This window comes from Nocardia pneumoniae NBRC 100136 (genome assembly GCF_000308755.1).
GTDB lineage: Bacteria > Actinomycetota > Actinomycetes > Mycobacteriales > Mycobacteriaceae > Nocardia > Nocardia pneumoniae.
On sequence record NZ_BAGF01000002.1, the window covers coordinates 1 to 57138 of the forward strand.

Annotated in this window: 54 protein-coding genes and 1 pseudogene (1 of these 55 only partly in view); 22 read left to right on the forward strand and 33 right to left on the reverse strand. The window is 68.5% G+C overall.

What is annotated here, in order from left to right:
* The 3 genes from ON34_RS00010 to ON34_RS00020 all read right to left on the reverse strand — a co-directional run.
* On the reverse strand, nucleotides 1–1002 hold a 1002-nt coding region (locus ON34_RS00010), incomplete at its 3' end, for a DUF4129 domain-containing protein (protein ID WP_245547814.1).
* Entirely contained in the window at nucleotides 999–1871 is an 873-nt protein-coding gene (locus tag ON34_RS00015) for a hypothetical protein (protein ID WP_245547815.1), read from the reverse strand. The genes ON34_RS00010 and ON34_RS00015, both read right to left, overlap by 4 nt.
* Nucleotides 1872–2010: 139 nt before the next feature.
* Complete coding sequence (locus ON34_RS00020) at nucleotides 2011–2682, reverse strand: GntR family transcriptional regulator (protein ID WP_245547816.1); 672 nt, start codon at nucleotides 2680–2682, stop codon at nucleotides 2011–2013.
* A gap of 72 nt (nucleotides 2683–2754) precedes the next feature.
* On the opposite strand from ON34_RS00020, the gene ON34_RS00025 reads away from it, so the two are divergent.
* Both ON34_RS00025 and ON34_RS00030 read left to right on the forward strand, forming a co-directional pair.
* Nucleotides 2755–3177 (forward strand): VOC family protein, encoded by a 423-nt coding sequence (locus ON34_RS00025; RefSeq protein WP_040772566.1) that lies wholly within the window; start codon nucleotides 2755–2757, stop codon nucleotides 3175–3177.
* Complete coding sequence (locus ON34_RS00030) at nucleotides 3174–3935, forward strand: SDR family NAD(P)-dependent oxidoreductase (RefSeq protein ID WP_040772568.1); 762 nt, start codon at nucleotides 3174–3176, stop codon at nucleotides 3933–3935. Before ON34_RS00025 ends, ON34_RS00030 begins: the two co-directional genes overlap by 4 nt.
* 20 nt (nucleotides 3936–3955) lie before the next feature.
* Here the strand turns inward: ON34_RS00030 and ON34_RS00035 are convergent, their stop codons facing one another.
* A complete protein-coding gene (locus ON34_RS00035) occupies nucleotides 3956–5665 on the reverse strand; it encodes a DUF4407 domain-containing protein (RefSeq protein ID WP_051021968.1) in 1710 nt (569 codons plus the stop codon).
* 212 nt (nucleotides 5666–5877) lie between these two features.
* On the opposite strand from ON34_RS00035, the gene ON34_RS00040 reads away from it, so the two are divergent.
* The 4 genes from ON34_RS00040 (at nucleotide 5878) to ON34_RS00055 (ending at nucleotide 14586) form a co-directional block, all read left to right on the forward strand.
* A complete protein-coding gene (locus ON34_RS00040; protein ID WP_040772570.1) occupies nucleotides 5878–6453 on the forward strand; it encodes a chorismate mutase in 576 nt (191 codons plus the stop codon).
* 725 nt (nucleotides 6454–7178) lie between these two features.
* Nucleotides 7179–11831 (forward strand): glutamate synthase large subunit, encoded by a 4653-nt coding sequence (gltB, locus tag ON34_RS00045; protein WP_040772572.1) that lies wholly within the window; start codon nucleotides 7179–7181, stop codon nucleotides 11829–11831.
* A 56-nt stretch (nucleotides 11832–11887) separates the two neighbouring features.
* Nucleotides 11888–13357 (forward strand): glutamate synthase subunit beta, encoded by a 1470-nt coding sequence (locus tag ON34_RS00050; RefSeq protein ID WP_040772574.1) that lies wholly within the window; start codon nucleotides 11888–11890, stop codon nucleotides 13355–13357.
* A gap of 329 nt (nucleotides 13358–13686) precedes the next feature.
* Complete coding sequence (locus ON34_RS00055; RefSeq protein WP_040772576.1) at nucleotides 13687–14586, forward strand: cutinase family protein; 900 nt, start codon at nucleotides 13687–13689, stop codon at nucleotides 14584–14586.
* 73 nt (nucleotides 14587–14659) lie between these two features.
* Here ON34_RS00055 and ON34_RS00060 read toward each other — a convergent pair whose 3' ends face one another.
* The 4 genes from ON34_RS00060 to lysX all read right to left on the reverse strand — a co-directional run bounded on the left by ON34_RS00060 (nucleotide 14660) and on the right by lysX (nucleotide 19468).
* A complete protein-coding gene (locus ON34_RS00060; protein WP_040772578.1) occupies nucleotides 14660–14968 on the reverse strand; it encodes a hypothetical protein in 309 nt (102 codons plus the stop codon).
* Nucleotides 14969–15081: 113 nt separating this feature from the next.
* Nucleotides 15082–15699 carry a histidine phosphatase family protein gene (locus tag ON34_RS00065; protein ID WP_040772579.1) on the reverse strand — a complete coding sequence of 206 codons (618 nt, stop codon included), beginning with the start codon at nucleotides 15697–15699 and terminating at the stop codon, nucleotides 15082–15084.
* A gap of 155 nt (nucleotides 15700–15854) precedes the next feature.
* Nucleotides 15855–16070, reverse strand: a complete 216-nt coding sequence (locus ON34_RS00070; RefSeq protein ID WP_040772581.1) for a hypothetical protein — start codon at nucleotides 16068–16070, stop codon at nucleotides 15855–15857.
* Nucleotides 16071–16171: 101 nt separating this feature from the next.
* Nucleotides 16172–19468 carry a bifunctional lysylphosphatidylglycerol synthetase/lysine--tRNA ligase LysX gene (gene lysX / locus ON34_RS00075; RefSeq protein WP_051021999.1) on the reverse strand — a complete coding sequence of 1099 codons (3297 nt, stop codon included), beginning with the start codon at nucleotides 19466–19468 and terminating at the stop codon, nucleotides 16172–16174.
* A gap of 173 nt (nucleotides 19469–19641) precedes the next feature.
* On the opposite strand from lysX, the gene ON34_RS00080 reads away from it, so the two are divergent.
* Nucleotides 19642–19860 (forward strand): RNA-binding S4 domain-containing protein, encoded by a 219-nt coding sequence (locus ON34_RS00080; protein ID WP_040772585.1) that lies wholly within the window; start codon nucleotides 19642–19644, stop codon nucleotides 19858–19860.
* Between the two features lie 77 nt (nucleotides 19861–19937).
* On the opposite strand, the gene rraA is transcribed toward ON34_RS00080, so the two are convergent.
* The 9 genes from rraA to ON34_RS00125 all read right to left on the reverse strand — a co-directional run bounded on the left by rraA (nucleotide 19938) and on the right by ON34_RS00125 (nucleotide 25284).
* Complete coding sequence (gene rraA / locus ON34_RS00085; protein WP_040772587.1) at nucleotides 19938–20426, reverse strand: ribonuclease E activity regulator RraA; 489 nt, start codon at nucleotides 20424–20426, stop codon at nucleotides 19938–19940.
* Nucleotides 20427–20545: 119 nt separating this feature from the next.
* The gene (locus ON34_RS00090) at nucleotides 20546–20911 is read right to left on the reverse strand and encodes a DUF5313 family protein (RefSeq protein WP_040772589.1); all 366 of its coding nucleotides are present in this window, start codon (nucleotides 20909–20911) and stop codon (nucleotides 20546–20548) included.
* Nucleotides 20912–20961: 50 nt separating this feature from the next.
* Nucleotides 20962–21336 carry a DUF5313 family protein gene (locus ON34_RS00095; RefSeq protein WP_040772591.1) on the reverse strand — a complete coding sequence of 125 codons (375 nt, stop codon included), beginning with the start codon at nucleotides 21334–21336 and terminating at the stop codon, nucleotides 20962–20964.
* Between the two features lie 67 nt (nucleotides 21337–21403).
* Nucleotides 21404–21862, reverse strand: a complete 459-nt coding sequence (locus ON34_RS00100; protein ID WP_040772593.1) for an SRPBCC family protein — start codon at nucleotides 21860–21862, stop codon at nucleotides 21404–21406.
* 34 nt (nucleotides 21863–21896) lie between these two features.
* On the reverse strand, nucleotides 21897–22853 hold the full coding sequence (locus tag ON34_RS00105) for a CopD family protein (RefSeq protein ID WP_306303631.1): 957 nt from the start codon (nucleotides 22851–22853) through the stop codon (nucleotides 21897–21899).
* Entirely contained in the window at nucleotides 22850–23389 is a 540-nt protein-coding gene (locus ON34_RS00110) for a copper resistance CopC family protein (RefSeq protein ID WP_040772595.1), read from the reverse strand. Before ON34_RS00110 ends, ON34_RS00105 begins: the two co-directional genes overlap by 4 nt.
* Nucleotides 23386–24045, reverse strand: a complete 660-nt coding sequence (locus ON34_RS00115) for a YcnI family copper-binding membrane protein (RefSeq protein WP_040772597.1) — start codon at nucleotides 24043–24045, stop codon at nucleotides 23386–23388. The genes ON34_RS00110 and ON34_RS00115 overlap by 4 nt, the downstream gene beginning before the upstream one ends.
* Before the next feature lie 40 nt (nucleotides 24046–24085).
* Nucleotides 24086–24625 (reverse strand): hypothetical protein, encoded by a 540-nt coding sequence (locus tag ON34_RS00120; protein WP_051021974.1) that lies wholly within the window; start codon nucleotides 24623–24625, stop codon nucleotides 24086–24088.
* Between the two features lie 14 nt (nucleotides 24626–24639).
* Complete coding sequence (locus ON34_RS00125) at nucleotides 24640–25284, reverse strand: DUF6474 family protein (RefSeq protein ID WP_040772598.1); 645 nt, start codon at nucleotides 25282–25284, stop codon at nucleotides 24640–24642.
* Between the two features lie 507 nt (nucleotides 25285–25791).
* On the opposite strand from ON34_RS00125, the gene ON34_RS00130 reads away from it, so the two are divergent.
* From ON34_RS00130 to ON34_RS00140, 3 genes are all read left to right on the forward strand, one after another.
* Nucleotides 25792–27465: a TM0106 family RecB-like putative nuclease gene (locus ON34_RS00130; protein WP_040772881.1), complete on the forward strand. Its 1674-nt coding sequence runs from the start codon at nucleotides 25792–25794 to the stop codon at nucleotides 27463–27465.
* On the forward strand, nucleotides 27462–29420 hold the full coding sequence (gene htpG, locus ON34_RS00135; protein ID WP_040772600.1) for a molecular chaperone HtpG: 1959 nt from the start codon (nucleotides 27462–27464) through the stop codon (nucleotides 29418–29420). The genes ON34_RS00130 and htpG overlap by 4 nt, the downstream gene beginning before the upstream one ends.
* 162 nt (nucleotides 29421–29582) lie before the next feature.
* Nucleotides 29583–30401: a class I SAM-dependent methyltransferase gene (locus tag ON34_RS00140; protein ID WP_040772602.1), complete on the forward strand. Its 819-nt coding sequence runs from the start codon at nucleotides 29583–29585 to the stop codon at nucleotides 30399–30401.
* Nucleotides 30402–30455: 54 nt separating this feature from the next.
* Here ON34_RS00140 and ON34_RS00145 read toward each other — a convergent pair whose 3' ends face one another.
* Entirely contained in the window at nucleotides 30456–31223 is a 768-nt protein-coding gene (locus ON34_RS00145) for an SDR family NAD(P)-dependent oxidoreductase (protein ID WP_040772883.1), read from the reverse strand.
* A gap of 151 nt (nucleotides 31224–31374) precedes the next feature.
* Between ON34_RS00145 and ON34_RS37985 the strand changes: the two are divergent.
* A pseudogene (locus tag ON34_RS37985) lies at nucleotides 31375–31590 on the forward strand (TetR/AcrR family transcriptional regulator); the annotation flags it as partial.
* A 331-nt stretch (nucleotides 31591–31921) separates the two neighbouring features.
* On the opposite strand, the gene ON34_RS00155 reads toward ON34_RS37985, so the two are convergent.
* The 3 genes from ON34_RS00155 to ON34_RS00165 form a co-directional block, all read right to left on the reverse strand.
* Nucleotides 31922–32698 (reverse strand): TMEM165/GDT1 family protein, encoded by a 777-nt coding sequence (locus tag ON34_RS00155; RefSeq protein WP_083889052.1) that lies wholly within the window; start codon nucleotides 32696–32698, stop codon nucleotides 31922–31924.
* 295 nt (nucleotides 32699–32993) lie between these two features.
* A complete protein-coding gene (locus ON34_RS00160) occupies nucleotides 32994–33521 on the reverse strand; it encodes a hypothetical protein (protein ID WP_040772606.1) in 528 nt (175 codons plus the stop codon).
* A gap of 296 nt (nucleotides 33522–33817) precedes the next feature.
* Nucleotides 33818–34441 (reverse strand): superoxide dismutase, encoded by a 624-nt coding sequence (locus ON34_RS00165; RefSeq protein ID WP_040772607.1) that lies wholly within the window; start codon nucleotides 34439–34441, stop codon nucleotides 33818–33820.
* Nucleotides 34442–34630: 189 nt separating this feature from the next.
* On the opposite strand from ON34_RS00165, the gene msrA reads away from it, so the two are divergent.
* Nucleotides 34631–35311 carry a peptide-methionine (S)-S-oxide reductase MsrA gene (msrA, locus tag ON34_RS00170; RefSeq protein WP_040772613.1) on the forward strand — a complete coding sequence of 227 codons (681 nt, stop codon included), beginning with the start codon at nucleotides 34631–34633 and terminating at the stop codon, nucleotides 35309–35311.
* 80 nt (nucleotides 35312–35391) lie between these two features.
* Here the strand turns inward: msrA and ON34_RS00175 are convergent, their stop codons facing one another.
* A complete protein-coding gene (locus tag ON34_RS00175) occupies nucleotides 35392–36003 on the reverse strand; it encodes a hypothetical protein (RefSeq protein ID WP_040772614.1) in 612 nt (203 codons plus the stop codon).
* A gap of 507 nt (nucleotides 36004–36510) precedes the next feature.
* Between ON34_RS00175 and ON34_RS00180 the strand changes: the two genes are divergently transcribed.
* The 4 genes from ON34_RS00180 (at nucleotide 36511) to ON34_RS00195 (ending at nucleotide 39699) form a co-directional block, all read left to right on the forward strand.
* Nucleotides 36511–36882, forward strand: coding sequence for a rhodanese-like domain-containing protein (locus ON34_RS00180; RefSeq protein WP_040772616.1), 372 nt, complete (start codon nucleotides 36511–36513; stop codon nucleotides 36880–36882).
* Between the two features lie 109 nt (nucleotides 36883–36991).
* A complete protein-coding gene (locus ON34_RS00185) occupies nucleotides 36992–37951 on the forward strand; it encodes a DUF4328 domain-containing protein (RefSeq protein WP_063821619.1) in 960 nt (319 codons plus the stop codon).
* Nucleotides 37948–38715 (forward strand): glycerophosphodiester phosphodiesterase, encoded by a 768-nt coding sequence (locus tag ON34_RS00190; RefSeq protein WP_040772620.1) that lies wholly within the window; start codon nucleotides 37948–37950, stop codon nucleotides 38713–38715. Before ON34_RS00185 ends, ON34_RS00190 begins: the two co-directional genes overlap by 4 nt.
* 63 nt (nucleotides 38716–38778) lie before the next feature.
* Nucleotides 38779–39699, forward strand: a complete 921-nt coding sequence (locus ON34_RS00195; RefSeq protein WP_040772622.1) for a DUF5926 family protein — start codon at nucleotides 38779–38781, stop codon at nucleotides 39697–39699.
* A gap of 226 nt (nucleotides 39700–39925) precedes the next feature.
* Here ON34_RS00195 and ON34_RS00200 read toward each other — a convergent pair whose 3' ends face one another.
* From ON34_RS00200 to ON34_RS00220, 5 genes are all read right to left on the reverse strand, one after another.
* The gene (locus ON34_RS00200; protein WP_040772624.1) at nucleotides 39926–40474 is read right to left on the reverse strand and encodes a ferritin; all 549 of its coding nucleotides are present in this window, start codon (nucleotides 40472–40474) and stop codon (nucleotides 39926–39928) included.
* A 71-nt stretch (nucleotides 40475–40545) separates the two neighbouring features.
* Nucleotides 40546–41094 carry a ferritin gene (locus tag ON34_RS00205; RefSeq protein WP_040772626.1) on the reverse strand — a complete coding sequence of 183 codons (549 nt, stop codon included), beginning with the start codon at nucleotides 41092–41094 and terminating at the stop codon, nucleotides 40546–40548.
* Between the two features lie 10 nt (nucleotides 41095–41104).
* Nucleotides 41105–42397 carry an LCP family protein gene (locus ON34_RS00210; protein ID WP_373291839.1) on the reverse strand — a complete coding sequence of 431 codons (1293 nt, stop codon included), beginning with the start codon at nucleotides 42395–42397 and terminating at the stop codon, nucleotides 41105–41107.
* 195 nt (nucleotides 42398–42592) lie between these two features.
* Nucleotides 42593–43387 (reverse strand): CPBP family intramembrane glutamic endopeptidase, encoded by a 795-nt coding sequence (locus ON34_RS00215; RefSeq protein WP_040772628.1) that lies wholly within the window; start codon nucleotides 43385–43387, stop codon nucleotides 42593–42595.
* Nucleotides 43388–43721: 334 nt separating this feature from the next.
* The gene (locus ON34_RS00220) at nucleotides 43722–44489 is read right to left on the reverse strand and encodes a DUF2470 domain-containing protein (protein ID WP_040772630.1); all 768 of its coding nucleotides are present in this window, start codon (nucleotides 44487–44489) and stop codon (nucleotides 43722–43724) included.
* 239 nt (nucleotides 44490–44728) lie between these two features.
* Between ON34_RS00220 and ON34_RS00225 the strand changes: the two genes are divergently transcribed.
* The 3 genes from ON34_RS00225 to ON34_RS00235 all read left to right on the forward strand — a co-directional run bounded on the left by ON34_RS00225 (nucleotide 44729) and on the right by ON34_RS00235 (nucleotide 46814).
* On the forward strand, nucleotides 44729–45142 hold the full coding sequence (locus ON34_RS00225; protein ID WP_040772632.1) for a hypothetical protein: 414 nt from the start codon (nucleotides 44729–44731) through the stop codon (nucleotides 45140–45142).
* Between the two features lie 95 nt (nucleotides 45143–45237).
* Nucleotides 45238–46152 (forward strand): prephenate dehydratase, encoded by a 915-nt coding sequence (gene pheA, locus ON34_RS00230; protein WP_040772634.1) that lies wholly within the window; start codon nucleotides 45238–45240, stop codon nucleotides 46150–46152.
* Complete coding sequence (locus tag ON34_RS00235; RefSeq protein WP_040772636.1) at nucleotides 46149–46814, forward strand: histidine phosphatase family protein; 666 nt, start codon at nucleotides 46149–46151, stop codon at nucleotides 46812–46814. The genes pheA and ON34_RS00235 overlap by 4 nt, the downstream gene beginning before the upstream one ends.
* 88 nt (nucleotides 46815–46902) lie before the next feature.
* On the opposite strand, the gene ON34_RS00240 is transcribed toward ON34_RS00235, so the two are convergent.
* The 6 genes from ON34_RS00240 to ON34_RS00265 form a co-directional block, all read right to left on the reverse strand.
* Nucleotides 46903–47730, reverse strand: coding sequence for an ESX secretion-associated protein EspG (locus ON34_RS00240; RefSeq protein ID WP_040772637.1), 828 nt, complete (start codon nucleotides 47728–47730; stop codon nucleotides 46903–46905).
* On the reverse strand, nucleotides 47727–48893 hold the full coding sequence (locus tag ON34_RS00245) for a PPE domain-containing protein (protein ID WP_040772638.1): 1167 nt from the start codon (nucleotides 48891–48893) through the stop codon (nucleotides 47727–47729). The genes ON34_RS00240 and ON34_RS00245 overlap by 4 nt, the downstream gene beginning before the upstream one ends.
* A 49-nt stretch (nucleotides 48894–48942) precedes the next feature.
* On the reverse strand, nucleotides 48943–49254 hold the full coding sequence (locus ON34_RS00250; RefSeq protein ID WP_040772639.1) for a PE domain-containing protein: 312 nt from the start codon (nucleotides 49252–49254) through the stop codon (nucleotides 48943–48945).
* A gap of 164 nt (nucleotides 49255–49418) precedes the next feature.
* Complete coding sequence (locus tag ON34_RS00255) at nucleotides 49419–49769, reverse strand: metallopeptidase family protein (protein WP_040772641.1); 351 nt, start codon at nucleotides 49767–49769, stop codon at nucleotides 49419–49421.
* 10 nt (nucleotides 49770–49779) lie between these two features.
* Nucleotides 49780–50919 carry a septum formation family protein gene (locus tag ON34_RS00260; RefSeq protein WP_040772642.1) on the reverse strand — a complete coding sequence of 380 codons (1140 nt, stop codon included), beginning with the start codon at nucleotides 50917–50919 and terminating at the stop codon, nucleotides 49780–49782.
* Nucleotides 50920–50996: 77 nt separating this feature from the next.
* Nucleotides 50997–52697: an aldehyde dehydrogenase family protein gene (locus ON34_RS00265; protein ID WP_040772644.1), complete on the reverse strand. Its 1701-nt coding sequence runs from the start codon at nucleotides 52695–52697 to the stop codon at nucleotides 50997–50999.
* A 92-nt stretch (nucleotides 52698–52789) separates the two neighbouring features.
* On the opposite strand from ON34_RS00265, the gene serS reads away from it, so the two are divergent.
* The 3 genes from serS to ON34_RS38265 form a co-directional block, all read left to right on the forward strand.
* Nucleotides 52790–54052 carry a serine--tRNA ligase gene (gene serS, locus ON34_RS00270; RefSeq protein WP_040772646.1) on the forward strand — a complete coding sequence of 421 codons (1263 nt, stop codon included), beginning with the start codon at nucleotides 52790–52792 and terminating at the stop codon, nucleotides 54050–54052.
* A gap of 169 nt (nucleotides 54053–54221) precedes the next feature.
* On the forward strand, nucleotides 54222–56015 hold the full coding sequence (locus ON34_RS00275; protein WP_040772648.1) for a putative bifunctional diguanylate cyclase/phosphodiesterase: 1794 nt from the start codon (nucleotides 54222–54224) through the stop codon (nucleotides 56013–56015).
* 284 nt (nucleotides 56016–56299) lie between these two features.
* Nucleotides 56300–57138, forward strand: partial view of an MFS transporter gene (locus tag ON34_RS38265; protein WP_040772650.1) — the 5' portion only. 805 nt of this gene lie beyond the right edge of the window; the window shows 839 of its 1644 coding nt (coding positions 1–839); the start codon lies at nucleotides 56300–56302; its stop codon lies beyond the right edge, outside the window.

The following is a 57138-nucleotide window of genomic DNA, read 5'->3' on the forward strand; positions in this document are numbered from 1 at the left end:
CGCCGGGTCGGCTCCGATGCGTGCTGCGACCACGCTGACGATCCGGTCCGGCGGTGTGTCGGCGGTGACGCCCAGCGGTGTGCGAATACGGCGCAAAGTCGCCGCTCGCAGCTTCCCTGCGACGTGGTCGTGGTCCTTCGAGCGCCGATACAGCGCGGCCTGCCCGGCCAGCAACTCGTTCGCCGCGACTTCGACCGGGCGCGGCTCACGTACCAGAGCGCCCCGCCGCCGCGCGCGCCACCACACCACCAGCGCGGCGGCGATCAGGAATTGAACTCCGCCGTAGAAGACCGGTGCGGGCAGTCGATCCCAGATCGGGTCGTCGCCCGCTCCGAAGCCCGGCGGGTCGTAGGAATCGTCCGGAGGGACGTCGGGCAGATCCGGTGGTGGTTTCGGCGTCGGCGCGGTCGGCGCACCACACGATTGCAGCGCGCCGTAGACCAGCAGCAGCAACGCGGCCGTCGCGGCCACTGCTGCCCAGAATCTCGGGTCGCGCAGGAGCTTCGGCAGCGGAGGAAGTCGGCGCCTGGTGCGCGGTGGCCGCTCCTTCGCCTCGACCTCGGTGGGTTCCGGTGCGGGCGGCGGCGCGGCGGCGGAGAACCGGTCGGCGTATTCGAGTCTGCGGTATTCGTCTTCGCCGGCGCGGCGTCCGCCGTACACCACTTCGTCGAAACTGTGTGCCGCGGGCTGTAGCTCGGTGGCGACCTCCAGCGGCAGCGCGGTGGTCACGTCGTCGGCGGTTTCCCGCGCGGTGCGCGAGCGCCGGACTTCCAGCACGCCATGCTGTTCCAGGCCGCGCAGCACGGCACGGAAGCGTTCCCGCAGGGCGCTGTCGAAATCTCGGCGCTGCGCCGCTGATTCGGCGGCGGCGCGATGGTCGGCGGCGGAGCCGAGGCGGGGGGTGCCGGGCGCCGGGTCGTTCGTCGCGGGGACGCCCTTGGTCGGAGTGACTTCCGCGGGACCGCGCATCTCCGGTGCGCTCTGCGGCTGAGAGTCGTTCATCGCGTCTCCCGAACGGGGATGCGGATGTCCAATCCCTCCCTGCGGCAACGGCGGTCGACGTAGCACACCACCCGCGACGATGCCTCGACCACCTCGCCGAACGCCGTCACCAGCAACACGGCCGTGGTGGTCAGGACGATCACCGGCCACCGATGGGTGCCGGAGAAGTCCGTGAGGAATAGCGGGATGGCCAGTAGCGGTATCGCGAGCAGTCCGAACAGAGCGCGCTGGGCTACCCACAGTCCGGTCGTCGGCCACTCGGCGCCCTCGGCGAGCAGTTTCGCGCGCGCCACGCCGTCGCGATGCGAGGTCCGCTCGACGAACAGGACCGGAACCGTGAGCCAACGGCGCGCCCGAAGCCAGCCGAGCCAGAGCACCGCCAGTGGAAGCGTCACGATCAACGGGCTGCTCACCGCGATCACACCCACACCCACCGAGGTGAACAACAGCTGGAATACCAGCAGCGGACCGGATATCACCGCGAACCGGCCCAGCGCGGTGCGCCAGCCGATCGGCGCGCCGTCGACCGTCGCGAGTCCGAGCGCGATGGTCGTCCCGCGCAACGCGAACCGCAGCAACCACGCGCAGGCCGCGGTCGACAGAATCGCTGCCCAGGCGGTGCCCGCGTCGGAGCCGTCGGTCAGCCTCGAGACTCCCGCAATCACAACGATGACGATCGCCTCGGCGGCGAACAACCCGGCCAGGCTCAACCCGGCCAGGGCGCGAATGTTCGCCTGGATCAGGGCGAACGGCAGATCGAGCAGTTCGCGGAAACTCAGCGGTCGGATCGGCACCGTCGTTCCAGGAAACCCCGGTACCGGATCTGTTCCCGCCCCGACGGCGCCGGCCGATTCGGCGGCTGGCAGCACGGGCCGAGTCTAACCGTCAGCGCTGGAGGAGGCGCCGCACCACGTGCCGGTAAACGAGTCGGGTCGATGGCGATCCGCTTGCGAAACGCCCGGGGCCAACCGTCGGTTTACCACCGGCTCGTCATGCTGCGGGGCGGAACTATTCGGGGAGGTCGGCCAGCAGGCTGCGGCGGGCCGAGTCGACGTGTTCCTGAGCGGCTCGGGCCAGCGTCTCGGGATCGCCGGTGCGCAGCAGCGTCGCCAGTTCGCGGTGCTCGTCCACCACTCGTGCGCTGTAGTGCTGGTAGCCGAGGGCGATGCGGCGCGACTGGAACAGGTAGACCTGGGAGCGCACCGCCTGCCAGGCGCGGCTGAGCCGACTGTTGGCCGCGATCTCGTAGATCCGGTCGTGGAAGGCGATGTCGAGAGCGAGCAGCCGCGGCCCGGACGCCTCCCCGCGAACCTCGTTCTCCGTAGCACCGACCAAATCGTCCAATTCGGTCAGCTGTTCAGCGCTCGCCGCGGCCCGCGCGCTGACGGCCGCCAACCGGTCCAAGGCGGCCCGCACGGCGTAGACCTCCTCGACATCGCTTGCGGTGACCTCGATGACGCTGGTACCGCGATGCCACGCGCTCCGGATGAGTCCTTCCTGCTCCAGCAGCGCCAGACCTTCGCGAACCGACCCGCGGCTGACGCCCAGCGCGGCGGCGAGCTCCACTTCGCGCAGCGGTGCGCCGGGCGCGAAGTCGCCCGCGAAGATCGCTCGGCGGATGCGGTCAGCGGCCTCATGAGCCAGTCCCCGACGGGCAACTCGATCCAGCGATGCAGTCACGTCCAAATGTTGACATTCGGACATCGTGCGGCGCAAGCTTCGGGCAACGATCGAATCCGAAGGAGTTCCCCGATGCAGTCGCCCCCTGCCGTGCATGTGGCCATCCCGGTCGACGACCTGGACGCCGCCCGCCAGTTCTACGGGGAGGTCCTCGGACTCGACGAGGGACGCAGCACCGACCACTGGGTCGACTGGAACTTCCATGGTCATCAGTTGGTGACGCACGTCGTGCCACGCCGATCCGCGGCTGCGGGCACCAGCGAGGTCGACGGGCATCGCGTACCGCTCCCGCACTTCGGTCTGTTGCTGTCGACGGCGGAATTCCACCGGCTGGCCGATCGGCTGCGTGCCGCGGGCATCGTGTTCGTCATCGAGCCCTACCTGCGCTTTCCCGATCAGCCCGCGCGGCAGTGGACGATGTTCCTGCGGGATCCCGCCGGTAACGCGCTGGAGTTCAAGGCGTTCCACGACCAGGCGCAGGTGTTCGCCCGATGAGGCGGGTTCTGGTCACCGGCGCGTCCCGCGGCATCGGCCGGGCGGTGGCGCTGGCCTTCGCCGAACGCGGCGATCGCGTCGCGGTGCACTACGCGACCGATTCCGCCGCGGCGGCGGACACGCGACGACGACTGCCCGGCGCCGGACATGCGGTGGTGGCCGGTGACGTGGGCGATCCGGATGGCGCGCAGCGAGTCGTCGCCGAGGCCGTCGCGGCGCTGGGCGGGCTCGACGTCCTGGTCAACAACGCCGCCGTCGCCCCGTCCGCCGGTAACCGGCACTCGGTGGCCGAGGTTGATTTTCCGGAGTGGCGGCGGATCTGGCAGCAGATGGTCGAGGTCAACCTGTTCGGCGCGGTGCACCTGACCTATGGCGTCGCCCGTCACCTGATCGATCGCGGTGCTTCCGGCAGCATCGTCAACATCGGTTCACGGGGCGCGTTCCGGGGCGAACCCGACTTCTCCGCCTATGGCGCGAGCAAAGCCGGGCTGCATGCCTTCGGGCAATCCATGGCGGTGGCATTGGCGCCGCACGGAATCGCGGTGTCATCGGTAGCGCCCGGATTCGTCGGCACGGAACGGCAAGCGTCCAAACTGACCGGCACATCCGGCGAGGCGTTGCGCGCCCAGAGCCCCTTCGGCAGAGTCGGGACGCCCGAGGAAGTCGCCGCCGCGGTGCTCTATCTGGCCTCGCCCGAAGCGGCGTGGGCGTCGGGAGCGGTGCTCGACCTCAACGGCGCCTCCTATCTGCGGACCTGACTATCGCTTCGCGGTGTGGATCACCGGCCGGGCGGGAGTTCGCGCCGGTTCGACTCAGGAAGTTCGGCATGGTGGTGGCCGGGGAGTTCCTCCCGGTTCGCACCGGTGGGCAGGCCGTAGCCTGCGGCGCCGGTCGGGGGAAGGGAGTAGCGCGGCGCGGAATAGTCGGCGTCGACTACCGTCGACGCGATGTGCTGCGCGTGCGCGACCTCGGGGGAGCCGGGGTGGAGCTGGTAGCCGACCGGAGCGCCCACGGCCTGCGGGTGCGAGGTCTGGCCGTCGATGGTCACCTTGCGTGTGCGGCGCAGGGTGAAGGTGATCTCCTCGACCTCCTCGAACGCCTGCCGCGCGGTGCGTAGCGGATGCGTCGCGGTGTCGATCGCGTTGGCGACGAACGACGGAACCAGGGGCCGGATGAAGCGCGCCGCGGTATCGGTGAACGGCACCGTGCCGATCAGCGGCAGTTCGAGACCGCCGCTCGGGCGCGCGGCGGGGGCCGGCGCGACGGCGGGCGCGGGCGGGCTCGCGGTCACGGGGGCGGGTAGGTTCGGCGTCACCTCGTGCGGCATGGCGCTGTCCTTTCGATCGTCCGCCGCGGCGGCGGGAAGTTCGGGGCGGCGCGGCGGTTCGGTGATACCGATCTCGATGCCGCCGATGGCCGCGATGATGCGGGTGCGCTGGTGCTCCCGGTCGATGGCCGTGTCCGCCTCGACGGCGAGGCGGGCGGCGGTGAGCTGCTGTTCGGCGCGCAGGGTTTCGGCTTCGGCGCGCACTTCGGCCTGCTTGACCGCGATGGCCGTGTCGGCTTCGCGCTCCGCGCGGTCGTGCACGGCACGCGCCGCGTTGTGCCGGTCGAACGATGTTTCTCCGCGCCACCAGCGCAGCACCAGCGGCAGCAGGGCGAGCGCGACGAACGCCACGATGGTGAGAATGCGCAACGGCAACGCCTCGCGCACGGTGTAGTCGTTCATCGCCTGCCAGCGCGCGCCGAATCCGCGGTCTGCGCCGTCGAAGGCGGCGTTCCGTGCGGCGGAGAGGGCGTCCTGGTCGTCGGCGATCCGGCGGTCGGCCGCGTCGACCCGGCCCTGCGCCGCGGCGAGCTGCTTGCGGGCGTCGTCGAGCATGTCGTTGGCCGTCTGCGCCTCCGGGCCGCGGCCCGGTACGCCGGTGATCCTGGTCCGCGGGCACTCGGGGGTCGGGTTGTACTCGCAGCGGGCGATCACCAACGCATGGTCGATATCGGTCTGCGCTTTGGCGATCGCCTGGTCGAGCGCGGCCCGGTCGGCCTTCGCCCGGTCCAACTCGCTCCGCGCCGCGATCACCTGCGCCGCCGAATCGACCGACCGCTGAGCCCGGTCATCCAGCACCCGGTCGACGGACCCGCCGAAGAGCACGACCGCGGCCAATTCGGCCAGCAATCCGCCTGCCAGCACGGCGACCGCGAGACGCACGATCAACCCGAGCCGATCCGGCCCTCCGCTCGGCCGCGCCGTCGCAACCGCGCGCGCGAGCGCGCCGGTCAGCGCTGCGACCACGAGCGCCGCCGCCAGCGTCGCCCACAGCGGCCACGCGTCCGTCGAGGCCGCGGCCAGCCCGGTGGTCCCACCCGAGATGGTCGCGAACAACAGCACGACGGCACCGGTGACGGCGTAACCGGCGCGCTCATGGCGATCGGTGATTTCGCTGGTCCGGCCCCCGCCGAGCCAGGTGAACAAGCCGGTGACGGTCATCGGAAGGCACATCCTCTACGTCCCAGGCGCTTTCGCGGGCGCGACGAAACTGTCACGGATTCGTTGTGACAGCGTGACAGGCACCCCGCCGACTCAGCGAGCAGGGGCGGCCGGATGTGTCCAGGCTCACAGATCATCGGGCGTCGTCCGGAACGTGGTGGGTGAATACGCCTACTCTGGCGCGGTGGTGAGCGATCCGAGGAGGTCCCGGCATGCGCGGAGTCGTAGTGACGGTATTCGCGGCGGCGCTGCTCATGTGGCCTGGTAGCGCGGGCGCGTCCCCCGCCGACGGATCACTGGACCGGCTGGTCGGGCTGGTGGTCGAGCGGCTGGACACCGCCGACGCGGTGGCCGCGGCGAAGTGGGCGGCGGCCGGTGAGCGCGGCATCGAGCCGACCATCGACGATCCCGTGCGCGAGGCCGAGGTCTACGACGCGATGGCCCGCCTCGGTAACGGCCGTGACCTGCCGGAGAACTGGGTACGGCAGGTGTTCTTCGGCCAGATCGAGGCCAACAAGACGGTGCAGCGCGGCCTGATGCTCCGGTGGCGGTTCGATCCGGCCGCGGCGCCGAGCGACCCAGTCGGCCTCGCGTCCGTGCGCCCGGTCATCGACCGGGTGAACGTCGGAATCCTCGACCAGCTGGCCGCCCGCCGAGCCGAGCTGACCGCGCCGGATTGCACGAAACGGTTGGCGCAGAGCGTCTTCCGCGTGTTCGGCACCGGCCGGATGGATGCCTTGCACCAGGCTGCGCTGGTACGTGCCGCGATCGCGCTGTGCCCGGCCTGAACGGGTGTCGCGCGTTCGCTCGGAAAATGTGTCCAACAACACTCCTGCTTATTTGCTGAGAATGTGCTGAACTACACAGGGGGTAAAAGAGTCCGGACGGTCGGATCACATTCACGGCTTGTCACGCCGGTGTCGGAAATATCTCAGCGACCCGATCGCCGAGTTAGCCGCTGCCACTTGGTTTTGTCCGGCCCTGTGCGGGGAAACCTTCTTCGACGCAGGTGAGGGCGGGTTCTCGGTGTTGCGTTGAGGTTTCGGGCCGGTGATGCGCGCCGGTTCAGCCCAGCTGGCACCCGGTGCCACGGGGATCGATCGCACGGTACTCGCTGCTTTACACTGGACGACGCGCACACGTGGAGGACCGAATGAAGAAGCCCAGCTAAACCCGGTTATTAGCGCAACCTAAGTTGGTTGGGCCCTGGACCTGACTTATCGTTTGCTCTTACACCGAACACAGAATGTTCGGCAATCGCCCGCTCGGGCAGCCCTAGCCGGTGCTCAGCGTAGCGGGCGAGAACCCGCTCGGAGGTAAGGATCTTGTTAGGGATCCGTTACCGAAGGGCACCCACTACGTCACAGAAGCGGGTGGACACAACTGCAGACCTGACTGCACGCCGAAGGCCATCAGCGCGGCTGGCTTCGGAACGTACGGGCGCAGTCTTGTACGGAGGCGTTCGACGAAAGGCCGTTTTTCTTCGAAGGCCGACTTTCTTGAAGGCAGAGGCATGACGCAACTTCCTGGCCACCGGTCACCTGGACCCATCGGTCTCTACGACCCGGCGAACGAGCACGACGCCTGCGGCGTCGCGTTCGTCGTCGACATGCACGGCCGCCGCAGCCGCGACATCGTCGACAAGGCTATTACGGCTCTGTTGAACCTGGAGCACCGTGGTGCCGCCGGCGCCGAGCCCAACAGCGGTGACGGCGCGGGCATCCTGATCCAGGTTCCCGACCGTTTCTTCCGCGCCATCGTGGACTTCGAGTTGCCGCCGGAGGGCTCCTACGCCTCCGGTATCGCCTTCCTGCCGCAGGCACGTCGCGAAGCCGCGCGCGCCGCCTACGGCGTGGAGAAGATCGTCAAGGAAGAGGGCCTGGAGGTCCTCGGCTGGCGTGAGGTGCCGATCGACGAGTCGTCGCTCGGCGCGCTGGCGCGCGACGCCATGCCGACCTTCCGGCAGATCTTCATCGCCTCGCCGAAGAACGCTTCCGAACCGCTGTCGGGTATGGATCTGGAGCGTCGCGCCTACGTGGTGCGCAAGCGAGTCGAGCACGAACTCGGGTCGGCCGGTGCGGGTGAGGGCGCGGTCGGCAGGGAATCGGTCTACTTCCCGAGCCTGTCCGGGCAGACCTTCGTCTACAAGGGCATGTTCACCACGCCGCAGCTGCGCGCATTCTACCTGGACCTGCAGGACTCCCGGGTGGAGAGCGCGCTGGGCATCGTGCACTCCCGCTTCTCCACCAACACCTTCCCGTCCTGGCCGCTGGCGCACCCGTTCCGCCGCGTCGCGCACAACGGTGAGATCAACACCGTCACCGGCAACGAGAACTGGATGCGCGCCCGTGAGGCGCTGCTGCGCAGCGACGTCTTCGGCATCGACTCCGCGGGCAAGAACCGGCTGGAGAAGATCTTCCCGGTCTGTACCCCGGGGGCGAGCGACACCGCCCGGTTCGACGAGGTGCTGGAACTGCTGCACCTCGGCGGCCGCAGCTTGCCCCACGCCGTGCTGATGATGATTCCCGAGGCCTGGGAACGCAACGACAACATGGACCCGCAGCGGCGGGCGTTCTACGAGTACCACTCGATGCTGATGGAGCCGTGGGACGGCCCGGCGTCGGTGTGCTTCACCGACGGCACCGTCATCGGCGCCGTGCTCGACCGCAACGGCCTGCGCCCCAGCCGCATCTGGGTGACCGACGACGGCCTGGTCGTGATGGCCTCCGAGGTCGGCGTGCTCGACATCGACCCGTCCAAGGTGGTCAAGAAGGCCCGTCTGCAGCCGGGCCGCATGTTCCTGGTCGACACCGCCCAGGGCCGCATCGTCGGCGACGATGAGATCAAGTCCCGGCTCGCCGCCGAGCACCCGTACCAGGAGTGGCTGGACAAGGGCGTGTCCCGCCTCGCCGACCTGCCCGACCGTCCGCACGTGCACATGTCGCACGATCGCGTGCTGATCCGCCAGCAGATCTTCGGATACACCACCGAGGAGCTCAACCTGCTGATCTCGCCGATGGCGAGGACCGGCCTCGAAGCGCTCGGCTCGATGGGCACCGACACCCCGATCGCGGTGCTGTCCAGCCGTCCGCGCCTGCTGTTCGACTACTTCTCCCAGCTGTTCGCGCAGGTCACCAACCCGCCGCTGGACGCGATCCGGGAAGAGGTGGTGACCAGCCTCAAGCGCAACATCGGCCCGGAGGCCGACCTGCTGCACCCCGGACCCGAGTCGTGCAACCAGATCGCGCTGGAGCAGCCGATCCTGGACAACGACGAGCTCGCCAAGCTCGTGCACATCAACGACGACGGTTCGCACCCCGAACTGCGGTCGGTCGTCGTGCGCGGCCTGTACCCCGTGAAGAAGGGCGGCAAGGGCCTGCGCAAGGCGCTCGAGGCGATCAACACCCAGGTGTCGGCCGCCATCGACGGTGGAGCGCGGATCATCGTGCTCTCCGACCGCGAGTCCAACGAGAAGCTGGCGCCGATCCCGTCGCTGCTGCTGACCTCCTCGGTGCACCACCACCTGGTGCGCGAGCGCACCCGCACCATGGTCGGGCTCGTCGTGGAGGCCGGTGACGCCCGCGAGGTGCACCACATGGCCATGCTGGTCGGCTTCGGCGCCGCCGCGATCAACCCGTACATGGCCTTCGAGACCATCGAGGACATGCTCGAGCGCGGCGCGCTGGAGATGCCGGGCAGCACCGGCGACCTGGCCGCCGACTACCGCAAGGCGGTCGCGAACTACAACAAGGCGGCGGGCAAGGGCGTGCTGAAGGTGATGTCCAAGATGGGCATCTCCACCCTCGCGTCCTACAACGGCGCGCAGCTGTTCCAGGTGATCGGCCTGTCGCAGGAGCTGGTGGACGAGTACTTCACCGGCCTGCGCTCGCACCTGGACGGCATCGGCCTGGACGAGATCGCCGACGAGGTCGCTCAGCGGCACCGGATCGCCTTCCTGGAGAACCGCAATGAGCGCGCGCACCGCGAGCTCGAGGTGGGCGGTGAGTACCAGTGGCGGCGCGAAGGCGAATACCACCTGTTCAACCCGGACACGGTGTTCAAGCTGCAGCACGCCACCCGCTCCGGCCAGTACTCGATCTTCAAGGAGTACACCAAGCTGGTCGACGACCAGTCCGAGCGGCTCGCGTCGCTGCGCGGCCTGTTCAAGTTCAAGGGCGACGCGCGCAGCCCGATCCCGATCGAGGAGGTCGAGCCCGCGTCGGAGATCGTGAAGCGGTTCTCCACCGGCGCGATGAGCTACGGCTCTATCTCGGCGGAAGCGCACGAGACCCTGGCGATCGCGATGAACCGCCTCGGCGGACGGTCGAACTCGGGTGAGGGCGGCGAGTCGCCGTCGCGCTTCGAGCCGGAGGAGAACGGCGACTGGCGGCGCAGCGCGATCAAGCAGGTGGCCTCCGGCCGCTTCGGCGTGACCGCGCACTACCTGACCAACTGCACCGACATCCAGATCAAGATGGCGCAGGGCGCCAAGCCCGGTGAGGGCGGCCAGCTGCCCGCGCACAAGGTGTACCCGTGGGTCGCCGAGGTGCGGCACTCGACGCCGGGCGTCGGCCTGATCTCGCCGCCGCCGCACCACGACATCTACTCGATCGAGGATCTGGCGCAGCTGATCCACGACCTGAAGAACGCGAACCCGCAGGCGCGCATCCACGTGAAGCTGGTCGCCGAGCCGGGTGTCGGCACCGTCGCCGCTGGCGTCTCCAAGGCGCACGCGGACGTCGTGCTGATCTCCGGTCACGACGGCGGCACCGGCGCCTCGCCGCTGACCTCGCTCAAGCACGCGGGCGGTCCCTGGGAGCTCGGCCTGGCCGAGACCCAGCAGACGTTGCTGCTCAACGGCCTGCGCGACCGCATCGTGGTGCAGGTCGACGGCCAGATGAAGACCGGCCGCGACGTGATGATCGCCGCGCTGCTCGGCGCCGAGGAGTACGGCTTCGCCACCGCGCCGCTGGTGGTCTCGGGCTGTATCATGATGCGCGTCTGCCACCTGGACACCTGCCCGGTCGGCGTCGCGACGCAGAATCCGGTGCTGCGCGAACGCTTCACCGGCAAGCCGGAATTCGTCGAGAACTTCTTCCTGTTCATCGCCGAAGAGGTCAGGGAGCTGCTGGCGCAGCTGGGCTTCCGCACCCTGGACGAGGCCATCGGGCGGGTCGATCTGCTCGACACCTCGCGGGCCAAGCAGCACTGGAAGGCCAGCAAGCTGGACCTGTCGCCGATCCTCGACGACGTCGAGACGGCGTTCATGTACCAGGACCGCCGCTGCACCAAGCCGCAGGACCACGGCTTGGACAAGGCGCTGGACCAGCAGCTGATCGTGCAGAGCCGGGACGCGCTCGAGCGCGGACAGGCGGTGAAGTTCGAGACCAAGATCACGAACGTGAACCGCACCGTCGGCACCATGCTCGGCCACGAGGTGACCAAGCTCTACGGCGGCGCCGGTCTGCCCGACGACACCATCGACATCACCTTCACCGGGTCGGCGGGCAACAGCTTCGGCGCCTTCGTGCCCGCGGGTATCACGCTGCGCGTGCAGGGTGACGCCAACGACTATGTCGGCAAGGGTCTTTCCGGCGGCCGCCTCGTGGTGCGCCCGTCGCTGAACGCGCCCGGCGAGTTCGTCGCGGAGCAGAACATCATCGCGGGCAACGTGATCCTGTTCGGCGCGACCAGCGGGCAGGTGTTCCTCAGCGGTGTGGTCGGCGAGCGGTTCGCCGTGCGCAACTCCGGCGCCACCGCGGTGGTCGAGGGCGTCGGCGATCACGGCTGCGAGTACATGACCGGTGGTCGTGTGGTCATCCTGGGCGAAACCGGGCGTAACTTCGGCGCCGGTATGTCCGGCGGCGTTGCGTTCGTCTTCGACCCGAACGGCACCTTCGCGTCCAAGCTCAACCCCGAGCAGGCCGACGCCGTCGAGCAATTGGCCGGTGACGACTTCACCTGGCTGCACGACATCATCACCCAGCATCGTGACCAGACGGGTTCCCCGGTGGCCGATCGCATTCTGAGCGATTGGTCGCAGCAGGTGAACCACTTCGTCAAGCTCATGCCGCGGGAATACAAGAAAGTTTTGCTCGCCATCTCCGAAGCTGAGAAGAGCGGCAAGGACGTGGACGAGGCGATTATGGAGGCCGCTCGTGGCTGAAAAGAGAGTTCTACAGATGACGTGGACGACGCGCTGTGACTATTCGGGGGCCGCTCGTGGCTGACCCCCAGGGTTTTCTGAAGCACACCTCTCGGGAACTGCCGAAGCGGCGGCCCGTACCGCTGCGCCTGATGGACTGGAAAGAGGTCTACGAGGAGAACTTCTCCCACCAGACCCTGCGCACCCAGGCCAGCCGGTGCATGGACTGCGGTATCCCGTTCTGCCACAACGGCTGCCCGCTGGGGAACCTGATTCCCGAGTGGAACGACCTGGTCTACAAGGACCGCTGGCGGGAAGGCATCGACCGGCTGCACGCGACCAACAACTTCCCGGAGTTCACCGGGCGGTTGTGCCCCGCGCCGTGCGAGGCGTCCTGCGTGCTCGGCATCAACCAGGATCCGGTCACGATCAAGCAGGTTGAGGTCGAGATCATCGAGAACGCCTTCGACGAGGGCTGGGTGACCCCGGTCTACCCGACCCGCCTCACCGGCAAAAAGGTCGCCGTGGTCGGTTCCGGTCCGGCCGGTCTGGCCGCGGCGCAGCAGCTGACCCGCGCCGGGCACACCGTGACGGTGTTCGAGCGGGCCGACCGCATCGGCGGTCTGCTGCGCTACGGCATCCCGGAATTCAAGATGGAGAAGCGCTTCATCGACCGCCGTCTGGCGCAGATGGAGGCCGAGGGCACCATCTTCAAGACCGGTGTGAACGTGGGCGTCGACATCACCGCCGAGCAGTTGCGCGAGCGGTTCGACGCGATCGTGCTCGCCGGTGGCGCCACCGTTGCCCGTGACCTGCCGATCCCCGGTCGCGACCTGGACGGCATCCACCAGGCGATGGAGTTCCTGCCGTGGGCCAACCGGGTGCAGCTCGGCGACGACGTCACCGACGCCGACGGCCTGCCGCCCATCCACGCGAAGGGCAAGAAGGTCGTCATCATCGGCGGCGGCGACACCGGCGCGGACTGCCTGGGCACCTCGCACCGGCAGGGCGCGGCCAGCGTGCACCAGTTCGAGATCATGCCGCGTCCGCCGGAGGAGCGGGCCGCCTCGACCCCGTGGCCGACCTACCCGCTGATGTACCGGGTCTCCTCGGCGCACGAGGAGGGCGGCGAGCGGGTGTTCTCGGTGAACACCGAGCGCTTCGTCGGCGCGGACGGCAAGGTGACCGGCCTGGAAGCGCACGAGGTCACGATGGTCAACGGGCGCTTCGAGAAGGTCGAGGGCACCGACTTCACGCTCGAGGCCGACTTGGTGCTGTTGGCCATGGGTTTCGTCGGCCCCGAGAAGCCGGGCCTGCTCACCGATCTCGGCGTCGGCTACGACCAGCGCGGCAATGTGCAGCGCGACAAGAACTGGGCGACCAACGTTCCCGGCGTCTTCGTCGCGGGTGACATGGGCCGTGGTCAGTCGCTCATCGTCTGGGCCATCGCCGAAGGCCGCGCCGCGGCCGCCGGTGTCGACCGGTACCTGGAAGGCGAGACCGCCCTCCCAGCGCCGATCACCCCCACCATGGTGGCTCAGCGCTAGACCCCTCTCTTACCGGAGCGGAAACGAAGGCGCCTGTGGACAACTTGTCCGCAGGCGCCTTTTCGCGCTCGACAGGTCCTCGGGCCGCATACATTTCCCGTGCCGATGGGCGATCGTTCATTCCCTCGCTGAGTGTCGGAAATCCGACACATCGCAGCTTTCGAATGGCATTGCGGCGGTTGTGCCCTTATTGTGATCTTCGGCGTGTGGCTGATCTTGTGGTGGGTGCCGTGTGTTCACCCAGCGTGCACTGGAACGACATTCGACGAGGTCAGCATTGACGCGGCAACTCGGCGGGCAGTTCGACGAGGGCAAGGGTTTGGAGCGGTATGCAGTGGAAGAAGGTCGTCGCGGCTCTGGGCGCGTCCGCGACAGTGATGTCCGGCTTGGTTTTCGGCAGCGGGTCCGCGAGCGCGGCCCCGGGCTGCCCGAGCCTGTACGTGGTGGCGATTCCGGGTACCTGGGAGACCGGACACGACAAGACGCCGCAGCCCGGCATGCTGTCGGGCGTCACCCGAGGTCTGCCGTCCTCCGCGGAGGTCGACTACGTGACCTACGCCGCGACCGCCTTCCCTTGGGAGGGTGAGGTTTACGGCAACTCGAAGAAAGAGGCGGTCGACAACGCGCGGGGCATGATCGCGGCCATGGCGCAGCGGTGCGGCGCGACGAGGATCGCGCTCGTCGGCTACAGCCAGGGCGCGGACGCCGCCGGTGACCTCGCCGCCGAGATCGGCACCGGGCTCGGTGTCGTGCCGCCCGACCGCGTGGCCGGTGTCGGTCTGATCTCCGATCCGCGTCGTTCGCCCACCGACATCCAGGTCGGCCCGATCGCTCCCGGTGCGGGCGCGGGCGGTCCCCGGGTCGGCGGCTTCGGCTGGATCAGCGACCGCACGCGCACCATCTGCGCCGTCGACGACCTCTACTGCGCGACCGCGACCGACGACTTCGTCACGCGGTTCGCCGGATTCCTCGCCCAGGCGTCGGACGCCAACCCCGCCAACATGTGGCGCTACCAGATCGAGGCGGGCAACATCATCGGCGACCTGATGTCGCTCGGCGGTGTCCCGACGCTGCAGGCGCAGCTGACCGACTCGGCCAACCAGCAGCGGGCCAAGGATCTCGAGCGCTTCTACAAGTCGCAGGCGCACACGGTGTACGGCAGCTACCAGGTGGGCGGCGGCCAGACCGCCATCTCCTGGATGCGGAACTGGATCGCGGGCATGGCCTGAGCCATCGCCGAAACCACAAGGCCCACCTCCTGGCTCGGAGGTGGGCCTTCGGTTTTCCCGGTCGGTGGCGGGGCTAGCTGGACCCGGTCGGCGGCAAGGACTGCTTGAAGTGGAACTGACGCGGCGGCGGGCCGTCGCGCCACGGGTGGTCATCCGGCCCCGGGCACGGGCCGTCATGCCTTTCGAAGTGACGAGGGCGATTGATGTCGGCACCCTGCTGTGGTTCGTCCACAACCTGGACCTGGACCCCCTCGCCCGGCTCGGCGGGCGTTTCGGCGGATGCGGTCGCGGCCAGGGCCGCGAGCGGGACGGCGATCAGCGCGCCCGCCACGGTCACCCGGGCGAGACGCCGCAGCGGTGCGGTGGTTTTGGAGAGCGACACGGAATTCCTTTCTCTCGAACCGTGAGCCACTGTGCGAGTGGCTCACCGGTCCCATCGAAGATTCCGTCGCTGGGACACCGGTGCGATGGTCCTGGCAATCGGCTGTGAATGGCTCAGCTTCGAGTAGCCATGTTGCGCGGCAAGAGATCCCACACGTGCCCGTTCTCGTTGACCGTTGCCGCCGTGCGGCGTCCGCTGCGGGAGAACAGGATCCGGGTGATGGAGCAGTAGTCGATGGGGAAGGTCAGCGGCCGTTCCAGTCCGAGGATCTCTTGCAGCGTCACGTTGATCACCCCGCCGTGCGCGAACACGATGACGGTGTCCTCTGGTTCCGTGGCGGCGACGATGTCGGCGATGGCGGCTCGCACTCTGGCCTTGAAGGCGTCCCCATCGACCTGCAACGGGAAATCCCCGGCTTTGATTCGCTCATACGCGTCCCGGAATTCGACTTTGGCGTCTTCGATCGGGATATACGCGGGCAGATCGCGATCGTACTCGGCGAGGTCGTCGACGATCTCCACGTCGAGACCGAGTTTCGTGGCGGTCGGCGCCGCGGTTTCCCGCGCCCTGCGCTGCGGACTGCTCACCACCCGGGAGATCCGATGATGCCCGAGCGCCGCGGGCACCCGCTCGGCCTGCTCCAGCCCCACCAGGGCCAACTCCGGATCCGCGGGTCCAGCGGAGTTCGATATCCGGACCGGCTGAGCATGGCGAACAAGGATCAACTGCACACGCCCACTCTGCCCGATGCCCCGCAGCCGGTTCCATCCGGACCCGACAGTCCCGCAGATACCGACGTCACCGAGATCGACCGACTCTGAGTCCGGCTACCCGGCACGAACGACGGCCCGGTTCGCCTCATGCGAGCCGGGCCGTCGACGTCTGGCTAGGTGTTCTTCTTCCGCTTGGTCAACAGATAGATACCGGCGATGATCAACGCCACGACCAACAGGCAGCAGATCGCGCCGACGATCAGCCCGCCGCCCTTGCTGCTCTTCTTCTTTTTGGCGGCGAGCTCGGTAGCCGAACTCATCCACACGTCCGGGCTCGCCCACACGGAGTGGTCCAGCAGGCTAGCGTTGGCCAGCAGGTCAAGGTACATCTCACAACCCCTTAAGGTGTATCGGCCTCCTCCCGGAGCCGAATATCCAAGCGTAGCCGTCCTATTCGCTGGATGAGAACCGATCGCCGGGGAAGGCTCGCTCAGCGTGGTTTCACCAGCGGGAACGCCAGCGTCTCGCGAATGCTGCGTCCGGTGATCAGCATGACGATCCGGTCCACGCCCATCCCGAGCCCGCCGGTCGGCGGCATCGCGTGTTCGAGCGCCTGCAGGAAGTCCTCGTCGAGCTCCATCGCCTCCGGGTCGCCGCCCGCCGCGAGCAGCGACTGCTCGGTGAGCCTGCGCCGCTGCTCCACCGGATCGGTGAGCTCGCTGTAGGCGGTGCCGAGCTCGACACCCCACGCGACCAGGTCCCAGCGCTCGGTGACGCCGGGGATGCTGCGATGCTGCCTGGTCAGCGGGGACACCGAGGTCGGGAAGTCGATGTAGAAGGTCGGTTCCTCGGTGCGCGACTCGACCAGGTGCTCATACATCTCCAGCACCACCTGGCCCGCGTCCCAGCCGTGCTGGTAGGGCACGTCGACCTTGTCGCACAGCGCGCGCAGTTCCTCGACCCCGGTCTCCGGCGTGATCACGGTGCCGATCGCCTCGGACACCGCCGCGTGCACCGTCATCACCCGCCACTCGCCGGAGATGTCCACCTCCTCGAACGCGCCGTTCCCGGTGGGCCGCAACGCCACCATCGCACCGTTGGCCGCGATGGCGGCGTTCTGGATCAGCCGACGGCACAGGTGCATCATGCGCTCGTAATCGCTGTGCGCCTCGTACGCCTCCAGGATGGTGAACTCCGGGTTGTGACTGAAGTCGACGCCTTCGTTGCGGAAGGTCCGCCCGATCTCGAACACCTTCTCCATGCCGCCGACGCACAAACGCTTCAGGTACAGCTCGGGCGCGATACGCAGGTAGAGGTCGAGGTCGTAGGCGTTGATGTGGGTGACGAACGGCGTGGCGTTGGCGCCGCCGTGCACCCGTTGCAGGATCGGCGTCTCCATCTCCAGGAATCCCCAGGAGTTCAACGAATCCCGCAGCGAGCGCACCACCGCGCTGCGCTTGGCCAGCACCTCGCGGATCTCGGTGTTGATCGCCATGTCGACGTAGCGCTGCCGCACCCTGGCCTCGGGATCGGACAGGCCTTTCCACTTGTCCGGCAACGGGTGCAGGCATTTGCCCAGCATCCGCCAGTCCGCCGCGAGCAACGACAGCTCACCGCGCCTGCTCTGCCCGATCTGGCCGCTCACCTCGATCAGGTCGCCGAGATCGAAGAACTCACCGAATTCGGCGCTGCGTTCGGCGCCGACCCGGTCGCGATCGATCATCAACTGGATGTCGTCGGTCCAGTCGCGGACCACCGCGAAGATCACGCCGCCGTAGTCGCGAATGCGCAGCAGCCTGCCGCAGACCCGGACCGTGGTGCCGCGCGGGGAACGCCGCGCCTCGGTGACGCTGTGCGTCGGCGGATAGGCGACCGGGTAGGGGTCTATACCGGAATCGGCGAGGCGGGCAAGCTTGTCCATGCGCACGCGAACCTGTTCGGGCCTGCGCGGAAGTTCCTCCTCGCCCGCGACCTCCGCGATCTCCGGTGGACTGCCGTCGGCGTGCAATCCTGTCACCGTCGCGGGCACCGCGGCGTGCACGCCGGTGTGCGTCACCGTGCCGGTCTCCTTGCCCAGCCGGGGGAGGAAACCCTCGGCCAGCGCGCTGGCCACCGCGACTCGCGGCAGCTGCCTGCGCTCTTCGAACAGGAAGAACCGGGGAGCCCAATGCGGCTGGTATTTGACGTTCGAGCGATACAGCGCCTCCAGCTGCCACCACCGCGAGAAGAACAACAGCACGCCGCGCCACAAGCGCAGCACGGGACCGGCGCCGATCCGGCCGCCCTCCTCGAACACCGAGCGGAACACCGCGAAGTTCAACGACACCTTGGTGATGGCGTACTGGTCGGAGTTCAGCGCGAGCTGGGAGATCATCAGCTCCATCACGCCATTCGGGCCCTGCGGATCGCGGCGCATCAACTCCAGGGACACGCCGGTGCGTCCCCAGGGGACCAGCGACAGCATGCCGAGCACCCGACCTTGCGGATTGATCGCCTCGACCAGCAGGCAATCGCCGTCCAACGGATCGCCCAATCGGCCGAGTGCCATGGAGAACCCGCGCTCGGTCTCGGTGTCGCGCCAGCTGTCCGCGCGGGCGATGATCTGGGGGAACTCGTCGGCGGGGATATCGCGGTGCCTGCGAATGCGCACGCCTACCCCGTGCTTGCGCAGCCGGTTCGCGGCCTGGCGCACCGGCTTCATCTCCGGTCCGGCCAGCGAGAAATTCCTGGTGTCCAGAATGGCCTCGTCGCCGAGGCGCAGCACGGAAAGGCCCGCGCGCCGATACGCCGTCGCGCCGAGTTCGCTCGCGCCCATCACCGCCGGGGCCCACCCGAATCGGTCGGCCAAGCGCAGCCAGGCGTCGATCGCCTGCGGCCAGGCCTCGCGGATACCGATCGGATCGCCGCTGGCCAGGCAGACGCCCAGCTCGACACGGTAGGTCACCGCCGCCTTGCCGCTCGGCGCGAACACCACCGCCTTGTCCCGGCGGGTGGCGAAGTAACCGAGCGAATCCTCCACGTCCGAGCGCTCCAGCAGCCCCCGGATCGCCGACTCGTCGACTCCGGTCATCGCGTTGGCCGCGCGCTGCGACCGCAGCAGGATGATCACGGCGGCCAGCAGCGCGACCGCGCCGAACAGGCCGAGCAGGAAGTTGACGAATGGCCGCGGATGGCCGTCGAAGTGCTCGTTGTCCGCCAGCACCGCCGCGGTCACCCGGTACAGCGCCCAGGCGGGTCGCTGCACGCCAGGCGGCAGGCTGCCGGGGAACAGCTCCACCAGGCCCCAGCCGAGCAGCGCGCCGACGGCCAAGCCGCCGACCAGAACACCGAGCGCCTTCCAACCCGCGCCCCGGCGCACCTGGGTGTAGAACTCCGGCCAGGCCGCGATGAGCACGCCGATCACCGCTAAGTGCAGCACCATGGCCACCAGCGCGTGGATATTGCCCTGCTCGGTGAACAGCAGGATGTTTCCGACCGTGTAGCTCGCGAGATAAGCGACCAGCAACCACCAGGCGATTCGTTTCCGGCTGGTGATCGCGCCCGCGAGGAATCCGACGACCAGCGCCCACATCAAATTGGTGTCCGGCGCGTCGAAGTAATAGTCGTCGATGTAGCGGCGCGGCACCTGGGTCAGGAAACGAAGTCCGGGGGAAAGGCTCCAGAGAAAGCACAGCACGGCGAACACACCGAGTGTCAATCCCGCGATATGCGGCACTTCCGAAAGTCGTCCGTGGGCACGGTGCGGGACCGGCGGAGTAGGCCCGCCCGGGGGCGGTTCGGTATCGATGTGTTGCTGGGCTTGCGTGGACGTCACGGAACCAGTGTGTACGCAGCTGTGTCGGATTTGCCACGCCTGTGGGGCGGCGTGTCAGTGGTCGGCAGGTGGGCGGTTGCTCATGGATCGCCGGGGGTGTAGGGCGGTGTCCGGTGAGTTCGGGTGGCGGAGTAAGTATTTACCTCATGTCAGAACCAGTCGATGTGCCGATCGATGATGACGTCATTCGGCTAGGTCAGTTTCTGAAACTGGCCAACCTGATCGAATCCGGTTCGGAGGCAAAGACCGTGATCGCCGCCGGATTGGTGCGGGTGAACGACGAGGTCGAGCTACGTCGCGGACGACAGTTGCATGTCGGTGACGTGGTCGCCCTCGCCGGTCACAAGGCCAGGGTGTCCGGCTGACCGTGTCCTGAGCGGCGGCGGTCCGCTGCGGATGGACCGCCGGTTCGGTGTCGATCCGCGACCGCTCACTCCACCGCTCAGCCCTCCGCACGCACCACGACGCCGTCGTGGTCGCTGTAGAGCATCTCGCCGGGGACGAAGGTGACGCCGCCGAACTGGACCGGCACATCCCGCTCACCGCTGCCGGTCTGGGTGCTCTTGCGCGGGTTGGTGCCCAGCGCTTTGATGCCGATGTCGAGGGTGCGCAGGATGGCGGAGTCGCGCACCGCGCCGTTGACGATGACGCCTGCCCAGCCGTTGTCGACACCGCGCCCGGCGATAATGTCGCCGACCAGCGCGGTGTGCACGCTCGCACCGCCGTCGACCACCAGGACCTTGCCTTCGCCCGGTTCGCCGAGCGTCTGCTTCACCAGCAGATTGTCCTGGAAGCAGCGGATGGTGGTGATGCGTCCGGAAAACGCCGCGCGCCCGCCGAACTGAATGAACTGCGTGTCGCAGCTGCGGATCTCCGGGCCGATCTCATCGGCCAGGTCGGCGGTGGCGATTACATTCTGCGATTCGGTCACTGTAGTTATTTTGCCGCGTCCCCGGCAGGGCATGTTCGCGGGTTCCTTTTCGGACGCCGAACACCGCCGTGCGTGGTTGTTCGGCGCACGCACGTCTCGGCTTGCGTCCGCGGCTCGCGTTATCGGTGGCCGTAGCGCAGTTCGTATAGCTCCCGCTCGCGATCGGTGATCTTGCCGTGATCGACCAATTCCGGATTCAAGCCGTGCTGGACCAGCCGGAATCGGCGCCAGACATAGCTGAGTGCGACGGTGAAGACGACCAGTGGAACGATCATCATCACGATCAAGCCGATCTTGAGGGGGAGCGGCCCGGGGAAGAGCAGCACCAAGGCGAAGAACGGGATGATCGGCCCGAGAAACCGGACGAGATATCGCTCCATGGCCCCGTGTCCGACGAGGTCGTGAATGACCCACTCGTGCAGCTCCTCGGGGAGCTCGCGGCCGAGATCGTAGGCGATCCGCTGCCCAATAGTGGGGGTTTTCATGCATTCAGGCTATGCCTGTGGTATAAGTCACCGCTAGTTGGTAGCCCGGCTCAGCCCCGGCCATGCCTGCGTTCGTAGTCGAGGCGTTCGCGTTCGGCCCGGCGGTGTGCGTCGGCGTCCGCGAGCGCGGGGTCGAGACCATGCTTGATCAGCCGGTGCCGCCGGTAGACGTACAGCAGCGCCACCGTGAAGTAGATCAGCGGCAGATACAGCAGCGCCATCATCGCCAAGCCCATCCACAGCGGACCGGGCAGCAGCAGGAACAGCATGAGCACCGGAAGCACCGGCACCAGGAACCGCACCAGATACCGCCGCGTCGCACCGGGACCGACCAGGTCCGCGCGCACCCAATCGGACATCGAATCCGGCAGCGTGCGGCCGCAGATATAGCCGATCCGCTGAGTGAAGGAGGGTGTCGCGCTCACGGCTCCAGCATCCCGGCCTCGATATCGTTCGCGCAACCGCACTCACTCCGACATCCGGCGCCGCGGATCAAACAGGGCGCGCGGCGTGGAACGCGGCGATCTGCGTCACCAGGTTGTGCGTGGTGTGCTGTACGGCGATCTTCACGAACGGTTCGATGGTCTTGCCGAGCGCGCGCCCGGCCAGGCCGCCCGGCACCCGGTAGTCCACGATCGCGTCGACGGTGCACAAAGTGTCGCCCTTGGCGTGGAACAGGAAGGTGGACTCGATCTCGAAACCCTTGATGGACTTCACCCCGATGGCGTAGTCCTTCTCCCACCGGATCACCTCGATCCGCGACCTCAGCGAGGCGGGCCCCAGCTTCATGTGCCCGTCGAAGGTGGCGCCGACCCCTTCCGTTTGCTCGCCGACCGGTGTGAAGGACTCGACGCCGTGCAGGAAGCGCGGCAGATTCTGGTAGTCGTTCACATACGCGAACGCGGACTCCGCCGAGGCAACGCAATCCTCGACGATCTTCACTTCGGTCATACGGAAACCCTAACCGGGGCAGGGGCGCACCGGTTCAGGCGGTGACCGCCAGCGTCGCGGCGAGCCCGAATGCCAGCGCCATCACGACGACCTCCGCGATCGCCCGGCGCAGCGAAGCGTCCGCGCCCATCCGGTGGTCGGCCGCCCGCGGCACCCAGCTGCGCCGCCACCACCAGCCGAGCGCGAGCAGTCCGAGCAGCACCACGGTCTTGGCGAGCAGGATCCTGCCGTAGCCGGTCGTGACGAACGGCACGATCCCGCCGACGCGGATCAGCCCGTTCAGCAGTCCGGTCACCGCCACCGTCGCCACCAGGGGCAGCGCCACCGCCGAATACCTGGGCAGCACGACCGCCCACTCGCCGCGGGTCCGGACCACCAGTGCGAGCGCGATCAGCAAACCGAACCAGGCGGCCGCCGCCAACGCGTGCACCGCCGCGAGCACCGAGCCGAAGACCTGCTGCGACATGTGCCCGGTGATCGGGCGCAACGCCAACGCGACGGCCGCGAACACCAGTACCAGGTCACCCGAGGCGGACTCGGGCCGCCGGAACGCCAGTGCGGACCCGCCCGCGACGGTCCCTACGCCGATCAGGATCGCGATCCCGACCTGTCCGCCGCTGACGTCGACCAGGTAGGTGCCGAATTCCTCGGCGCCGAGATCGGCGACCGGAACGCCGACCACGTCCGCCGCCTCGAAGACCAGTACGGCGAACTCGGCGATTGCCCAAACCCCGGCGAGGACCGCCAGCAACCGCCACGGTGTCCGCAGCCGCGGCGCCATCCTCGGCAGCGCGGCCAACCCGAGCGCGGCCGCCCCGACGCCGTCGGCCACCACCCGGACCACCGCCTCGGCGGGCAGTGGCTCCGGCAGGATCAGAACCCAGGCGAGCGCCACGCCGAGCAGCCCGGACACGACGGTGAGCAGCGTGGGCCAAGGCGTCCGGTCGGCGGCCCGTCGCGCGCCCCGGCCGCCGATCTTCGCGTCGTTCACCGCTTCGGGCCGCGGCTCCTGCCGCCGAACAACGCGAATGCGAGCCCGCCGCCGAAGAGCACGATCGCGCCGGCGACGAACACCCACAGCGGAACCCCGCCCGAGTCGTCCGCGCTCTCGCCCGCTTTGGCGTTCGGTTTGGGTCCGGGCGTGCCGTTGCCGGGCTTGCTGAGCGTGAAGTGCCGTTTACCGCTGACCGGGTGGCCGTCGGCCGAGGTCACGCGGTAGGCGATGGTGTATTCGCCGACCGGCCCCAGCTCGCCGACGGCCACGCTGACCGTCTTGCCCTCGACCACCGGATCGCCCTTGGACCAGAGGTTGCCGTCCGGGCCGACGACGGTGAGCGAGGGGAAGCTGGGTTGCAGCTCTTCGTTGAACGTGACGCTGGCCCGGGCGGGTCCGGTGTCGATCGTGGCGTTGTCCTCCGGGACGCTGCCGGTGGCCGCGGAGTGCGCGGCGGCGACTCCCGTCGCGGCGATGCCGAATCCGAGCAGGAACACCGCCGCCAGCACGGCGGTGAGCAGACGGCGGGTCATGAGCGCCGTCCTCGGATCACGTTGCCCAGACCCAGCGCGACGCCGAGCAGACCGAGCGCGAGGCCGATACCGCCGAGCCAGCGGGCGGTGTCGTCGGCGTGGTCGACATCGTCGTCGGCGGCCTCGCTGTCCACCTTGTGCCCGTCCGCGGCGCTGTGGTCGCGCGCGCTGAGGGTCACCGACGGCGCCGGGTGTTCGGGTTCGTCGCTGTCTTCGCCGACCGGCTGGTCCCAGCTGACCACTTTGCCGTCGGAGTAGGTCTGCTTCGCGGGGAAGCTGACCGAATCCTGTTCGGGCAGTGGACCGACCGACACCGCGAAACGCTGGAACTGCCCGGGCGGAATGCCGGGCGCGCCGGGGTCGGCTGTCCACGTGACGGCGGTGACCTCGGACTTGTCGTTGCGTTCGACCTTGGCCGACCACCCCGGGACGGGCTCGGTCCGAGCGGATTTCAGATTGGGCAGGGTGACGGTGAGCGCCGTGGTGCTCGCTGTGTCGGACTCGGTGGGCACCCGGAAGCTGGCGACGGTGTATCCGCCCTGTGCCGCGCCGGGCGCGTCCACCGTGACATGTGCCGCGGCCGTGCCGCAGGTGAGCAGGACGAGTCCCGCCCCGGCGGCCGTCGTGCCGACGGCGCGCGAAATCGAGCTGTGCATGCTGAAAGCCTTCTGTGCGAAACGAAGTGATGTCGGGTGATCAGGCCGACACCGGTGGCGCGCGAGGACCGATCGCGCCGTTCGCGGCACAGCGATAGGGCGGAAGGCCGGGATCAGGCCAGTGCGGCGTGCCGATGATCCGCGCCGCCCGCGGAGGCGCGAATATGGCACGCAGCGCCCCGGAGGCCAGGGTGTAGAGCCGCCCGGCGAGCGCGATCAGGACCGCGCAGCCGAGCGTCGCGAGCGTGTGCGCGAACAGCATCCACCCGGTCGGCAGTGTGGGAAGCGTTGGGGCGCCGCCGGTTCCGTGCCCAGCATGGTCGTGCCCGAGCAGGCCCGAGAGCGCGGCGTGGCTTGCCAGCTGGCCGACTCCGAGCAGCCCGACCAGCACGGGCCCCGGACGTAGCGGCGCCATGCCCGCGGCCGACCCCGCCGCGGCGGCGATCAGCAACAGCAGGGTCAGTTCGGTCGAGTCGGGAACACCGCCGCCCCCGGCGCCATGCGCCGCGACGGCGAGCGTCGTGACGAGCGCACCGACCAGCCCACCGCGCAGGCGGCCGGCGATCAGGTGCGCAGACATCGGGATGGTTCGGCTCAGCGCACGCCGAGCCGGGCCAGGATGTCGGACTCGATCCCGGACAGCTCGTGAGCGATCGACGCGTGCACTGCGCGGCGTCGATGGGCAGGCATCTGGTCGGAGGTGCGCACGGCGGCGGTGAGGCTGCCGAGGCGGTCCTTGGTGGCGGCGGTGAACTTCTGCGTCTCGCCCTTGTCCTTGCCGTTCTGCGTGCCGACCTTCTCCAGCGCCGCTTCCGCGTTCGCGATCCTGGCCTGGAGCTTCGCGCCGTGCCCGGTGAAGTCGCCGAGCTGGTCGATACCGATGCCGAGCTGCTGGGCGCGGCGGGTGTCGAGCCGGCCGCGCAGGAACGTCGCGCCACGGTATGCGAGCGGTGCCAGCACCGGGATGAGCACGCGGGCCACGCCCAGGTACTTCTTCACCTGACTCGCGCTGAACGGATCGCGCTCGGCCTTGGCCGCCACCTTCAGCGCGGCCTTCTCCTCCGCCTGGAGCGCGGCGATCTGCGCCTTGGCGACCTTGCGCTGGCTGCGCGCCTCCGCGCGGCGGGCTTTGCGGTCGTTCTTGGCGGCGAGCTTGGCCTCGATCACGGCCTTGTGCTTGAGGGCTTTCGCCTCGGCCCTGCGGCTCGGCCGCCGCTTGCGCTTCGTGAACAACCCCATCGAAGGCCCTCCGTCATGCTGGTTCGCCATGGCAGTACGACGCCGGGGAAGGCCGTCCGCCCATGTCACACAGTTCGCCGCTACCCTATCGGTTCGGTGCTCACGGCTGCGAGGGTACTGCGTTCACACACGTCCTGGACGCCGTGCGATTGGCGCTGCAAACCAGACGGCCCGTGCTGTCCGCATAGTCGCCGCATACGTGGAAGTTCGACATCGCCGCCAGCGCAACCAATCGGCCCAACTCCCGTTTTCGAGCGCAGCGAGACCTAGCATTGCCGTTCGCGGCCCGGCCCGCGTCCGAGTGGCCGCCGCGTCCGCGACGAAGTCGCCAGCGGCGGTCGCTCGGACGCGAGACACAAGGGGGCCGCGAACACGCAGCGCCGCAGGCGCTGCAGAAACAAGCACAGCAAAACCCACAGAGTGGAGTTGTCGGGGGGAGGGACCATACTGCATAGCGTGGATTCGGACATCGGTGACCAGGATGGTCGCAAGCGCAACGGCTCGGCCGTGGATCGGCCCGCCGACGTGCCGACCGCCTTCATCGATGCCAGGGCACTGATCGGATGCCGCCATCGCCTGCGTCTGGACGCGGCGCATCCCGACGCACTGACGGGGATCACCGAGGACGCGGGGGTGCGCCAGCGCAGGGATGCCGCCGCCGCACACCGCCGCCGGGTGCGCGACGCCCTCATCGCGGCGGCGCCCGACATGTGGGTGGTCATCGATTCGGAACTGCGCGCCGCCGAGCGCGCCGAAGCGACGATGCGCGCGTGTGCGTCCGGCGCGCAACGCATCTGGGGCGGTCTGCTGCCGCAGGAGCCGGAGACGGGTCGGCGCGGCGGCTCCGAGATCCTGCTGCGGGACGAGGAGCGCGGCGGATACATCCCGATCATCGTGGTGAACCACAAGGTGACCGACCCGCGTCAACCGGAACCGGCGGACTTCCACCCCACCACCACGGACCCGTATCACTGGAATCCGCAACCGGATCCGTACCGGAAACTGCGCCAGCAGCCCCGCGACCAGCAGCGGCTCGCTCACCTGCACCGGATGCTGCAGCGCCACGGATTGGCCAGCCCCGCGGCGGTCGGCGGCGTGATCGGCTTCGACTTCGACCGCGTCCTGGTGCACGACCTCGCCCCGCTGCTTGCCGACTACGACCGCCGCTACGCCGACCGGATCGCGGTGGTGCGCGGCGAGCTGCCGACCGTCCCGTCCAAGGTGCCCGAGTGCAGGCAGTGCCCATGGTGGACCCGGGGCATCGAGGGGCCGAGCTGTGAGGGCTGGCTGATCGAGCGCCGTGACGTCAGCCTGGTGGCGCCGGGTTCCCGCGCCGAGGTGCTGCGCAGGCATGGCGTCGAGACGATCGACGAACTGGCCGCCTGGGTCGGCGCCGACCCCGAGGACTGGCAGCACGGCCCGTTCGACGAGGCAGTGGTGACCGCGCGGGCCTGGATGGCGGGTGCGCCGCTGGTGCGCAGGGTCGAACCGGTGCGGGTGCGGCGGGCCGACGTGGAGGTCGACGTCGACCTGGAAAGCTTCCAGGAGCACGGCGCCTACCTGTGGGGAACCCTGCTGGACGGCGTGTACCGCCCGTTCGTGACCTGGGATCCGCTGCCCACCGAGGACGAGGGCCGCTCCTTCGGCGAGTTCTGGACGTGGCTGATGACCGTGCGCGCCGAAGCGGCCGCGGCCGGGAAAACATTTGCCGCCTATTGCTATTCGCGCACAGCCGAGGACAAGTGGCTGTACGAGTCGGCGCGGCGGTTCGCGGGACGCCCGGGCGTGCCGACCGTGGAGCAGGTGCGCGCGTTCGTGGACGGGCCGCAGTGGGTGGACATGTTCCAGGCCGTCTCGGACCAGTTCATCTGCCCCAATGGCAAGGGGCTGAAGAAGATCGCACCGGTCGCCGGATTCGCCTGGCGCGATCCCGAGGCGAGCGGCGAGGCGTCGATGAGCTGGTACCGGCTCGCGGTGGGCTACGACGGCGCGCCCGACCCGGCCCAGCGCACCCGGCTGCTGGAGTACAACGAGGACGACGTCCGCGCCACCCAGGTGTTGCGCGAGTGGATGACGACCCGCGCCGATCTCGAGGTTCCCGGTCTGGCCGATTTCCGGCACGCGTCGGCACTGCCTCCTTCGGGCCCGTCGATCGGCGGCGGCGGTACCATCGCGACGTGACAGAGCACGTCGAAAAACTCGAGTTCCAGGCAGAGACTCATCAGCTGCTCGAGCTGATGATCCATTCCGTCTACTCCAACAAGGACACCTTCCTGCGGGAGCTGATCTCGAACTCCTCCGACGCGCTGGACAAGCTGCGGCTGGAGTCCTTCCGGGACAAGGATCTGCACGTCGACACGTCGGACCTGCACATCGAGCTGGAGGTCGACAAGGACAACCGGATCCTGACCGTCCGGGACAACGGCATCGGCATGTCGCGCGCCGAGGTGGTCGATCTGATCGGCACCCTCGCCAAGTCCGGTACCGCCGAGCTGCGCAAGCAGCTGCGGGAGGCCAAGTCCGAGGCCGCCGCCGAGGAGCTGATCGGCCAGTTCGGCATCGGCTTCTACTCCACCTTCATGGTCGCCGACAAGGTCACGCTGACCACCCGCCGCGCGGGCGAGAGCACCGGCACCCGCTGGGAAGCGACCGCGGGCAGCTCCACCTACACGATCGAGGAACTGGACGAGGCCCCGCAGGGCACATCCGTCGCACTCCACCTGAAGCCGGTCGACGAGGAGGACCACCTCTTCGACTACACCCTGGAGTGGAAGCTGCGGGAGATCGTCAAGAAGTACTCCGACTTCATCGCCTGGCCGATCCGCATGCAGGTCGAGCGGACGGTCACCGAAGGCGAGGGCGAGGACGCCACGGAGAAGACCGTCCTCGAAGAGCAGACGCTCAACTCCATGAAGGCGTTGTGGACCCGCCCCAAGAGCGAGGTCAGCGACGAGGAGTACAAGGAGTTCTACAAGCATGTCAGCCACGCGTGGGACGATCCGCTGGAGATCGTCCCGCTGAAGGCCGAGGGCGCCTTCGAATACCAGGCGCTGCTGTTCATCCCGTCGCACGCGCCGTTCGACCTGTTCACCCGGGAGCACAAGCGCGGGGTGCAGCTCTACGTCAAGCGGGTGTTCATCATGGACAACTGCGAAGAGCTGATGCCGGAGTACTTGCGCTTCGTCAAGGGTGTGGTGGACGCGCAGGATCTGTCGCTCAACGTCTCCCGCGAGATCCTGCAGCAGGACCGGCAGATCCAGATGATCCGCAAGCGCCTGGTGAAGAAGGTGCTGTCCACGGTGAAGGACCTGCAGGGCGCCGAGGATCAGACCAAGTACCAGACGTTCTGGAAGGAGTTCGGCCGCGTCCTCAAGGAGGGCCTGCTCTCGGACTTCGACAACCGCGAGACGATTCTGCAGGTCTCCTCGTTCGCCTCGACGAACTCCGAGTCCGAGCTGACCACGCTGGCCCAGTACGTGGAGCGGATGCCCGAAGGCCAGGACACGATCTACTACATGACCGGCGAGACCCGCCAGCAGGTCGAGAGTTCCCCGCACCTGGAGGCGTTCCGGGAAAAGGGCCGCGAGGTGCTGATCCTGACCGACCCGGTGGACGAGATGTGGGTCGGCTCGGTGCCGGAATTCGACGGCAAGCCGTTCCAGTCCATCGCCAAGGGCGAGGTCGACCTGGAGACCGAAGAGGAGAAGAAGGCCTCCGAGGCGCTGCGCGAGCAGCAGGACAAGGACTTCGCCGACGTGCTGGCCTGGCTGGGCAAGACGCTGGAGGAGAGCGTCAAGGAGGTCCGTCTGACCAACCGGCTCACCACCTCGCCTGCCTGCCTGGTCGGTGACGTCTTCGACTTCACGCCGATGCTGGAGCGGATGTATCGGGCGTCGGGTCAGGTGCTGCCGGAGACGAAGCGGATTCTGGAGCTCAACCCGACCCATCCGCTGGTCACCGGCCTGCGCGACGCGTACGCGGCGAAGAAGGAGGAGGCCGACGCGGGCACCGCGACCGAGCTGTCCGAAACCGCCGAACTGCTCTTCGGCACGGCGGTGCTGGCCGAGGGCGGCGAGCTGAAGGATCCGGCGCGCTTCGCCCACATCCTCACCGACCGGCTCACCCGCACGCTGTGAACCGTCCGCGACCGGAGGACCGCGCTGTCCTCCGGTCGCGGCAGGAGGTTGTTTCGGGCATTTCGCGGTTACCGAGGCGGCCGGAATGGCATATTCGCAGGACTGGGGAGTTCGTCCCGGTGTGGCGCGGTTAGATGGGATGGCTGAAAGGATCGTCCGAACATGTCCGCAAACCCGCTTGCCGTCGCAGAGCCGTGGGACCTCGTCGCCGACGGATACGCCGAGTTCGCGCCCGCCATTATGCGGCCGTTTTCGGCTCGCGCGCTCGAATTCGCCTCGTTGTCGCCCACATCGCAGGTCGTGGATATTGCGGCGGGCCCGGGCACGCTCAGCCTGCTGGCCGCCGAGCAGGTGGCGGTGGTCGAGGCGATCGATTTCTCCGAGCCGATGATCGCGCGGCTGGCGCAGGACGCCGCTGCCGCCGGGCTGACGAATATCCGCGCCCAGGTGGGTGACGGGCAGAACCTGCCGTTCGAGTCCGATCGGTTCGACGCCGGGTTCTCGATGTTCGGCCTGATGTTCTTCCCCGAGCGGGCCAGGGGATTCGCCGAGTTGTTCCGGGTATTGCGGCCGGGCGGCACGGCGGTGGTGTCGAGTTGGGCGCCGGTCGCCGACTCGCCGCTGATGCGCATGATGTTCGGCGCCTTGGCCGCGGCCGACCCGGACATCCAGGAGCCGCAGCCGAACTTCCTGAGCCTGGAGAACCCCGAGGTCTTCCAATCCGAGATGCGGGACGCGGGCTTCGAAGCCGTGTCGATCCAGCGGCATTCGATCGCGCTCACCTTCGACAGCCCGGCGCACATGTGGGAGACCATGGTGCGCAGCAGCGCGCCGCTGGAACTCATGCGCCACAGCGTCAGCGCGGAGGTGTGGGCCGAGCGAGCCGCGGTCATGCAGGCATATCTCGCCGAGAAGTACCGGCCGAACTGTCCGCTGTCCACCACCGCGTACCTCGGCATCGGGCACAAGCCGCAGGAGTGAACCGGCCGCGCGCGGCATTTCGAGCAGACCGCGCGCAGCCGGGTCGAAGCGGAATTACCGTGGGGCCATGCGCAGCGCGCCGTCCATGCGGATGGTCTCGCCGTTCAGGTAGTCGTGCTCGACGATGTACTGCGACAGCTGCGCGTACTCGTCCGGACGGCCGAGTCGGGACGGGAAGGGCACACCCGCCTCGAGTCCCTTGCGGTACTCCTCGGTGACGCCGGCCAGCATCGGGGTGTCGATGATGCCCGGGGCGATGGTGTTCACCCGGATGCCGAACTGAGCCAGGTCGCGCGCGGCCGGAACGGTCATGCCGTGCACGCCGCCCTTGGACGCCGAGTAGGCGATCTGGCCGATCTGGCCCTCGAACGCGGCCACGGAGGCGGTGTTGATGATGACGCCGCGCTGGCCGTACTCGTCCACGGCCTCGGTCTTGGCGATCGCGTCGGCGGCCAGCCGCATGACATTGAAGGTGCCGAGCAGGTTCACCGTGATGACCGTGCGGAACAGTTCCAGGTCGTGCGGGCCGTTCTTGGACAGGATGCGCCCGGCCCAGCCGACGCCGGCGCAGTTGACCACGATGCGCAGCGGCGCGCCCGACTCGACGACCTGCTCGACGGCCGCGCTGACCTCGTCGTTGCTGGTGACATCGGCCGCGATGAGGGTGACCCCGGCGGGGACGTTGTCGCCGGCGCGCTCGATCGACTGCGGCACATCAAGGCCGAAGACGGTGGCGCCGAGTTCGGCGAAACGCTTGGCGGTGGCGGCGCCTAGGCCCGATGCGCCCCCGGTGACAATGGCGGCGGAACCCGAAATCTCCACGATGGTCCTCTCGTTCGTGACAGCCAGTTGGCCCTTCGTCAATTGCACCCTAACCGGTGCTCGGCGAGGGGACCGCACGGCTCCCTCGGGGTGTTCATCCCCGGCAGAATGGAGCGGCCAAGTCAGCTCGACCGGATACCGGAGTCACCGCATGACCGAATCGGCCATCAGCGCACGCCTCCCGCGCGGCAGGCACGGCCTGCCGCGGGAGCAGGTGATCGCCTCGCAGCGGGAACGGATCCTGATCGCGACCGCGGAGGCCATGGCCGAGAACGGCTATATCGGAACGTCGGTGGCGGCGATCCTGAAGCGGGCCGGGGTGTCCCGGGAGACGTTCTACGAGCAGTTCCGTTCCAAGGAGGATTGTTTCGAGGCGGCCTACGAGCGCGCCGTGCGGCTACTGCTCGATCGGATCGCCGAGGCCACCGAGGCAGCGGAGGTCTCGGCCGAGAGCGGGGACACCGATCCCATGGCGCGGATGGATCGGATTCTGCGCGCCTACCTCCAGCATCTGGTGGACGACCCGGCCAGCGCGCGGCTGTTCCTGGTCGAGGTGTTCGCCGTGGGATCCGCGGCTATCGCGCGCCGTGCCCAACTGCAGGAGCTGTTCGTCGGTTTGATCGCCGACGTGCTCGACGCGCGAACCGAACAGCAGCGCTTCGCCTGTCAAACCCTGGCCGCAGCCGTGGGGTCGATGGTCACCGCTCGGATCGCGGTGGGTGACTCGGACGGTCTGCTCGCGCTGCGGAAACCGCTGCTGGATCTGGTGCGTCGAGGTGGCCGAATGTACGGGGTGGCGCTGGAAGGTTCCGGCGAACCGCCCGTGTGAGCAGCAGCGCCGCACCGGCCAGCGCGGGAGCGAGCACCGCGAATCCGGCCACCGCGCCGCCGCCGAGGGCCGGTGCGGCCGCGCCGAGCAAGGTCGCCGCACCGAAGTAGAGGAACAGCAGGCCCGAGCCGATGCCGATCGCGTGCTCCGGCAGGTGCTTGCCGACCAGGATGCCCGCCGCGATGGCGAGCGCGTCGGCGGCGACCATGCCGACCGTCGAGCCGAGCCAGACGCCCGCCCAGTCGAAGTCCGTGGCCAGCGCCGCGGTCGCGAACATGGTCCGATCGCCCAGTTCGGCGAGCAGGAACGCGGACAGCACCACGAAGAACGGCGCGCTCGGGGTCTTGGGTGTCGTCGGCTCCGGCTCCTCGTCGGCGGGGCCGAAGTGCTCGCGCAGGGTCCACAGGCCGACGGCCAGGAACGTGATCGCCGCGACCAGTGCGATCGCCCGGGTGGGCAGCGCAGCACCGAGGAAGTAGCCGACGCCGACCGAGATCAGATGCACCGCCGCCGTGGCCGTCGCGATGCCGCCGAGCACCACCCACCAGCGATAGCGCAGCGCGAACGTCAGCGCCATCAGCTGGGATTTGTCTCCGAGCTCGGCGAGAAAGACGATGCCGACGCTCAGCAATACGGTGGCGATCATGTGCGGCTGCTCCAAGGTCTCCGGCCTGCCGGTCGGAGATACGGGTGGCACTCCGGCCGACAACGAAATGGTTGTCCAGGCCGAAGGTCTCGCCCACCGGATGAATACCGGTTCACACAACCGGACCCGGGCCCATGAGGGGCGGCGGGTCAGTATGTCGACTGTGCAATTCGGGGCTACTCCCCTTCGCTGCTGCCGACTCTACCGCGCCGGATGCTCCGCGCCAACTCGATGTAATCGAAATCGCAAAGCGCGCAATAAGTTTGGCGATCCACGCGGGGAGTTTCGGTTACCCTCACGCGGCCAGCAGCATAGCCAGAACCGCGGTGTCGGGATCGCTGATCGGGTCCAGGCCGACCCGGCTGACCAGGGAGGTGACCGTGCCGTCGGACTCGGCCTCGGCCCACGCGGCGCGGTGCTCCAGCCCCAGATGCGGCACGCCGGGCAGCAGGACGCAGCCGGATGCCGCGCCCGTGCATTCGGGCAGCGAAGGGAGCGTTTCGGACGGGGGATGCAGCATCAGCAGGGCAGGCGGCACATGCGTGGCAAACCGGCCGGGTTGCACCGCTTCCTCACCGAGCACGGGACCTTCGGCCAGTACCAGGCCGACCGTGCCGGGGGCGGGGTCGTCGGGTAGCTCCTCGCGCACACCGAACACCGTGGACGTCGTCAGTAGCCCGGGAAGCGTGGCCACGCGGACCGCCAGCACGAGCACTTGGGCCCATTCTTTGGTGGTGTCCGGCCAGCGGCCGGAGATGACGAAGCCCCGCAGCGATCCACGCGAGTGGAACGGCGTGATGCCAATGGGTTCGTTCGTGCGCATTTCTGCCTCCCGTCATCGAACCGGGGGCGGCCTTGCCCGTCCTATTTCTGTGGATTCCCGAATATGAACCACGAGTCACCTGGCACACAAGTACCAAAGAGTGCCAATCGGACAGTCCGTCGCCGGATCGGAAGCAATCCGGCTGTGTACCGAGAGGATTCAGCTCTACCTGGCCGGACCTGGATCGGCGGCGTCGTCGGCAAAGCGCCCGCGTCGGTCCGGAAACGGAAAGGTCCGCGACCCCCGGCGCTCGCGGCGCGGGGATTCGCGGACCGAAACCGGTGTGCCGAACGGGCTCAGCCGAAGATGAGGCCCTTGGCCTGAGAGGTCGCCTTGGCGAACCGCTCCTGCACGTCGGCCCAGTTGACGACGTTCCAGAACGCGGTGACGTAGTCCGCCTTGACGTTCTTGTACTGCAGGTAGAAAGCGTGCTCCCACATGTCGACCTGCAGCAGCGGGATGATGCCGAGCGGAACGTTGGCCTGCTGGTCGTAGAGCTGGAAGGTCAGCAGCTTCTGGCCGAGGGTGTCGAAGCCGAGCACCGCCCAGCCGGAGCCCTGCAGACCGTTGGCCGCCGCGGTGAACTGCGCGCGGAACTTGTCGAACGAGCCGAACTGGTCGTCGATCGCCGCGGCCAGCTCGCCGACCGGCTTGTCGCCGCCGTTGGGGGAGAGGTTCTTCCACCAGATGGAGTGGTTGACGTGGCCACCCAGGTGGAAGGCGAGGTTTTTCTCGTTCAGGAAGATGGCGCTGTGATCGCCCGACTCGCGAGCGGCTTCCAGCTTCTCCAGTGCGGCGTTCGCACCGGCGACGTAAGCGGCGTGGTGCTTGGAATGATGAAGCTCGTTGATCTGCCCGGAGATGTGGGGCTCCAGGGCGCTGTAGTCGTAATCCAGATCTGGCAGCGTGTACTCAGCCACGATGTCCCTTCCTATGTCGGGCTGGTGTGCCCGTTGTCCAGAGCACAGCCAACCATCATTCGTACACCCGGTCGATTCCAACTTGGGCCGATGCCCGCGCATTCCGGTGACCCCGCTCACAATCGGAGGGCGCGGATCGTCACATCACGAACATCGGCACCACTGGAAACGCACGCGTAGCATCGAACCATGTCGTGGTACGACGAACTAGTGGGGCGTCTGAGCCTCCCCGAACCCGCCATGGTCACGCCCGAACAGGCTCTGCCCGGCCGGGCCGAACCGCTCGTGGTGCCGGATACCCACTATGTGAACGGTCACCCGATCCACCCGCCGTTTCCCAACGGTATGCAGGTCGCGGTCGTCGCGATGGGCTGTTTCTGGGGCGCGGAGAAGGGATTCTGGGAACTCGACGGGGTTTACACCACCGCGGTCGGTTACGTCGGCGGGTACACGCCGAATCCCACGTACGAAGAGGTGTGCAGCGGACGCACGGGTCACACGGAATCCGTGCTGGTCGTGTTCGATCCCGCGGTGATCGATTACGCGGGCGTCCTCAAGCAGTTCTGGGAGAACCACGATCCCACCCAGGGCATGCGGCAGGGCAACGACCGTGGCACCCAGTATCGTTCGGCCATTTTCACGCTGAACGCCGAGCAGGCCGATCTCGCGCGCGCGACCGCCGAGGCGTACGGAAAGCGGTTGGCCGTGGCCGGATACGGCGAGATCACCACTGAGATCACGCCACTGCCCGGACTGTCGGCCTTCTACTACGCCGAGGGCTATCACCAGCAGTACCTGGCGAAGAACCCGGGCGGGTACTGCCCGGTGCACGCTACCGGCGTGAACTGCCCGGTGGGCCTGGGCGCCTGAACCGACGAACGGACCGCGCATCCGGCCGACCGGACGCGCGGACCGTCTCGGTGCCACGGCTCGTTTTCGGGACAGGCGAATTACAGCGGAGGAGCGATGCCTGGCCGGGTTGCCCGTGGGTCGCCCGCGTCGTGTGCCTGCCACCAGCGGACGCCATTCGCGATGAAATCCGCCAGCGGGATCTGCTTGCCCTGCGCGTCGTGCACGGTGATGCCGTCGAACCACACCCGGACGTCCAGCTCACGTGGATCGAGGCCCTCTTCCTGCGAGAACTCCAGAACGTGCGCGGATTCGCGGTCGCCGATCCTGGTGTCGAAGCTGAGCAGCTCGCTCCAGAGCGCCCAGCCGCTGTCGTCGACGTCGATGAATTCCCAGCCGTGCAGCCGCCCGCCGCCGAAGCTGCGAATGGCCTCGTCCAAGCCGTCCAGTTGCAGCGGCAGCACCCGGGGCTCCACGTCGTCCCAATGCTGTGACCGCAGTGACGCGGCGATCCGGCTCACGCCGGTGAAGGTCAGATAGACCCGATAGTCCTCCGATGCCGTGCCGTGCTCGGGAAGTGTCAGCACCTCGAGGTCGAGTCGTAGCTGACCGGCCGCCTCGTCCACCGCGAGGCCGAGGCACGTGGCCTCGGACAGCGCGACGTTGAGGCCTGCGGTGTCCATTCCGTCGAGTAGCCCCCTGCTCACGTTCATCAGCCCAGGCTACCGACCGTGACGACGGTAACCCGGCATTTCAGCGGCGTTCTCATTTTCATGGAACCGAATGCGCGCCGATCCCGTCCAAGTAGGTATCGGAGCCTCTTCGGCCGCAGGCTCCGAGGTCGGCGACGAATGGCCGCTCCGGGATGGTCAGGAGGGGAGTCCCGGATCGGTCATTCGCATCGCTCAACACGGGGGCTCACCAAGGGCGAACGTCGAGCCGGGCGATTCCGGGGCGCAGGTACGGAAAAGGCTGAATCCGATCGATGGGCTGCTCGATAGACGCACCCTTTCGGTGGTGTGCTCTTCCATAGCCGCGTCTTGTGGATCAGCTTGTGGATTATGTGGATAACTTCGACCGAGTTATGCACAACCAGCATGAAGTGGGGCCGCGGTCGAGATCCGGAGAGGAGAACATACCCCAAGTCTCGGGCCGCTGTCGAGCTCGTCTCCGGGTCCGGAACTGCACGGTATCCCGCCCCCCATGGCAGGATCGGTTCTGTGACGAGCCTCCACGTTCCGTCGGTCACGGTGGCGGAGGTGCCTGCCGAATTCGACAGCAGCGCGCCCGCCTCGGCCGATACGCCGCGCCCGATTCTGCTCGACGTGCGCGAGGACGACGAGTGGCGGCTCGGACACGCGCCGGGTGCGATCCACATCCCGATGGTCGACGTGCCCGCCATGATCGACGAGCTGGAATACGACGTGGACCTCTATGTCGTCTGTCGGCAAGGCGGCCGTTCCTTGCAGGTGGTCGAGTATCTGACGCACATCGGATACGACGCCATCCAGGTCCGCGGCGGCATGGTGGCATGGCAGCAGGCAGGACGGCCGCTGGTCGCCGAGGGCGACCACGAGGCGAAGATCTACTGACGAAGAAACGAGGTGCGCGGTGAGTACAGTGGTGCAACCTTGTGCGCGCTGCGGCGCGCGCTGGGCCGTGCAAGGGGCGCCGATGCACTGGTGCCCACGCTGCCGCGGCGTGCTCCTCTCGCCCGCGCCGATCGACGCGCCCGCCCACCGCCGCAACTACCGCTGGGTGGCTCGCAAACCCGACCACCGGACGCGAAGGGCGCCCTCGCCCGGCAGGCCGCCCGCGGCCACGCCGACGCCCCGCTACACGCAGATACCGCGCTGGGGTCTGATCGACCCGCCGCCGCAGGACGGGACCGCACCCCGCTATCCGCTCGGCAGGCTTACCGCCTCGGTGACCGAGCTGCTCGTCGCGACCGTGGGCGTCTTCGCCCTGGCGGCTTTGGCCGAGCTGGCACGCTACTCGGTTCTGTTGCGTAACCGCACGCGCCTGATCCACCCTGCGGTGCTGTTCGTCTCCGACGCGTTCGTCGTGGTGGCGGGAGTGCTGGCGCTCGTGTTCGCGCTGCTGGCTGCGGTGGCCGTGGTGGGCAGGCTGATCGAGATCAGGCAGGCGGCCTACGCCGAGGCGGGGCGGCGCGACCCGCGTTCGCCACGGCTGCTCGCCTTCGGTTGCCTGGTCCCGGTGCTCAACCTGCTGTGGCCGGGCGTCTTCCTGACCGAGGTGGCCGACCTGCGCGATGACCCGCGATCGCGTCGCGCGATTCGGATCTGGTGGGTGGCCTGGGTGTGCGGCGGCGGCGTCGCGCTGGCGGCGCTGCTGTGGCGGAACGCCGACTCGTTGCAGGCCAAGGCGGACGGAGTGCTGTTCACGGCGTTCACCGACGCGGTCGCCGCCGTGGTCGCGCTGCTGACACTGTGGGTGCTGCGGACGATGGAGGGACGTGACCTGCTCGGGCGCGGTCGGGCCGCGCGCCGCTGGCTGATCGCGGTGGACCCCGCCGTACCGGTGATCGAGCCCGTCCATCCAGGCGGCGCGGCCGACTCGGCGGCCAGGACGACCGGCGCGCCCGCGCAGGAGGACAACGGTGCTCAGGACCGTGAGCAGGAGGAGGTTATGGCCAAGTGAGCCAGGGCAGTCGCGCGCCATTCGTCGTCGCGCATCGAGGCGCCTCGGCGGCGCGACCCGAGCACACGCTCGCCGCCTACGAGCTGGCGCTCCAGGAAGGCGCCGACGGCGTCGAATGCGATGTCCGGCTGACCAGAGATGGGCATCTGGTGTGCGTGCACGACCGCACGGTCGACCGGACCTCATCGGGCAGCGGGCTGGTCAGCGAGATGACGCTGGACGAACTGCGGGCACTCGACTTCGGCGCCGACGGCGCGCCCGCCTCGGTGCTGACCCTCAGCGAACTGATCAGCTTGGTGCTGGATTGGCGCAGCAGGCCGACCAAGCTGTTCATCGAGACCAAGCACCCGGTCCGCTACGGCGCGCTGGTGGAGAACAAGCTGCTGGCCGAGCTCCAGCGATTCGGCATCGCCACCCCCGCATCGGCCGACCACTCCCGTGCGGTGGTGATGTCCTTCGCGGCCACCGCGGTGTGGCGCATTCGCCGCGCCGCGCCGCTGCTGCCCACCGTTCTGCTCGGCGAATCGTCCCGCTATCTGGGCGGATCCGCCGCCACGACGGTCGGCGCCACCGCCGTCGGCCCCTCGGTGAAGACATTGCGCGAGCATCCCGATCTGGTCGACAAGGCGGCCGCCGCGGGCCGCGCCACCTACTGCTGGACCGTCGACGACCCCGGCGACATCCAGCTGTGCGCCGACCTCGGCGTCAGCTGGGTCGCCACCAACCACCCGGGACGCACCAAGTCTTTGCTCAGCGCCGCCTGAACCGAACACGCAGCGCCGCAGGCGCTGCAAAAACCAACACAGCACCCTGTAGGTTGGGCCCTCGTGGGTAAGAGCAAGCGCAACAGTCCTAAGCCCGGTGGGAACCGGGCGCAGCGTCTCGCCGAGCGACGGGCGGCGCTGGAGCAGGCGGCGCAGGCCGTCACTCGTCCGTTCGAGGGCTTGGCCGCGGAGTGCGATCTGGTCGCGCTGCGCGAGTTCGTTCCGTCGGCCACGGCGCGGTTGACGCTGTCGCCCGCGGTCGCCGCCGAACGTCCGGTCGTGCTCGCCACGGTGCTACCCGGCGCGGTGGCCGCGCTGGTGCGCGCCGGTGACGAGCCCAGCGGCTACGTCGGCGCGCAGGTGCAGTTCCAGGGCGCGGACCCGGCCGCCGATCTGGCCGCGGCGATTCTGTGGACGCAGTCCGCCGAGCCGGGTGACTCGCTCAGCTCCGTGGAGAGTGTCGCGGGCGGCCCCCGGCTGGCCGACGTCATCGATCCGGCCGCGCCCCTGGATGTGACCGTGCACCAGGACTTCGACTGGTGGGTGCCGGAGGGTGTCGAACCGGATCCCCAGGTGGCGGCGACGATCGAGCAGGCCAAGCAGGCGATCATGCCGTCCGCGCGGCTGGCGCTGGACGCGGACGCGATCGGCGCGGCGTGGTGGGTGGACGCGGGCGAGAAGGCGCACATCCGCTGGGTGCGGCCGGAGAACGAGGACGATCTGATGCTGGCGCTGGCCCGCGTGCACGCCAAGCGCGGCCTGCATCTGGGCGAGGGTTCCCGATTCGCGGGTTCGTTCCGCACGCACGGCGTGCTGGTCCCGGTGTTCGACCTGGACCGCGAGCGGCACCCCGATGAGTGGGTGAAGCCGGTGGCCGAGTTCGGCGCCAGGTTGTCCGAGGCGCTGGCCACCGACGCGCCGTTGACGGCCGACGAGCGGCGTTCCCGCGACGGACTGCGGTCGCGTCAGGTGACGCTGCGCTGAACTCGAATTGCGCGGAATTCGGTGGACAATCTTCTTTTCCGACGCGGCCTGGGTCGGCCGGAGAGTAATTCGGAAGGTAAGGGAAGTCTCACCAAACCAGTGGCGGGACACTCGGTGAACCGCCGATGCCGCGCGACACAAAGCGTGCGGCAGGCCAGCCCGGCGAAATGGAAACGGGCCCGGCTCGTATGGAAGCTGGGCCCGTTTGTCTTTTCGGTGAATGTTGTCAGATGGAGCCGCCCGCCGCCGAAGGCGCGCCGGAGGTATCGCTCGGGGTGTTGATTTCCCGGGCGACGAATTCCTCCAGGTCGAACAGATTCGACCCGGCGCGGTCGGCGATGTTGAGCAGGGTCGTCATTCTGGCGACCTCCTCGACCTGTTCTTTCAGGAACCACTGCATGAACTGTTCGCCCAGGTAGTCGCCCTCTTCACGGGCAGTGCTGGCCAACTGGACGATCTGCTCGGTGACGGTCTTCTCCTGGGCGAGCGCCAGCGCGATCGGTTCACGGGCATTCTCGAACCGGGATTTCGCGGCGTCGACGCCGGAGAGTTCGATGCTGATGTCCCGGTCCAGGAAGTACTGCACGATCATCATCGCGTGATTGCGTTCTTCGACCGCCTGCGCATAGAACCGCTTGGCCAGCTGCGGCAGGTCGGCATTGTCGAACCACACCGCAATCGCGATGTACTGATGCTCGGCATTGAATTCATGCCGGATCTGGTCGTGCAACAGGTGGTGGAATTTGCTGCGTGGGGATTCCGGATGGCTTGACATAGCAGTGACATTAGCGCTGGTCACGGCGCATGTCATCCAAGTACAACCTTATTGAGGCTAGTGTTGCCTAATTAATTCTTCGCCGCACCCGCTATTTTCGGCGCCGCCATATCCGCGCGCGGCCGCGTCCGCAGCTCGCGGGCGACGAACTCTTCGACGTCGAACAGCTGGCCATCGGCGCGGTCCAGCACTGCCAGCAGCGTGGTCATCCCCGCGACGTTGCGAACCTGTTCCTCGAGGAACCATTGGACGAATCGTTCACCCAGGTAGTCGCCGGACGTGCGGGCGGCTCGGGCCAAGTCGCTGATTTGCGTGCTGCGGGTCTGCTCGGAATCCAGCAGCAGAGCTATCGCGGCGCGTGGGCTGTCGAAAGTCGAATGGATCTCCTCCAACCCGCCGATCCGCACCTCGCTATCGCGGTCGAGCAGGTACTGCACCATGCGCAGTGCGTTCGCGTACTGCTCGCGCGACCGGGCGTAGGCGTGTCCGGCCAGTTGCGGTAACCGGTTCGAGTCGAAGTACACGGCGGCGGCGAGATACTGCTGGGCGGCGGTGAACCCGTGACGGATCTGCGCGCGCAGCAAGTCGGGAAAGGACTGAGCCACATCGGTATCCGGCATGGCACCGACGCTACCGTGTCAGCAGGTCCTCCGGGACGGGTTGGTCGCCGGCCAGCGCGTCGAAGAACCGGCTCGCCTTGCTCTTGTCCCAGAGCACGACGTTGCCGCTGTCGGTGTCGTCGAACCCGCCGATCGGGACCGTCGTCGCGACCGTGTCGCCTTTCAGCGCCCAGGCCAGCCGGCCCAGGTGCCAAATGTGGTCGCCGTTGTCGACCTTCAGCGACTTCGCGGTGTCCGACGCCAGCGGCCAGAGCTTGAACGGATTGGCCAGCGTGGCGCCGCTGGTCGCCTTCTCCAGCAGGGCCGCCATGAAGATCCGCTGATTGTTCATCCGGTCCAGGTCGGCGAGCGCCGTGGCGCGGCTGCGCACGAAGCCCAGCGCCTGCGGCCCGTTCAGGCGCTGGCAGCCCGCGGGCAGATCGATGCCCGCGAGCGGGTCGTCGATCGGTTTCGGCACGCAGACGTCGATGCCGCCGAGCGTGTCGACCACGCTGGCGAAGCCGCCGAAGCCGATCTGCGCGTAATGGTCGATGCGCACGCCGGTGGCGATCTCCACCGTCTGCGCCAGCAGGGCCGGGCCGCCGAGGGCGAACGCGGCGTTGAGTTTGTCCTTGCCGTGGCCGGGGATGCCGACGTAGGAGTCGCGCGGCAGGCTCACCAAGGTGGTCTTGCCCGACTCGGGGACGTGCACCAGCATGATCGTGTCGGTGCGCTCCGGGCCCACCTCGCCGCCGGTGGCCAGTTCCTGCTCCTGCTCGGGCGTCAGCCCGGCACGTCCGTCGGAGCCGACCAGCAGCCAGTTCGTGCCCGGTGTGTTGCCGACCCGCTGGGCGTAGTTCGCCAGCGCGGGGATGCGGTTGAGCGAGTTGTCCAGCTTGATGACGGCGCCCACCGCGGCGAGAACCAGGATCAGCAGGATCACCAGGAACCAGCGGAAGGGGTGGCGCTTGCGGCGCGGTCGCGGCGCTCGGGCGGGGCGCGCGCCGCGCGGGGGTACCGGCGGCGGGCCTTCCCGATGTGGTCGCGGTTTCTGCGTCGGCGCGTGGGGCGGCCCGTCGTCGAACGGGACCGGGCGCTGCGTGGGCGCGTGCGGGGGACCCTCGCGATAGGGGACCGGGCGCTGGGTGGGGGCGTGTGTGCGTGCCTGCGGCGGCCTATGCGGTGGCACGCGCGGGCCCTGTTCCGGCGGAACCTGCGAATACGCCAGCGGCGGTGCGTGGGGTGGCCCGTCGCGGCGCATCACCTGGGTGGGTTCGATCGGCGGCGGGGCGCCGGGCCCCGGGGCGGGCATGCGCCGCCGCATCGGGGGTTCACCGGGACCGGGCCTGCCTGGCGGCGGCATCCGGCGCGCTCGCGCGTTGCGCTGGGGGTCGTCGCCGTTCATCACTGAGACTCTACTTATCGGGCGGTCATCGGGTGCCGCATGTGTACGCGGGGGTGCTGTTTGGTAATTCGCCGATGCGACCGGGCCGTTAGCGAGCCGGAGGGCACAGTTCAGTTACGGCAGCCACGAAACATGGCCGCGCAGAACGGTATAGCCGATGTAGGCGACCGCGTCGATGGTCGCGTGCGCGAGGATGAGCGGCCACAGCCGGTTCGTGCGCTGCCAGTAGTGACCGAAGATGACGCCCATCACGATGTTTCCGAGTCCACCGCCCAGCCCCTGGTACAGGTGGTAGCTGCCGCGCAGCAGCGCCGAGGCCAGCAGCGCAGAGCGCGCCGACCAGCCGAGCTGGTGCAACCGGGTGAGCAGGAACGCCACCACGATCACCTCCTCGGCCATGGCGTTCGCGCAGGCCGACAGGATCAGCGCGGGCAGCCGCCACCAGTAGTCGCCGAGCGAGGCGGGCACGATCGTCACGCTGACGCCCAACGCGTGCGCGAGGAGATACAACCCCAGGCCCGGCACTCCGATGAGCGCGGCGAGCGCCATACCGGGCAGCACGTCCGAACGCCACCGGATCCGGTTCGCCAGTCCGATCAGTCGCGGCCCGAGCCCGCCGCGCCACAGCAGATACAGTCCCAGCGCCGCCCATCCAACCAGCCGCAGCACGCTGAGCAGCTGAAACAGCAGATCGATGGTGGACTGGGTGGATCGCGACGGGTTCAGCGCGATGGTCCGTCCGCCGACCCCGCCCGGTGCGAGCGCGCTCTCCACCAGTGAGAGCGCCGCGTTCAACCCGCTGAGGCCGAAGGTGACGAGCAGCACGACCGCGATCTCGAGCTGGAGCGCGAGCCGTTCCCGATCGGTCGGCTCGACCTCGTCCCACTCGGCACCGGACTCCGCACGCATAGGTCGAATCTATTGCGCTGGTCCGGTGCGGCGCGCGGCACGTCGGTGTCGGAACCCGCGACTTCGTGCGGTGGGCGATGTCGGACCAGCGGGTCGAGTCCGAGCGCCGACTGGCGGGCGGCTTCCCGGTGAACGGCGCGCCCATTCGTGGCATGGTCCAACACCGCTGTTCCCGACCAGCTCTCGTGGTGGACCCAGTACTGCGCGGGCTCACAGCCGCTGGATGGACGCGACGACCATCGTCGCCAGCGGCATGGCCGAACTCGGCATCGGCATGCGGCGTGTCGAGCGAACCACGGCCGTGTCGGCTGCGGTGGACTTCGGGATCCGCGGATCAGATGCGGCGCAAGCCGTTGAGGAACGGGCAGCCCGCCAGGGTGCGCACGGCGCGGCTGAGTGCCTCGACGTCGTCGGCGGGGGCGCTGAACGGGAGGCGGAAGTCGTGGTCGCCGTCGAGTCCTTCGACGCGCAGGGTGAGTCCGTAGCGGTCGATGGCCAGCGGGTGCACGATGCCGTGTTGCAGGCGCGGCGGCAGGTGCCTGGCCAGCTGCGCGACGACGTCGGCGTGGTCGGCCTGCAGGTGTTGCAGCCACGCGGATTCCATGGCGCAGAACGGGTCGGGCTGCGCCAGCCGCAGCTCGTCGCTGCTCACCGATTCGGCGCCGGTCGAGTCGGCGACCACGGCGGAGCTGATCACCAGCCGCAGCAGGGTCGCGCCGAAGCCGACGTCGAGCAGTCCTGGATGCGGGTTCTCCTTCGCCACCTCGGTGGCCAGGGCGCGCTGCGCTTGCGTGGGCACCGCCCGCACCCAGCCGCGCAGCCAGACCAGCGCGCGTACCGGCTCGCGCAGCGGCAGGGGCGCGTGGTCGGTGAGTTCCAGCACCGCGGGCGCCCCGTTCTCACCGGAGTTGCCCGCCAGGATCGCCGCGACCGATGCGGTCGGCACCGCGATCACCGCGTCGCCGCACGCTCGCACGTGATGCACGGACGCGGCGGTCGGATCGATGCCCGGCATGGCGAGTACCGCCTGCTCCGCATGCACACACGCGCTGCGCACCCGCTCGGCAATGGACGGGGCGGCGGTCGGGGTCGGGCGCGGCATGCAAACCTCCGGTGCTCGATCGCGCTTCATTAGGTTACCCTAAGCTAAGTGACATGAATTTGTTCCGCAAGTGTTTCGATCCGACTGAGCGGAGCTGACTTCGCGACTTACAGATACGTGGCGCAGCGGAGGGAGGGACGGCTATCACGGGCAGCGGATTCATGGCGGGCCTATCGCCCGGTGCGGGTGCGGTGGCCGTCGCCGCCGGATAACGCGATGCAGGTTGTTAGCGTGAGGGCGTGTCGGAAAGGACGGAAGCCGGAGATCCGGTGCTGATGACGCTGTCGACGCCTCCGCGGCGCAGCCTGGTCGACGGGTTGGTCCGCAACCTCGGCGCAAGCGCCGCGGCGCCGATCCTCGAACTGGATGCGCCGGACGCCGACATCGCCGACTTCCTCGCGGTCGCGGCACACTCCGATAGCGGCTTCGTCGCACGAACCTCCTCCGGTCGGCGTGCGGTCGCCATCGTCGCGGCCACGGCCGCCGCCCTCTGCGGCGACGACATCCGCACCGCCCTGAGCACGCCCGATATCGCGTTCCTGAGTTCGCTGAAAGCAGCGGCGGTCGAGGCCGTCCGATCAGTGCTCCTCGCCATCGAAACCGACGACGCCAACCATGTCATCGAGGCATTGCGGGTGCTCAGCCCCCGCTGAGCCGACGGAAGGCGAACGCGGAACACACCCCGTGCGCCGGTCCAGCCCTCGCAATCCATGGGGAGCCGGGCGGGCTCGCCAGTAATCTCGTAACCGTGCCGCGAATCGCGTACTTCGGGCCCTCCGGAACCTTCACCGAGATGGCCCTCGCTCAACTCGAATCCTCGGGAGCCTTCGACGGGCCCGTGGAGCGGGTCGCCGCGCCCAGCCAAGGGGCCGCACTCGACCTGGTCCGCTCCCGCGACGTGGACGGCGCCGTTGTCCCGATCGAGAGCTCCGTCGAGGGGTCGATCTCGGCGACGCTCGACTCCCTGGCAATCGGCCCGCGTCTGCAGATCATCGCCGAGACCGAGCTCGAGGTGAGCTTTACGATCCTCGGCAAGCCCGGGACGACGCTGGCGGACGTGCGGACCCTGGCCGCGTACCCGGTGGCCGCCGCCCAGGTACGGCTGTGGATCGCCCGGCACCTGCCGCACGCGCGGTCCTACACCTCGGCGTCCAATGCCGCCGCGGCTGAAGACGTGGTGGCGGGCCATGCGGATGCCGCCGTGTCGACCGCGCTGGCAGGGGAGCGGCTCGGGCTGATTGCGCTGGCCTCCGGCGTCGCCGACCACGAGCAAGCGATCACGCGCTTCGTGCTGTGCACCCGGCCCACGGTGGCGCCGCCCGCCACCGGCGCGGACCGCACGTCCATCGTGCTGGAGCTGCCGAACGTGCCGGGATCGCTGATGCGCGCGTTCGCCGAATTCGCCACCCGGGGAATCGATCTGACCAGGATCGAATCACGACCCACCCGAACCGGCATGGGCACGTACCGTTTCTATCTCGACTGCGTCGGGCACATCGACGACACGGCGGTGGCCGAGGCGCTCAAGGCGCTGCACCGCACGGCGCGGATCCGTTTCCTCGGGTCATGGCCTGCGACCTCGGCAACCGGCACACCGCCGCCGTCGGACGAAGCGGCGGCGGAGTGGTTGATTCAGTTGAGAAAGGGGATGGCGGACCTATGACCGGTAGGTTGATTCTGGTCCGGCACGGTGAGACCGAAGGAAACGTCGCCAAGCTGCTCGATACCAAGGTGCCGGGGCTGCCGCTGACCGAACGCGGTGCGGCACAGGCGAAGACGTTCGGCGAGGGCCTGCTCCGGCCGCCGAAGGTGCTGTTCTCCTCGGCGGCGCTTCGCGCCAGGCAGACCGCGAGCTACATCGAGGCGGCCACCGGCGTGGCTGCCATGGTGCTCGACGGCCTGCACGAGGTACAGGCCGGTGACCTGGAAGGGCAGCACAGCGAAGAAGCCCATCGGACCTTCCAGCGGATCTATCGCGCCTGGCACGAAGGCGATCTCGGGCTGCAGGTGCCGGGGGGAGAATCCGCGCAGGACGTGCTGGACCGCTTTCTCCCCGCGATCGCGCGGTTGCGAGCTACCTACCTGACGCCCGACGACGGTGCGGGTGATGTGATGGTGGTCAGTCACGGCGCCGCCATGCGGCTCGTCGGTCGCACACTCGCCGGTGTGCAACCGCCGTTCACGACGAACAACCACCTGGACAACACCGAAACCATCGAGCTGGTCCCGATGTCCGACGGCGGATGGGAGTGCATTCGCTGGGGCCGGTTCACGCCGCCGTTCGGATACGACGTCGCGCCGACCTCCGACGACCCGATGGGTTAGGTGCGTGCCTCCGCCTTCGCTCCGGCCATGCGCGGGCTGAAGACGGACTACGTCCGGCAGCGCCCATTGGCGACGGCGGATGGCGAGCTCAGGACAATGTCGGATTCCGCGGGAAATCTTCGCGTTCCGGCAGCGAGTTGATCAGATCCTGTACCGCTGTGCGCAATCGCGCCATGGTTCCGCTGCTGAGGGAACTCCACTTGACCCCGTCGTCGGACTTGCTCGCGGTCGCGATGAATCGCCCTGCGCGCGTGTTGAATACGGCGATGTGGTTGTCGGCCACGTCCCTGGTGCCATCGCCGTACACGACACCGACGACCTCGGCATACGAGTGGATCTCGACCAAGGCCGCGGCCAGAGTCTTCGCGTCATTGGTGGGGTTACCCGCCTTCGCCAGGCGTGCCGCGGTGGCCGCGGCGTCACCGATGTCGCCGAAGATGGTGGCGAGTTCTTCGGTCGGAACGTTCATGCCGTAGAGCTCCAGCGGTTCGGCGTAGCCCAGCGCCGCGAGCACTGTGCCGGGCAGATCGGTCCCGGTCTCGTCGATGACGTAGGAGTCCTGCCCGCGAAGGGCGACGACCGGAATGTCGACGCCCTTCGCCAGACAGAAACGACTGACCCACCCATCGACGATCAACCGCAGTGCGATGATCCAGTGCGGACGGTTCAGCGCGCGCAGCCGATTCTCCAGCTCGCTGTGTACGACGTCATCGAAGAGAAGCTCCCGCTGGATGAGCGACTCGGCGGCCGCGCCCATCGCCGTCCTGTGGTCGGCCACGTTGTCGTAGCGTGCCCTCGCGTTCAACACGACGGGAACCTCGATCTGCAGTTTCTCGATGAGAAACTGCATTTCGTCGAGCGACAGGACGACCGCCTCGAGCGTCGATGGGTCGCGGCCTGCTCCGAGTACGGTCACCTAACCGTCCCGCTGATGTCACCGCCGCCGATGACTCCGTCGGCGGCGAACCGGCCGTCGTTGAAGTGCTCGGTCGACCGCAGGTAGTCCCGGCCGTTGTGCTCGGCCTCGTCGTCCTCGTCGCTGCGCGCCTGGTTCCCCAGCAGCGGGTTGCCATTGCCCGTGTTCGACTGCCGGACCGGCGCCGCGTCGATCCGGTTGGCCGCGACGTTCTCCTGGGTCGGTGCGGAGCCACCGATCGTGCCGCTCGTGCCCCAGCCTTCCGGGAGCTTGAGGGAGCCGTTCACACCTGCCGCGGAGCCGATGCCGGTGAACGACACCGCGCGCGTCGTGGCAGCGCCACTGGCGGCGGCCGCGCCGGCGCCCATGGCCATCGGAGCAATGCCCGACATGGCAGGAGCGCTGGTGGTCGCCGCTGCGATCGCGCTACCCGCGACATTTCCCACTGTCGAAACGCCGGTGGTGGCGATCGAGCCGACGGCCTGGGCCGCCTGCGTGGCGGCGCTTGCCACACCGGGGTTGCTCAAGAACGCCTGTGTGGCGGCCATAGCGGCCTGGATCGGATCGGCGGGGACCTCGGAGGCGGTGTTGGCCGCCTGTTCGGGGGTCGCGGTTCCGGCGCCGGCGGCGATCGGCGGCGGCATCAGGAACTCGGCGGGCGTCGCGAGCATGGCGCTCGTCGCGGCCTCGTAGGTCTCCATGACCAGCGCGGCGCGAATGTCCATCGCGTTCCTGGCGATCTCCGCGGCCTCGAAGGCGCCGGACACCACACCCGGTGGGTTCGCCGACGCCATCAAGGCGGCGTTGACGGCCGCGATCTCCGGCGGGCTCGGCATCGCCAACGCGGCGACGGTGTAGGCGGTGGCGTTCGCCGCGGCCTTCGCGCCCATAGCGGCCGCCTGCACGCCCTGCTGTTCGGACCAGCCGAGGAAGCCGGTGAGCTTGCTCAACGCGGCGATACCGTTGACGCCCTGCATGCCGACGCCGAGTTCGGCCATCACCCTGGCGACGGTGGTCGTCGCGTCGACCCATGCGGCGGTGAGCCCGCCCCAGGCGGTGGCGGCGGCCGAGATCGGAATCGCGTGTGCGCCCGCGTGTAGGGTGGCCGAATTGATCTCGGACGGCCGCGCCGCCCAGATGACGCCGGTGACTCCTGCAACCATGTTTGACTACTCCCCTGAATGAATGTTGCTGACGGTCTCGGTGGCGTACCTACACCTGCATGGCGCTGATGCCCGCGGCACGCACCACGTCACCCGCGACGTGCTGGGCCAGCTGCATGCGCAGCGTTGCCGCGGCATGGTGGCATTCCAGAATCGCCTGCGCGATCGCGCGGTCATGGGACATCGCCCCCTGGTTGAAGTGGCTGGCGCTGACGAACGAGACTTCCTCTGCGCCGGAAGGCAATACGTGCGTCGCGGGCGCGGTGATCGCCGCGGCGGCGGCCAGCCGTTCGGCGACGAGGTCGAGCTCGGCCGCGGCGGCGAGAATGGCTTCGGGTGCGATCAGTACATGTCCAACCATGACTCGACTCCTTCTAGTGGCTGTGGGGCGGAACCACGAGAATTCCCCCTTCGAGTGATAGGACGCGACAGCAACGCGATCGGTTCCATCGAATCCCCAACTTTTCGATTTCCCTGCCGATTACACACCCATGGCCGTGGGTACGCAATACGGCTCAGTGGAGACTAGCCCCATCCCAGCTGATGCAGACGATCATCATCAATGCCGAAATAGTGTGCGATCTCGTGGATTACGGTGATCGCCACCTCCTCCACCACCTCGGCCTCATCGGCGCACACCTCGAGAATGGCCTCGCGGTAGATCGTCACGGTGTCGGGAAGCGCTCCGCCGTAATGACTGTCGCGTTCGGTGAGCGCGATGCCGTGATACAGCCCCAGCAGGTGCGGATCCTCCGGATTGCGCGGCTCGATCAGCACGACCACGTTGTCGATCGCGCGGGTCAGCTCGGGCGGGATGAGATCAAGTGCGTCGCCGACCAATTCCTCGAACCGGTCGTCGGACATCGAGACGGGCATCTGCGATCGGCTACCTCGGCCGCGGCTGCGGCGGCAGCGGCGCGGCGCCCGGCAGCGGTGCGGGCGTGGAGCGTCCGTTGTTCGGCGGCGGCACCGGAGCCTGGCCGTTGATCAGGATGTCGCCCTTGGCCGAACCGGTGATCGGCGCGAAGCCTTCCTGGTCGGCTCCCTTGCCGATCATGCAGTCCAGCTTGCGACTGCCCGCCATCCAGCTGCGAGCGTCGATGTAGTCGAAGAACAACGTCAGCGTCTTGTTCCGGATGACGTCCGGTCCGCCCAGGTAGTCCGTCGAGGTGCGGGTGCACTCCTCCTCGACGAACTTGTCCTGCTCCTCCTTCGGCGGCGGGCCACCGGTGAAGTGGGCGCCGAGATCGACGGTGGAGACGATCTCCACGGCGTGCGGTTGCGCGCAGTCCACCGGATCGGTGGGCAGATTCTGGTTGATGCCGAGGCAAACGCCGGGCTCGTACACCCTGGACTGGTCGTGCTCGGTGGCGCTGCCGACCGAGGGCGGCGTGCCGACGCTGGCCGCGACCTGCAGCCCGCAGCGCAGGGTGCGGTCACCGTGCTGCCAGCCGTCCGGGCTGGGATACATCAGCCCGACAATGTATTTACCCCGCGGATCGAAGCGACCGGACATGTATTTCTGCACCGCGGGCACGCAATGCTCTTCTTTGAGCTCGGTGAGCCGCAGCGAGTCCGGGAACCGCGAGCCGGGGCCGAACTCCTTGCCGGGATACCTGCTCATGTCGATGTCGGCGGCGACCTCGAACATGTGCTTGCTCGAGCAGTTCACCTTGACCAGGTCGGATCGGTCGGGTTTGGTCCAGCTCAGGCAGTCGCCCGTGGCCGCGGTGCCGAACTCCTTGTCCAGCACGGGATGCAGCGGTGAGCCGGGATTGTGCGCCTCGAGGCCCTTCTCGTTGTCGAAGCCGGTCACGAACAGCGTCACCAGGGCCGCGACCACGGCGCCGACGGCGACCGCGAGCAGACCCCAGCGCAAGGTATGCGCCGACAGATGCACGTCGCGCAGGTTGCTCTCGGCGAGCGCGGCCTTGGCCGAGTCGAGCGAGCGCCGTACCGCGTCGGCGCGCGAGGACGCGCCGCGCCGTGGCGCTCGCCGGGATCGGGACACAGGTTCGAAGGACATCGCGGTCCATCATGGCAGTGTCCGCCCCGTGGTGCCACGACCTGGCCCGATCGGCGCGGCAGCCTGTCGCGGGAGGCTCAGCCGCGCAGCGCCGACAGGAAGACGCCGGGCAGCCTGGCGGGGTTGGCGTCCGCGTAGAACTCGGTCAGCCTGCGCCCGGTGGTCGCGGCGGTGGCGTTGTCGACGAACCACGGCGGTTTCGGCGACAGGGCGAGTTCACCGCCGAGCAGCGAGCGCGGCGCGGGCCGGAACGGACCGCGCACCACGGTGCGCTCGACGTCGTCGAGCAGCAAGGCGTTGTGCACGACGCCGATTCCGCTCTGCACGTCGTCCAGGGTGTGGCCGGGGAAGGCGCCCCAGGCGGCGCGCGGTGCGAGGAAGGCGAGCCCGGTCCAGGCGTTCACCGCGATCGCGCCGTAGCGCAACCGCTCGATCGCGCGGTCGAAGGCGATGCCGAGCCTGCGGATGGTCGTCGGTGGTGCGATCACGTTCGCGCCGAGCGTTCCGGTCAGCTCTGCGTTCGCGAAGTCCACCGCGCGCTGCAAGAACTCACCGCCCGCGTAAGGCAGCTCGACTACCCCGAGGACCGGGGAGAAGTACTCGGTGCGCAGCAGCGGGGTGCCGGTGCGCGGCAGCTGGTCGACCAGCACGCGGCCCGCGCCGAGGCGCTCGGCCTCCGGATACGATGCCAGCGCGTCGGCGACGCGCGCATCGCTGCCCGGGTAATACGCCGTTCGCTGCGGCGCCCGCTCCATGGCTAGGCGCAGCTCGTCCAGGAATTCGTCCTTGCGGTCCCAGTTCGCGCTGAGCACCACCGCCTGCGACGCCACGCAGTTGTAGCCGCCGTTGTGCAGCCGCTGGGTGGCCACGTGCGCGGCCTGATAGCGCAGGTCGGCGTCGGACCAGGCGCCGGGCACCACGATGGTCGGCGACACGCCGCCCAGTTCGCTGGTGATCGGTTTGTCCAGCAGCGGCCGGTTGTCCTTCTTCCGCTGCGCGGCCTCGGGGCCGGCGCCCCACACGATCGCGTCGTGGGTGTTCGCGCTGCCGGTCATGTGCACATGCGCGACGTCGGGATGGTGCACCAGGTAACCGCCCTGCTCCGCGCCGCCGGTGAGAATCCGCAGCACGCCGAGTTCGAGCAGCGGCTCGAACACCATCTCGAACACCGTGAACAGCGGGTCGGTGATCGGATTGAGCTTCAGCGCGACCACCCGGTTGTGCGCGTACAGCTCGTAGAGCGCGTCCAGCGGCGGGATCGAGGTGATATTGCCCGCGCCGAGCACCGCACCGATGCCGCCGGTCACGGTCGGGTCCAGCTGCGCCAGTCCCGCGTGCCTGCGGGCGGTGTCGGCGTCGACGCCGGGCCGCAGCCAGACCTCGCCGCTGAACCCGTTGAGCAGTAGCCGGTCGTAGCGGCCGTGCGGAAGGATCGGCACCGCTACCCGGCCGCCCGGCGCCTCCTTCAGCGCGAGACCGGTCAGCGGGCTGTGTCCGGCCTCCAGCGCGGCCAGAGTCGCCGACAGCGCGGCCGTGGCCTGCAACAGGGTGAGCGGTCCGGACATCCATTCCTCGCCGACCAGCGGTGAATCCTCGTCGAGGCCCTTGATGACGCACGCGGCCCGCACCCAGTCCTCGGCGAACCGGCCGGTCCGTGCGTGGATCTCGTCGAGGAGTTCGCGGCGGCGGCGCAGCGAGGTCGCGGCCCAGACCTTCTCACCCGCGGTGAGGTCGGCCAGCGCGTTGTCGATGGCGGTCTCGTCGAATGGGGTGCCCACAAGCCCACTATGCGCGCGATCCCGCGCCGATGGACCGCATCCTGGGATATCGGCGTGAAACGGCAATCCGCCGACCACTAGGCTGGTGGCCCATGATCGACCTCCGATTCCTGCGGGACAATCCCGACGCGGTCCGCGCCTCGCAGCGCGCTCGCGGCGAAGACCCCGCCCTCGTCGACGCGCTGCTCGAGGCGGACGCGGCGCGGCGTGCCGCGGTGGCCACCGCGGACAACCTGCGCGCCGAGCACAAGGCGATGGGCAAGCTGATCGGAAAGGCGAGCAAAGAGGAGCGCTCCGCGCTGCTCGCGCAGGCGGGCGAGATGTCGGTGAAGGTCAAGGAGGCCGAGGCGGCGCAGCACGCCGCCGACGCCGATCTGGACGCCGCGCACCGTGCCATCTCGAACGTGGTGCAGGAGGGCGCTCCCGCGGGCGGCGAGGACGATTACGTCGTGCTGCGAACCATCGGCACGCCACGGGAGTTCGACTTCGAGCCGAAGGACCACCTGGAGCTGGGCGAGTCGCTGGGCCTGATCGACACCGAGCGCGGCGCGAAGGTATCGGGCGCCCGCTTCTACTTCCTCACCGGTTACGGTGCGCTGCTGCAACTGGGTCTGCTGCAATTGGCCGCGCAGCGGGCGGTGGCCAACGGCTTCACCATGATGATCCCACCGGTGCTGGTGCGTCCGGAGATCATGGCTGGCACCGGATTCCTCGGGCAGCACTCGGCCGAGGTCTACCATCTCGCCGACGACGATCTCTATCTCGTCGGCACGTCGGAGGTGCCGCTGGCGGGCTACCACTCCGACGAGATCCTCGACCTGAGCGGGGGTCCCAAGCGGTATGTCGGCTGGTCGTCGTGTTTCCGCAGGGAGGCGGGCAGCTACGGCAAGGACACGCGCGGCATCATCCGGGTGCACCAGTTCGACAAGGTGGAGATGTTCGTCTTCACCACGCCCGACCAGGCCGACGCCGAACATCAGCGGCTGCTCGGCTGGGAGCAGGAGATGCTCGCGGCCATCGAGGTGCCCTACCGCGTGATCGACGTCGCGGCGGGTGATCTGGGCAGCTCGGCCGCGCGCAAGTTCGACTGCGAGGCGTGGGTGCCCACCCAGCAGACCTATCGGGAGCTGACCTCGACCTCGAACTGCACCACGTACCAGGCGCGCCGGCTCGCCGTGCGCTACCGCGACGAGAACGGAAAGCCGCAGATCGCCGCCACGTTGAACGGCACGCTGGCCACCACCCGCTGGATCGTTGCGATACTGGAGAACCATCAGCAAGCCGACGGGTCGGTCCTGGTTCCGGCGGCGCTGGTTCCGTTCGTCGGCACCGAGGTGCTCCGGCCGCCGAACTGACGACGAGCGGATGACGGACAGGTGAATAGCTACCGGTTCGCCGTGCCGGATTCCCGGGATGTGGCAACCGGCGGGATTCCTTATGTCTAGGCTATTCGTCGTGCGAGGAATCGGGTCTCGCGGCGATACCCGGACTCGGGTGCGGGCCGCATCTGCGCTGGCGACAGCTATGGTCATGGCTCGGACCACCGGGGCGTTCTACGTCATGGGCGGGGTTCTCGGCCTGCTCATCACTGCGATCGCCCCTGGTGAGGAGGGTAATCGGCCTCTGGTCGGCGGGGCGGCGGCGGTAGCGCTGGTGCTCGGTCTGACGCTGCTCGCGTGGGGGCCGCGACTGCCGCATTCGATCCACCACGTCTATGTCGCGATCGCCACGGTGCTGGTGACCATCGCGGTGCACTCGTTCCCGAACACGGTCGGCGCGATCAGCCTCGCCTCGTTCTACGTGTTCGTCGCGTGCGACGCCGCACTGTTCTTCGCCTGGCCCCAGGCGGCGGCGCACATCGCGTTCGCCTTGGCGCTGTGCCTATGGGTGCTGCCCGCCCGTCCGGTGACGCCGGGGCTGCCGTGGTGGTCGGGCTTGATCCCGGCGGGTGTGACCTTCGGCGTCGGCGTCGTCGTCGGCATCCTGACCAGGATGGCGTCCGAGGCCGACATCGATGTGCTCACCGGCCTGCTCAACCGGCGCGGCTTCGATCGCGCGCTCAACACCGCGATCGAGCAGGCGACTCGGTCCGGGCAGGGGCTGGCCCTGGTGCTGGTCGATCTGGACCGCTTCCGGAAGATCAACGACCATCTTGGTCACCGTGCGGGTGACGCCGTCCTGCAGCGGGTGGCCGACACCTGGTCGAAACTGCTCGCGCCTGATCAGCGTCTGGCCCGCTACGGCGGAGACGCGTTCGCGTTGTTGCTGCCGAACACCACCGAGCAGGCCGCGATCCTGCTCACCGAACAGCTGCGCGCCGCGGTGACCACCGGCTGTTCGGCGGGCGTGACCTCCTGGCAGCCGGGGGAATCGGGATCGCTGCTGGTCAGCCGCGCCGACGTCGGCCTGTACCGGGCCAAGCAGGCCGGGCGCAACCGGACGGTGCTGGAGTCCTCGCGGCAGCTGCCGCTGGCGGTGGAGCTGCGCGAGGCGATCGATCGCGGCGCTCTCGACGTGCACTACCAGCCGATCGTCAGCCTGACCGAGGGCGGCGGCAAGGCCGTCGGCGTGGAGGCTCTGCTGCGCTGGTCGTCCAGCGCGCAACCGGAGGTCACCACCGAGGGCCTGATCCGGGTCGCCGAGGAATACGACCTCATCTCCGACCTGGACGAGCTGGTGCTGCGCCGGGCCTGCGCGGACGCCGCACGGCTGCAGGAGACCTTCGCCCAGCTCGACTTGACCCTGAACGTGAACGTCAGCGGACTCGAACTGGCCGAGGCCGGTTATGCCGATCGGGTGGCGGGCATTCTCGCCAGTACCGGGTGGCCCGCCGATCAGCTCGTGCTCGAGGTGACCGAGAGCGAGTTGGCCGCCGAATCACAGACTGCGATCGCGAATCTGCACACTCTGCGCGAGCGGGGTGTGCGCATCGCCATCGACGATTTCGGCACCGGGTACTCCTCGCTCAGCAGGCTGGCCACCCTGCCGAGCGACATTCTGAAGGTCGACCAGTCTTTCGTCGCCGCGATCCGCTCGGACTCGCCCGCGCCGCCGCTGCTCGGCGTGATCGCCGCCCTGTCCAGCGCGTTGGATCTCCAGGTGATCGCCGAGGGCGTGGAGACCGAGTACCAGGCCGCGGTGCTCACCGAACTGGGCTTCGCGCTCGCACAGGGCTACCACTACAGCGACTCGCATCCGGTGTCGGAACTGATCAGCGACCTCAACGAGAACCAGGGCCGGGTCGGTATCGGCGCCACGGACCGGGAATTGGGCGATGGGGACTCGGTCCACGCCAACGGCTGGGTGCCGCTGCACTGACCCTCAGGATCTCCTGTTGCCCCTCACGCTCCCCGCTGATTCCCGGGAGCCGTTCCGCCTGATGCCGTGGCGCCGCTGACCGTTGAGGCTGCCGGGCTGATCCAGTCGCCGCACTGATTCCCGCGACGCCCTCATGGTTAATTCCCTTGACGCCGCAGAGCGACCGTGAGCATGCTGACGGCATGCGTTTGCTTATCTACGCCTATTGATTCGCAGAATCTCTGCGCGCCCGCTCGACGGGTAGCGCGCACGATCTCAGCCTGCGCTCGCTGACCGTTCGAGCCGTGCTCTTCAAGAGCATCGGTGAACTGATTCCGCTCTACGCGCTGTATGCGCTGCTGTTCGCCGACCACGGGATGAGCACGGGGCAGATCTCGCTGCTGTTCGCGATCTGGTCGGCGACGTCGTTCCTGCTCGAGGTGCCCTCCGGCGCCTGGGCCGACACCGTCTCGCGGCGCGGTCTGCTCGTGTTGAGCGGTGTGCTGCTGACCGCAGGCTTCGCACTGTGGACCGTGGTGCCCTCCTTCCCGGGCTTCGCCGCCGGATTCGTGCTGTGGGGTACGTCGGGCGCTCTGGCCTCCGGCACGTTCGAGGCGTTGCTCTACGACGACGTGGCGGCCCGCGGCGAATCCACGGCCTACCCGCGCATCCTCGGCTACACCCGCGCGGGCGCGGAAGCGGCTGTCGTCGTCGCCATCGTCGCGGCGACTCCGCTCTACCTCTACGGCGGTTACGCATTGGTCGGCTGGTCCAGCGTGGCGGTCGCCGCATTGCACACGGTCATCGCGCTGTCGCTGCCCACCGCGCCGAAGGCGGTCTCCGCGGTGGACGTCGACGATCTGGAAGACGTCCGCTCCGAGTCCTCGGCGGGAGGCCGTGGCTCGCAATCTGATGTCACCCATACTCCGGTGCCGCGTACCGGCCCAGGTAACCCAGCCCTTCCAGCCGATGCGGTGTCGCTTGCCGATGGCGGCCCAGCGGATCGTCCCGTCGACTCCGATGTCATGGCGGGCGCGGGTTCTGGTGCGCGGGCAGCGGTCCGGGATGCCAGCAGCGGAACCGTCGCGGGTGGCTTCGGCACGAGTGCAGCGGGCGATTGCGCTGCACCGGACGTCGTTGTGAG

Coding starts and splice junctions, on each gene's coding strand:
- ON34_RS00025 (WP_040772566.1), top strand. CDS start 2,755: ATGCAGTCGCCCCCTGCCGTGCATGTGGCCATCCCGGTCGACGACCTG.
- ON34_RS00030 (WP_040772568.1), top strand. CDS start 3,174: ATGAGGCGGGTTCTGGTCACCGGCGCGTCCCGCGGCATCGGCCGGGCG.
- ON34_RS00035 (WP_051021968.1), bottom strand. CDS start 5,665: ATGACCGTCACCGGCTTGTTCACCTGGCTCGGCGGGGGCCGGACCAGC.
- ON34_RS00040 (WP_040772570.1), top strand. CDS start 5,878: ATGCGCGGAGTCGTAGTGACGGTATTCGCGGCGGCGCTGCTCATGTGG.
- gltB (WP_040772572.1), top strand. CDS start 7,179: ATGACGCAACTTCCTGGCCACCGGTCACCTGGACCCATCGGTCTCTAC.
- ON34_RS00055 (WP_040772576.1), top strand. CDS start 13,687: ATGCAGTGGAAGAAGGTCGTCGCGGCTCTGGGCGCGTCCGCGACAGTG.
- ON34_RS00070 (WP_040772581.1), bottom strand. CDS start 16,070: ATGTACCTTGACCTGCTGGCCAACGCTAGCCTGCTGGACCACTCCGTG.
- ON34_RS00080 (WP_040772585.1), top strand. CDS start 19,642: ATGTCAGAACCAGTCGATGTGCCGATCGATGATGACGTCATTCGGCTA.
- ON34_RS00090 (WP_040772589.1), bottom strand. CDS start 20,911: ATGAAAACCCCCACTATTGGGCAGCGGATCGCCTACGATCTCGGCCGC.
- ON34_RS00100 (WP_040772593.1), bottom strand. CDS start 21,862: ATGACCGAAGTGAAGATCGTCGAGGATTGCGTTGCCTCGGCGGAGTCC.
- ON34_RS00110 (WP_040772595.1), bottom strand. CDS start 23,389: ATGACCCGCCGTCTGCTCACCGCCGTGCTGGCGGCGGTGTTCCTGCTC.
- ON34_RS00115 (WP_040772597.1), bottom strand. CDS start 24,045: ATGCACAGCTCGATTTCGCGCGCCGTCGGCACGACGGCCGCCGGGGCG.
- ON34_RS00120 (WP_051021974.1), bottom strand. CDS start 24,625: ATGTCTGCGCACCTGATCGCCGGCCGCCTGCGCGGTGGGCTGGTCGGT.
- ON34_RS00125 (WP_040772598.1), bottom strand. CDS start 25,284: ATGGGGTTGTTCACGAAGCGCAAGCGGCGGCCGAGCCGCAGGGCCGAG.
- ON34_RS00140 (WP_040772602.1), top strand. CDS start 29,583: ATGTCCGCAAACCCGCTTGCCGTCGCAGAGCCGTGGGACCTCGTCGCC.
- ON34_RS00155 (WP_083889052.1), bottom strand. CDS start 32,698: ATGATCGCCACCGTATTGCTGAGCGTCGGCATCGTCTTTCTCGCCGAG.
- ON34_RS00160 (WP_040772606.1), bottom strand. CDS start 33,521: ATGCGCACGAACGAACCCATTGGCATCACGCCGTTCCACTCGCGTGGA.
- msrA (WP_040772613.1), top strand. CDS start 34,631: ATGTCGTGGTACGACGAACTAGTGGGGCGTCTGAGCCTCCCCGAACCC.
- ON34_RS00175 (WP_040772614.1), bottom strand. CDS start 36,003: ATGAACGTGAGCAGGGGGCTACTCGACGGAATGGACACCGCAGGCCTC.
- ON34_RS00200 (WP_040772624.1), bottom strand. CDS start 40,474: ATGTCAAGCCATCCGGAATCCCCACGCAGCAAATTCCACCACCTGTTG.
- ON34_RS00205 (WP_040772626.1), bottom strand. CDS start 41,094: ATGCCGGATACCGATGTGGCTCAGTCCTTTCCCGACTTGCTGCGCGCG.
- ON34_RS00210 (WP_373291839.1), bottom strand. CDS start 42,397: ATGCGGCGGCGCATGCCCGCCCCGGGGCCCGGCGCCCCGCCGCCGATC.
- ON34_RS00215 (WP_040772628.1), bottom strand. CDS start 43,387: ATGCGTGCGGAGTCCGGTGCCGAGTGGGACGAGGTCGAGCCGACCGAT.
- ON34_RS00220 (WP_040772630.1), bottom strand. CDS start 44,489: ATGCCGCGCCCGACCCCGACCGCCGCCCCGTCCATTGCCGAGCGGGTG.
- ON34_RS00235 (WP_040772636.1), top strand. CDS start 46,149: ATGACCGGTAGGTTGATTCTGGTCCGGCACGGTGAGACCGAAGGAAAC.
- ON34_RS00245 (WP_040772638.1), bottom strand. CDS start 48,893: ATGGTTGCAGGAGTCACCGGCGTCATCTGGGCGGCGCGGCCGTCCGAG.
- ON34_RS00250 (WP_040772639.1), bottom strand. CDS start 49,254: ATGGTTGGACATGTACTGATCGCACCCGAAGCCATTCTCGCCGCCGCG.
- ON34_RS00255 (WP_040772641.1), bottom strand. CDS start 49,769: ATGCCCGTCTCGATGTCCGACGACCGGTTCGAGGAATTGGTCGGCGAC.
- ON34_RS00260 (WP_040772642.1), bottom strand. CDS start 50,919: ATGTCCTTCGAACCTGTGTCCCGATCCCGGCGAGCGCCACGGCGCGGC.
- serS (WP_040772646.1), top strand. CDS start 52,790: ATGATCGACCTCCGATTCCTGCGGGACAATCCCGACGCGGTCCGCGCC.
- ON34_RS00275 (WP_040772648.1), top strand. CDS start 54,222: ATGGTCATGGCTCGGACCACCGGGGCGTTCTACGTCATGGGCGGGGTT.